A 57,671-nucleotide genomic window follows, 5' to 3' on the forward strand; every position below is an offset into this window, starting at 1 on the left:
GATGCAAGTGAGTCAGCTAGGATGCAAGTGAGTTAGCTAGGATGCAATGAGTCGCTAGGGTTTTGGTGAACCCACTAGGAAATCTGTAGCTAATAAGAAGTAGAAGAATAAGCCAGCTCATGTAAGAGAGCAGTATATTTCCCTTCCCGTGCGGGAGAAGTGGTGAAGCTAAGTACCTACTAGCTAAACTAAAGAATAATCTGGGGATATTTGCTAATTTCAAGGAAGGTTGCCACATATGCGAAGTTCATTTTAATTTGGTGTTGTCATATGACCGCAAGGAGAGCGGTACTGGCTTTTATTCTTTTACTAATACCGCTTCTATTTGTCATTTCACATTACTTCTTTTCTTATAAGGTTAGCGTACAATTTGTTTTTGATAGATAAGGCTATCTCTAAATGTATATAAACTTAGGTGATAGCTACAGGGAGAGAAAAGCCGAGATAAATTCAGCTTTTCAAACGAGGCATTATTTGTGTGATGTTCTTGCTTTGTGGTCGGCGCGACTGTTTTGCTTTTGACTACGCGGTTTTGGCTTGGCAGGTTGCTTAGTATTGTGCGTAGAGTTGTCGGCTGCTGGTTTTGGTCTGCGCGATGGCCGGTTTTTTTTGACTGAGCTTTTAGTCTTTACAGGATCTTTTGACTTGGCCAACTGCTGCGCACTGTCTGTGTCATTTTGCTGCTTTTTTTTGGGCTTTTTTGGTTTTTTGGGTTTAATGGGCCTTGTATCTAATGCTTTCTCAGGCACAGGGTTTTGAGGTGTAAACCCAGGTTCTTCTGCTCTAGGGATGAGTGCGCCAATAAAGCGTTCAATGCCATACAGGTCATCAGCATCTGCAAGTGTTACAAATGACACAGCTACACCCTCTGCACCTGCACGACCGGTACGCCCAATTCTGTGTACATAGTCTTCATAAGTGTTAGGTAAATCGTAATTGACTACATAGGGAAGCTCACTGATATCAAGACCACGAGCCACAATATCGGTGGCAACAAGCACATTGATTTCACCTGTTTTAAAGCCGGTTAATGCTTTTACCCTTGCGCCTTGGGATTTATTACCGTGTATTGCTGCTGCACTGATATGATTTTTCTCAAGATAAGTAACTAAGCGATTCGCACCGTGTTTAGTACGACAAAAAACCAAGACCTGCTGCCACTTTTTATGTAAAACGAAATGACTTAATAGCTTGTTTTTTTGTGATTTATCGAGAGCATATGCGCTTTGAATTACCGTTTTGGCAGCAGTGTTTTCTGCGGCAACAGAAATCTCAACAGGGGCTGCAAAGAGTGTTTTTGCCAATGCGCGAATTGGGTCAGAAAAAGTAGCGGAAAAAAGTAAGTTTTGACGTTTTTTAGGTAACAGGCTGATTATTTTCTTTAAATCATGAATAAAGCCCATATCTAGCATACGGTCCGCTTCGTCTAAGACTAGTGTCGTGAGCTCTGTGAATTTCACCGCATTTTGTTGGTATAGATCCAGTAGCCTACCCGGTGTCGCAATTAAGATATCTACGCCTTTTCTCAAGCGCATCATCTGTGGGTTTATTTTCACCCCACCATATACAACCGTGCTACGAATTCTAGTACCTGCGCTATAAGTTTCTACGCTCTCGGCTATCTGAATCGCGAGTTCTCGTGTTGGCGCTAAGACTAACACGCGAGCTTGATTAGCATGAGGCTGTTGAGAGGCTAACAGTTTTTCGATTAAAGGTAAGGTAAACGCGGCTGTTTTACCTGTGCCTGTTTGCGCGGCTGCCATGACATCCTCACCCGTTAGAACGGCTGGGATTGCTTGCTGTTGGATTGGAGTCGGTGATTGATACCCTTTAGACTGAAGTGTATCTAACAGTACTTGAGATAGCCCAAGTTGGGAAAAATTCATGCAAGTTCTCTTCTGTTTGGCCAAAGTGCAGCTCGGCCTTTGCTTTAATCTTGTGTTGAGCGACAGTAACATCGCAAGTTAGCGATGATAGCAGAGAAGCGGGTATCTGCCGAATGAATTGTGATATGGCTAAGCATGGGTGAAAGACTAATTTTCGTTAAAAATGCTGTGATCTTGATGCCTTTATCTATACTTGCAAGTGACATGGATGATAGGGGGTAAGCGTGGACATAACACATCGTCATTATGCTGGGCTGTTGCAAGGACTTGTGGTGTTACTTGGATTTAGCTTAACTGGATTTTTAGGTTATGCCTTATACGCGGATCAACAGCGTTTAATTACCCAAGAATTTAACCAAGAATACCTTTTGCGTGTCGACTCCTTTAGGCAGAATGTACTGAATCGCTTAACAACATTACATAGCTTGGCTGTGTTGTTTGAAACTCAGCCAAATGTAACTAAGCCTTTATTTAAAAAGGTTGCTGCGGAGCTCATCGCGCATCACCCTGGAATTCAGGCGTTGGAGTGGGCACCAAGGGTGGAGCATGTAAATCGTTTGCCGTTTGAGGAAGATGGTCTAAAACACCACTCTCACTTTTCAATCACGGAACGACACCCCTCAGGTACTATGCAGTACGCAACAGAGCGGTCAGAATATTATCCAATTCAGTTTGTAGAGCCGATTTACAATAATGAGATTGTACTGGGGTTTGATTTATTATCTGACTCACACAGGAAATCCACTATTCAGGCTTCAAGAGATCTCGCTCTACCGCTTGCCACATCAAGTCTTAAATTGGTTCAAGACCCCAAAGGACACAGTGCATTTTTAGCGATGCGGCCGGTGTATCTTGATAGGCCGGTTACCGTGCTTGAAAAAAGAGAGCACATTCTCGGTTTTGTTATCGGGGTATTTAAAGTACAGGCTTTGCTTGCACAGTCCAAGCTTGGTAAAAATGAGGGCGATATTGCTTTTACAATTAAGGATGTGACTGAACAAACGCATCAAGAGTTACATGTAGATGGAACATTAGAGACGGGTATACCGCCAGTTATTGTTTGGATTGAATTGTGGGGGCGAGACTGGCAAATAAGCGCAACGCCCTCTTCTCAATTTATCGCAAGTCGCACTTCAGCAATGCCTTATATCGTGTTGGTTATTGGTTTTTTATCGACGATCCTGACGGTGCTATATGTTCGCTTGTTATATCGTAAGCAACTGGCCATAGCGCAAGCTGTAAGAGCAAAAACATATGAGCTCGACAAGGCTAATGCGCAATTGCAGGTACTCACGCAAGTGGATGGCTTAACACAGGTTTCGAATCGACGTTTTTTCGACTTACAGCTGCAAAAGGAGTTTCGCCGAGCTGCGCGTATTGCGAGTCCCATCAGTTTGCTGGTGGTTGATATTGATTATTTTAAAGAATATAACGACCGCTATGGGCACATAATGGGAGATGAATGCCTTCGCAGTGTTGCGCAAGCCTTGAATGCTCTGGCAAAGCGTCCCTGTGATGTGTTTGCACGTATTGGTGGTGAAGAATTTGTCTTTATTTTGCCAGATACAGAGCGAGTAGATTCGCTCTGTGACCAATGCTTAGAGGTCGTTCAAGGGCTAAAAATAAGACATGAAGGATCTGATGCGTCGAAGTTTGTGTCTGTCAGTATCGGTGGTGCAGTGATGCGCCCGAGTAGTCATGAAAGTGCCGAAATTGCGTTGAATCATGCTGATCGAGCAATGTATACGGCCAAAGAAAATGGCCGTAATTGCGCGCATATCGTTAATTTGGTTAAACCTAACTCTCCACAGGTACCGATGAGTATTGTTGATTAGTATGTTGCATACTTGGGTTGTGTGCTATCCATGTGATGATTAATAAGTTACAAATAAACCAAATGTCTTTGATAATAAACTGTCCTGTGCCTGTTAGCAGCGTGGTTGCACTGAGTGCTCCCGGAGTTGTGAATAGGAAAGTTTGTGTCATGATAAAGACCGCACCGCAGCCAAGAATGGCAATGTTCACTAATACCTTGCTTTGATGAGCCAACGCGATTGCGAGTAATCCCGCGATAAATAAGTCGTAGATGCCAATGACGTTTGATGCCGTTTGTAGAGACATCAAGTCATACATCCATGACATAAATGGCGAGTGATTTACTAGCGCCTCAATTCCTTTAGCTTCAAATTCAAAAAACTTCATGCTGCCTATCCACACAAGTACGAGTGCGACAGGGAAAAAGTTGAACCAGAGATGTTGATTATCAGTCAATTTATCACGTAAAAATAGATAAGCTGCAATAGGCAATAGCGCGAAATATTTGATGATCCCTTGTCCGGAGCCAATAACAGGAAATCCACCAAGGGAAGATATCCAGCGGGTTTCAGAAAATAAAGAGAGTAAAAATAGAGCGCTAAGCACAAATAATCCGATGCCAGCTGCTTTTTTTAGCACTGAGTGCTGAAAGATAAGCATTGCGCTAATTATCACAATCACGCCACCGAGTAATTGTGCCGCGTGCATCTGTGATAAAATGCTGTCTAAGAAATAAAGCTGTGTAATGGCGTGCACATAGCGATCGTTGCCGCCTAGCATCATTGATAACCCGAAAATAAATAAGCTAAAAGCCAATGAACCGGTCACCAAATTTATAAGCATTTTATGTTGCATATGAACTCCAAGAATATGAACTATTCTTAAAGACCGCATCAAGTGGATATATATTTCAATTGTCGTGAAGTAAAACACATCCTCAGTAGTATTTTTCAATGCGAATACAGTTTTACTTATTGATACTAGGGAGAGTGAATAGCTTGAGTACTTTGGGCTTGGGTCAATATGGCTTGGTATTCACCGCTCGCTTTGATTTTTTGCATTCCCTCATTAAAGGTTTTTAACAATTCTATTGACCCGTCTTTGTCTTTTGGAAATAACAGGTGCAGTGTCCCTGTCATGAGCGGCGTAGTGTGGTAACTGAGCAGATGTTTTTTATCTGGGTAGTTTTGTTCTAACAAATAGGTTGCAGGCAGTAATCCCATGGGGAAAAGGTCAATTCTCCCTTTGAGTAGCATTGAGAGGTTTTGCTCATCTCGGGTCATGACATTGATATCTAAGAAACCGGTATTTGCCAATTGCCAAAACTCTTGTGTATAACTGTAGCCCCGAGTTGCGCCGATGCGGTATTTATCTAGCTCCGGCAGGGAACGCCAAGGAGGAACGGGATTATTTTTATTGTAAAAAAACACTGCGGTCTCTTCATACAATGCTGTACTACAAAAATAATCTTGTTGCCTCTTATCCGTGCAAAACCAAAATGCAGATGCATCATAGTTGATCTTTTCGGACTCTTTAAAGCTGCGGGCCCATGGCATAAAGACAAATTTGACCTGAATATTTTGTTTAGCGAAGGCTTTTCGAAGGATTTGTGGGACTAGCCCTTGGTGCGCTAAGCTTTTTCCAGAGTAGGGCGGATACTCACCAATCGTAATCGTCAGGGTGCGCGCATGGAGTGAATGACTCAGTACTAAAAAAACCAGATTTAAAAATAGTACTGTGAAAACTGAGAACTTGGTCGTTGTCATAAGCGTTGACACTATGTATTCGAGTCTGTGGTAGCCAGAGCTTCCATTAACTCTTGCTGATTAAACGGCTTGGTTAAATACCCATTTGCACCCAGTTCAAGGCATTTTTGTTGTGTGGCTTCGTAAGCATCAGCTGACAGCATGATGATCCGAGTAGATTCTGACATTGACATCGTCTTGAGCAAAGCGAGTACTTCATAGCCATTCATTTTTGGCATATTGATATCGAGTAAAATGAGATCAAAAGGCGGCGAGTTATTAATAACTTGTAGCGCTTCATAGCCATCAGATGCTTGCTCTATGTCGGTACAAAATGTCGAGAGCATTTTATTGGTGATAACGAGATTGAGTGCGTTGTCATCAACCACCAAAACACGGTCAATATCGGGAATGTGTACCTTGGTTGCGATGGGCTCTGGCTCGCTGTGTTGTTTGATGATTTCCACAGGTATTGAGATAGAGACTTGGGTGCCCACACCAAGCTGGGATTCAAAGGTAAGTTGATAATCGAGTAACTCACAGAGTTGAGAGACAACCTCCAGTCCCAACCCGCTGCCGCTGACCATGCCTTCATAAGAGTTGTCTTCTTGGGTATACGCTTGAAATATCGCATCGACATCTTTAATGCCAACACCCGTGTCGATGACAGAGACTGTGCATGTTTGCGCTGTGATCGCCGCGCTGATGGTCACCGAACCTGACTTAGTATATTTGATTGCATTGCTGACTAGGTTACTCAAAACTTGGGTAAGTCGTACTTTATCTGTTTTAACATAAACATGAGTGAGGTTGTGTGTCTCTACATTGAGAGTTAATTGCTTTTCATTTGCCGCAGCATCGTACAGTTCGTGAATATGGCTGAATACATTGTCTAGCGAGACCTTTTCGATGCTGGTGGAGAGTTTTTCAGCGTCTAGTTTAGACAGCGTGAGTATATCATTGAGAAGAGACTGCAACTGTTCGCCACAGCTCAATATGGTACTGATATCTTGTGCTATTTTTTCATTGCCCACAGCGCTTTTCAAAGTACCAGCAATACCTAAGATGCCAAAAAGGGGGGTGCGGATTTCATGTGACATCCGCGCAAAAAACTGCTCTCGGGCTTCGAGTTCCTCAATAGCCCGACGTTCACTTTCTTTAAATTCAGTGATATCGATGTGAGAGCCAATCATGCGAGTTGGGTGGCCATCCGGCTCTCTGATTATTAATCCTTTGCACCGTATCCATATTGTTTTGCCAGTAGCGTGGGTATACCTGACTACTTGATCATAAGGATGGCTGGGATCTGCTTTGTGTTTTTCGAAGTTTTCAAGGGCTTGTTGGAGGTCGTCTTGATTGATGATTTTGTGCCACTCGCTGACCTCGTGTTTTTTGGTATTGGGGTCGTAACCAAGTGTTTGCCATAATTTGGGGCTCATCCATTCTTGTTCTGGGTTATCTAGATCCCAGTACCAGAGACCATCCAAAGACGATTCAACCACAAAGTCGAAAATCTCTGGGTGTTCTTTTAGCTTCGCGTACAGTTCCTTTTCCAGTCTGTGCACAAAGTATCCTCCAAAATTAGGCTAGTAGCATAGTTAAGTATAGTCATTACAGACATGGGTGCAGATTTTATGTACAGTGAAGTTCTGCATTCTGACGTTATGGGTTATTGAAAAGCGACTTTGAAAAGAGAATTGTGTAAAAATGACACATAAACTTCATTTTTCTCTTGTACAGTTTAATCAATTAAAGTATGCTGACCAACTTGCTTATGAAACTCACAAATATAAGCAGTAATATGTCTTACCTTGATCCAGTCAGTCATAGTTTTAAAGTTAGCGCCTTAATGCGTCTGTCTTGAAATTATCAATTGTACGACCATGTCATTATCATGGTTATAAATGTTGCCACCGAGTGTGGGCACTATTCAGCAGACCTTAATAAGGCATCATGTAAATAAATCTCTTTGTGTATTGTGCACGTAGAGATATTAATATTAAAAAATGAGCGTTTTATTATGTCTTACTTATACCAAGGACAGCAGGTGGCGATTACGTTACCGGTCCAATCAATTTCTATGCATAAATGCCGTATGGCAGTAAAGCATCAATCAGGCCTGAGTTACATCGACTTTGCAAACACCGCCGATGCAAAAGGCTTTTTAAACTGGCTGGGTAAAGCGAACTAACCCAGCTAAGCCTTACATTGCGCTTTTGCCACTAACCCATTCAATGCACTTCGTAAAGCATGTTCTGGCATAAAGCCAATGTGGTAGGTCACTAATACTCCCTCGCTATCTAAAATAAACAATTGTGGAGCGCTTTTTACGGTCAATGACTGCGCCAATTTATTAGGCAAGGTAGTGATGGGAAAGTGACTTTGATAGCGTTTCATGGCCCTTTTTAGAGTGTGTCTGTCGCCCCCTGTTGCCATCATCATTACGGCCAACTTATGGCAGTTTTTTGGCTGTTGCTCAACGAGCTGAGCGAGCAATTTATATTGCTTTTTACACCAGTTACAATCAGGTTGTACAAGCATGATTGCAAGCACTTGACCTTGGTAGATTGATAAGCTGCTAGGTGCATTTTGTGTGATTGGGGTCAGATTTAACTGGTAAAAAGGGCTCATGGCCGCAGCGCCACAAGGCGCTGCAAGTAACAGCCAAAGTATTGAGACTGGTTTAAAAGTCATAGTCAAAGCCAAGATATGCTTGTCTGCCTCTAAGCGGTGCATAAATATAGGTGACGTCATATCCCCCCTCGTTGTCAAACAACAGTGGAGACTCGTCATCAGCTGCTTGATTGTAATCTAGCGCATTATTCATACCTGCATATAGCTTAATATTACTTGTCAGTGCATAGGTGACTTTAAAATCTAGCAATCCATAACTAGAGACGTCAGTGGCTTTAGGTTGTTGTGCCTGCATATCATTGAAACCCTCATAGCCATAATCATTCAAGTCTCGGCTGGGCACAAATAGGTAATTGGCTGTAACGGTCCACGCGGCTTGCACAAACTCAAGATTGATACTGGCGCGTTTTTCGGTGGGTGCTATGCCAAAGGAGGACTTAAATTCATCATTGTACCTGTAAGTCTCAATACTGGCGCCAAGCTGAAGTTGCTCCAATAGTTGATAGCTCAATGCGAGATCCCAAGCCAACACATCAGCCTGTTCAGATAATTGGCCTAGTACAGGTGTACCAGTTTCGTTGTGAGACAGGGTGGCTAGATTATCGACTTGCGTATAGGCCAATGACAATGTTGCATTGAGTTTGTCTGCACTGTGGTTCAGTGAATAGTTATACCCGACAGATCGTTCGACATCATGCACAGCGACTAAGTAACCTTTTTCAGCATCTAATATCCCGTGATCGCTTTCGAAAAAAGACAATGGTGCGCGGTAGCCTTGACCTACAGATAACCGTGATGTCCAGTTTTCGTGGTGAAACCAGCGTATGTCCAGCCGTGGAGAAACTAAGGTTTCATCTATTTCGTTATCAGTGACTCGATTGGCGATAAAATCTGCGGTGATGCGGTCGAAGCGTACTGCTAAGGCCAGCTCAAAATCAATGGACGGGGTATAGGTTTCCTGAATATACAAACCTGATACGGTGTAATCAAAGCTGTCAGACATATAGAGTGGGTTGTTGGCTAGTGCTGCGCTGTGACTACGCATTTGCTCATCACGGTGATCGACTCCCAGGGTGATAAGGTGCTGATCATTCAGTGCATAATAGAGTTTGGCAGTGATAAATTGCATGTCATCTTTCGCAAAGTAATCAATACTTTCGTAGAAAGAGTCTTGAATATGCTCAACATTGGCATAGCTGATATCGACAGTGAGCTTGTCATTCACACTGTGTAGCAGTGATACTAACCACTCTTCTCTTTGTGTGTCTACCCACTCTGCCGTTTCCCAAGGGTGGCCGACATAACGACCATCGACTTGGTTATCGATGAACAAACGCTCAGCTTCTCCTTGATTGACACTGGCCAGCGTCTCGGCTATCGAGCTGGTGGTGTCGCCAAGTACTGGACCGCCAAACACTTCAGAGTCACTGCGTCCATAGCGCGCTTTGATGGTCGTGTCGAGTGATAAATCATGGGTAAGCGTGATGGCAATGGACTGATTGTCTAAAAGTGGAGATTCACTGACGCCATTGTGGTCGCCGTCAAATTGATCACGACTGTCTTGTTGCGCAATGGCACTGATGCTGCTGCGCTCATCTTCACTGACGCCCATAGCAACCATGGATACTTTTCTATACCCATGATTGCCGACCGCCATGTCTAGCTCAGCGGCATTTTTAGTTGGCTTTTGGGACACTAAATTAACCGTCCCGCCAATGGCTTCGGGCGCGGTCAATGATGCACCTGCACCGCGTGCAATTTCTATGGTGCCAATGCCAGATGTCGCGATGCTATCCATACCATAAAACCCAGATAACATGGTGTGCATGGGCACGCCATCGATCAATACATTGGTGTGCTCCCCCTTCATACCATTGATCATGATGCGTTTTGCGCCACACATTGAGCATTCGTTGGAGACTCGAATGCCGAGTGCCTTATCTATCGCCTCCGTTAAATTGGCAGCCTGCATATTTTTTAATTGCTCGGCATCTATCAGTTCTGTTCTAGCAATGCTGTCTTTTAATATGCCACGTGCTTGCAGCCGAGATTGCACACCTTGAACTTCAATATGCTCAAGTGCTGTTTTATCTGAAGTTGAAGTATTTGCGAATACGCCCGCAGAGCTAAATAGCAGACTAGTTATTAATGAAGGTGTTAGATAATTCACGATGTCTATTCACATGATAATGATTATCATTAATGTTAAGTGTTTATGTACCTTGAGCGCAAGTAATAATTTATTTTTTATCCTTGTAACCAGAAAGCGCTTGATAGGGTCTATTTGTTAGTAAAAACATATAAAAGCTAATTTTTTACAGGGCTGAAATTGGCGCAGGACTAAATTAGGCCCTAAATTTACTAAGCGGAAGTGACAAAAAGGTGAATAAATGAACTTTTTAGCGGGATTAACGATACGACAGCGACTTTCTGTCGGGTACGGCGCTATTTTGTGTTTGATGATCATATTAACAGGGATAGGCATTAAAGACGTTAACTTTATAGATGACACCTTGGCTCAAATGACGGATGTCAATTCGGTAAAACAGCGATATGCGATTAATTTTAGAGGCAGTGTGCATGACACCGCGATAGCTATTCGAGATGTGGCAATCGCCCGCTCTGACAATGATCTGCGCCAATTTGAACGTGAGATTGCTGAATTGGAGCGCTTTTATATTGAAGCTGAAAACAGCATGGCACAAATGAAATCCAAAGGGGTGCCGTTTAATGATAATGAAAGACGTATTTTAAAAAGTATTGAAGATATTAAAGTCACCACACGGCCTTTGGTGGCAAGGATTATTGAGAAAAAGCGGGCGGGTGAAAACGTCGACGAGGTGGTGCTTGAGCAAGCACGACCTGCTTTTATGACTTGGCTGGCGCGGATCAATGAATTTATCGACTATCAAGAAGAAGCAAACCAAATTGCCACGCCAGAGGCGCGTGCAGTCGCCGGTGGGTTTGGTCAGTTCATGGTCGGTGCAACCATACTGGCCATTGCGGTGAGTGTATTTATAGGGTTGATGATTGCGAAGAGTATTCGTGAAGCGCTGGGCGGTGAAGTACGCCAAGCTGAAAAGGCTTTGTCAGCCATTTCACAAGGGGATCTTACCCAGAGTATGTCCACTGACTACCCCAATAGCATGTTGTCTAAATTATTTGATATGAAATTACAGCTCACTGAAATTGTTTCCAAGATTGTGGGTGGATCAGCAGACTTAGCTGAGCAAGCTAAGGTTGTTTCTTCTGGCTCCGATGATATTTATGCCGCAGCGCAGCAGCAGGCTTCTTTAACGCAGCAGACTGTGGTGCGATTGGATCACTTACGCAGCAGCATTGATCATGTTAGTGAACTGACAGCCAGAACCGAGGAAAACTCTGAGTCTACGGTTGAGTTTGCAGACAAAGGTCGCGATGCCATTGCTGCCAGCGCCGCAGAAATTGTCCGTATTGCAGAGACGGTTAATGGCACAGTTGCACAGATCAAAAAGTTAGAAGCCAATACCGAGCAAATTGGTGGAATTGCCAACGTTATTAGTGGCATATCAGAGCAGACCAACTTGCTGGCATTGAATGCAGCGATAGAAGCGGCGCGAGCGGGTGAGTCTGGGCGCGGCTTTGCGGTGGTGGCGGATGAAGTAAGGCAGCTTGCTAAGCGCACCGGTGAGGCGACAGGTCAAATCGAGGCCATGATTGGTGAAATTCAAAAAGAAACCTCGGCTTCAGTTGAGGCGATGGAGCAAACTCAGCCTCAAGTTGAAAATGGCAAAGCACTTATCCAAGAGGCCACTGAGTTGTTGCAAAGCATCGATGCCCAAGCCAGTGATTCTCTTCAGCGAGTGAGGGAAGTCGTGCAAGCCAGTGCGGATCAAGTGGGGGCTATCTCGGAAGTATCTGAAGCGATGAACTCCATTGCGTCCATGTCGGACAATGCCATTGAAGTAACAGAGACCAACCGAAATGCAACACAAAAACTAGATGAACTATCAGCTGGTATGCGCAGTGCTATTAGCTTTTTTAAAGTGCGTTAGCACCCATGCTTTGGTAAAGCGTCATTGTTGTTCATTAGATTATTGTTCGTGAAAATACGTGTGGAGAAGCAAACGATATGTTTCAACTGGTATACATCAGCAAGGCTAAAAACCGGCTCGGTGAGCCCGAATTGCTTAAAATGATGGCGAATTTTCGGGCCCGTAATGCAGCCAATGAGATCACCGGCTTGCTCCTGTACGACGGTAAAGGCACGTTCATCCAATTATTAGAAGGTGAGGTGGATGCTGTGCAGGCATTATATTCATGTATTTGCCAAGATCCCCGTCATGAAAGGATCAACAAGTTACACGAGCAGACGGTTGAAAAACGCATGTTTTCACAGTGGCAAATGGGATTTAAGCGTCTTGATAAGTGTGACACCATTGAGCAAGAAGGCATGTCAGAGTTTTTAAATCAAGCAGATGGCTTTGAGTATTTGCAGCATCATCCAGAATTTTCAATTCAGCTTTTACACTATTTTAGACAGTGCTGAGAAGCTTGAAACTGCATAACTAAACCAAAAGGTGTTGATTATGAATCAACTAAAAATTACACACCGTATCTATTTAATGAGTGGTATTCAGCTGGCGATGCTGCTGTTGGTCAGTACCATAGCCTTGGTGCAAATGGCAAAAATAGGATACGAGCTAATTGATATTGCGGAAGAGGATATTCCACTCAATAACTTTCTTACGCAAATCACAGAGCATCAATTAGAGCAGGCCATTTTACTTGAGCGCATGCTTTTGTATAAATCATTGGCGGATAACGGCCATGCTGAATATGACAATAAAATAAGTCAGCTTGAGCAAAAGCTCATCACATCCGTGGATAAAGTAGGTAAAGAAATAAAAGAGACTCGGGCTTTTGCAACTGAAGCAATCACACTCGCGCACTCTCAAGAAGCGGCTAAAAAGTTTAAGCAGGTGCATCAAGAACTGGATGTGATAAGCAAGCATTATGCAAAGGTCAGCCTTGATATAAATGCGCTTTTGGGGCAATTATCGCAAAAACCACTCATTGAGTTGATGCCGCAGGTGAAGCTGATTGAGCAGGAAGAAGATCAATTAAAAGACGAGTTAATAGCCCTCCTTGCTGATGTTCAAGAATTTACCCAAAAAGCAACGCATCAAGCAGAGCATGATGAGATTTTAGCGATTAAGCTTATCTCCGTGACTGCGATTGTCGCTGTGGTGATTGCTATTATCGTCGCGATATTTATTGGCCGTTCTATCACGCAGCCGATTGAAGCACTGATTGTCAGGCTAAAATCGATAGCCGGTGGCGATGGCGATTTAACCGTGATGCTGGATGAGTCCGCGAAAGATGAAACGGGCATTATGGCCAAGGAATTCAATAAATTTGTCTCTGGACTGCGTGCAACCATTCAAAGTACCAATGAAGTCGTAAAAAGCTTGGGCAGCTCCTCTGAGCTGGCTATGAATGTGATGCGCCAAACAGAGCAAAGCGTGACGGAGCAGAAAAATCAAACGGAGATGGTCGCGTCTGCAGTGTATGAAATGACGACCACCACGCAGGATATGTCAAAAAGTACAGCGCATGCGGCTGAAGCCACTGCCAAGGTGCGCGAAAAAGTGAACTCAGGAAAAAGCATCGCAACGCAAACCAATCAAATTATTGAGAACCTAGTATCAGAGCTTAACCTGGCATCGGATGAAATAGGCGAGCTGGTGGAAGAGACCAATAATATCAGCTCAGTACTGGAAGCTATTCAAAGTATCTCTGAGCAAACGAATTTGTTAGCACTCAATGCGGCTATTGAAGCGGCAAGGGCGGGTGACAGTGGCCGTGGCTTTGCCGTCGTCGCGGATGAAGTACGCACGCTTGCGACGCGCACCCAGTCATCAACGGCAGATATTCAAGATTTATTAGATCGCTTAAAAACAGAAGCAAACAAAGTGGTGAGCAGTATGGAAAAGGGCAAAGCAAGTGCCCATAACTGCTATGAAAAAAGTGAAAAAACGCAACAAATGCTCGATGAGGCATCAGAGTCGATTGAACAAATTAATGACTTAAATACACAAATTGCGACGGCCACAGAAGAGCAATCTATGGTTGCAGTTGATATAGATAAAAACATTAATAATATTAATGATTTGGCAAAAGAAACAGCGCAAGGGGCAAGTGAAACGGCCGATGCTAATCATAATATTGCCAAACGCATTATTGATTTACACACTAACTTTAACCGTTTTGTGACCTAATACCTTAGCCTATTTATCGAGTTGTCATTTTATGTTCACTAACTGCTTTTTATAGTGATAAAACGCAGCGCAGGAGCAAATAAAATGAAAGACAGCAAAACGGGACATATTTTATTGGTGTGCATCATTTGCTTGATACTTGATCAAGGTACCAAGTGGTGGGCCAGCGACAGCCTAGTTGCTTGGCAGATGACTAGTTATTTGGGAGATGTGGTTCGCATAGGGTATACCGAAAACCTCGGCGTATTCCTGTCTTTGGGTGCTGAGTTATCACCTGCCCAGCGGATGGTGTTATTTGTTGGGATTATTGGATTATTTTTGCTGGTATTGCTTGGTTATATGATTAAAAGCCATGATTTGTCAAAACGACAATTGACGTCCCTTGCTTTGATATTTGCGGGTGGTTTGGGGAATTTACTCGATCGTATTTTCAATCAAGGCGCAGTGATTGATTTTATCAACCTTGGGGTCGGCACAGTGCGTACTGGGGTGTTTAATGTTGCTGATACCGTTATTTTGTTGGGGGCTATGATGATCATTGCGTGTACGCCTTTTCAGTTGGAGCAGCATAAATAGTATGTATAAAGCGTGAGTGCGAGTATGTCGTAAATATCCAATTTTACTATGTCCAATAGGCGTAAGCTCCTACATATCAAATAAACAGGAGCAATTTATGATATCTCAAAGCGAACTTTTTACACATTACTCATTTATACCATCTGCATTGGCGACATTGGGCGAGTCTGGGGAGCAAGTGCTCCCGGATGCCACAGTGCATTTGTTGCGCTTATATGTCTCGCAAATAAATGGCTGCCAATACTGCCAAATAATGCATACCGACGCCTTGCAAAATAGCGCACCTGCTGAGCAATTCGACCTATTGTTGTCGGCACTCTCTTCTTCTGATTTGTCATTACTGAGTGCATTTGATCAAGCTGTTTTACAGCTAGCAAACGCGGTGACAAAATCTTTGCCGTTTGATTTAGCAGCTAAATCACAGCAGCCATTAACACAGGCGCAGCAATTGGCTGCTGTCGGCTTAGCGCTTCAGATAAATAGTTGGAATCGTGTAGCGATTGGCTTTAACTTTTAACTTGTAGGGCAAGCTGAGCGAGGTCTGAAATGTTGTTATTGTGAGTTTGGTGAATACTCAATTGCGGCTGATGTTGCCAAGTATCGGCCCTGAGATCGCGGTAACACAACTCTACCTGACCAGAGCGCCAGTGCTCGTTTAACAATATATTCAGTTTTATGTAGTGATAAGGGCTGTTTTGTTGGTGCGGGCAGGGCTGTGCTTGCTGACCTAATAAATTAATCGCAATGGGGTGTGGATCTGAGGTATCGCGATAGTGAAATTCTCCGTTGAGGTGAAACATCAGCGCGTCCTTACGAGGTGATGACGAGAGTAATTTTGCACGTCCAGACAATGTTTTATCAGGTGTATAGACCAGCAATGACATCTGACACAGTGGTGACTGGTTTTGCTGGCCAATTAAGTAGTTGATCAAAAATAGGCCATTGATACCACATTGTGTCATTTGCATACCTGCGTCCATCCAATTGAAGAGAATCACACTGCTGATCATTTTGCAGTAGTGTGTTCTCAATCTAGTTTGCTAAAGGGGGTTATGCCATTACAGCGTATTACAGTTGATAGATTTGTGTATGTAAATACTCACTTACGATGAGTAAATAAAGATAAAAATAGCCGGTGCGGCAAAGCCAGCTAACACCAAAAAGCCCCGAGGACCAAAAACACCACGCTTTCCTTTCACCATAAACAGGGCAGAGATGGCCAAATAAATGAGTAAAACTGCATAGAAATCAGAAAACCACATCCATGCAGATCGGGCTTCATTGAGGTGTAAAAAGTTAAGTTGCCGTAGTAAAAAACGTGGTTTCACTTGCTCAACTAACACTTCATTTTTTTGGGGATATAGGTAGAGTGTTGTATCTTTCTCTAAAAATAGCTTGTAAGTTGCTTGATCTTGCCAGAAGCGCGCTTTTATTTTGTCCCTTACCTGCAGCGTGGTTAACAGTGTTGTCTCAAAGTCGTCGGATTCTATGTTTACCCCAGAGAGCGGTATGGCATGGCTGGTACGGGTGACCTGATAGTTAGAGTTAAACTGATGAATATGATTCAGCGCGATCCCTGAAATAGCAAACACCAAAGTCATACCAATACAAAAATAGCCGATGTCTCGATGCAGGCTGCGATTGAGTTTAAACCATGACATGGCGTGATTTAATCTTCAATGGTGACAGCAACGGGTGTAAAGAGATGCAGCACTTGGGGCGTGTCAACGGGACCAAGGTTTTGTGCTTTGCGCCTTTGATTGGTTTGCTCTAGGGTGAGGGGATGTACTTTTAAAGTACCCGTGGCAAACGCTGTTTTCCCTTGCGCTGTCATGGGAAAAACCATATCACCATCACGCACTTTGACGCGCAAAGTTTGAAATTTTTTGTCACTGGCCAATTGCATCCAACAACCACGTTTTTGGCATACACGTGTCACAGTCCCCTTAATCGTTGCGGGCTCTGTTGTATATCTTTGCGCGTTACTTAACAGCGTGGAAATGGGAGTTATCTTGCTCATATCCGCGCCGCCATTATACGTTTTAGCAAGCGCCGCTTGGCTAAACACCAGCGTACCGATCATCATTATTGGGGCCAGAACCGCTTTCATATCTTTTCCTTAATTTGAATGTATTAACTAGAACAATACGTTACGACAAAATTGACGATGTTGGAATATTGCTCACGCTATTTTCCTAGGTAAATAGTACCGATTTATTTATAACTTTTAGTTATTTGGTTATTGCTTTAAGCGCTTAGTTTAATTATTCTAGCGGCGCATTTCAAATGCGATTCATTATTATTATCATTTAAGGTGTATAAGGACATGAAATTTACACGCTCGGCGCTTTCTTTGGGTTTATTGTGTGCGTTAGGCACTGCAAAGGTGTTTGCAAACGCCGCGAAGCCCAGCAATATTGAAGATGTAATAGAAGTCCACGGACATAAATTGTCAGTGATTAACAAAGATGCAGCAGGATCTGTGACGGTTTTGGACAGCGAAGCCATGGCACGCCGTCAACAAGCGGAGTTGACGCAAATATTGCGTGAGATCCCCGGAGTTGAGTTAACTGGTAGCGCTGCGCCTTTGGCGGCTCAGCCCAGTATCCGTGGCCTGTACGGTGAACGGATCCATGTTTCTGTGGATAATGTTAAGCGAAAGATGGAATCAGATGGTGGCAGCAATCTCACCTCAATCAATAGTCTAGGTGTTGACCCGAGTCAGTTAAAGCAAGTGCAAGTGTTGCGTGGGGCTGACTCGCTAACGGTTGGTTCGGGTGCCATTGGCGGGAGCATTCGTTTAACGACCAAAGATGCCAGTGATTATTTAAATGGCGCTTATGGTTTTGGGTCCCATGTCACTGCGACGCATCAAAGCAATGGCGATAGCACGCAACTAACGGGCTCCTTATTTACGCTGTCAGAAGACATGGATACGGTGTTACACCTCAGCACCGTTCGTTTTTCGGATATTGACATTGTAGGGAGTACGGGGCTGGGCAGTGAAGAACAGCCAATCGCGGATGCTGCAAAACTAGATAAAATAAAAAATGATTCAGAGCGACAAAATATCGCGTTAAAAAATACCTGGTTTATTGATAAAGCGCATAGTGTGCAGAGTAAGATTGACTGGTCAAAAACACGTTCTGATGATCAGCCATATAACTTAAGTACACGTTTAGGATTGATGTATCCGACCTTGTCAAAAAACTTCAGCAATGATTATTTAGAAATTGCCTCGACTTATGTCTATCAGCCTGACAATCCGTATATCGATTTTGATGCGCAACTGGTGTATTCCGATAAGTCGTATGATGACTATACCCTAGGCTATATTGTGCGCCGAGGGCAGCAAATAGATTATTCAGGTAGTAAATTTGGTCATACCAAACGCTACGGCGCCCGCTTGGCTAACCTTTTTGATTTAAGTACATCATTTGACCATCAGGTTGCCATTGAATTTAACTATGACGTTGAGCAGTTTGATCAGTCTGAGTTCGATGAAAATCAGGTGAGAACCTCTGAATATGGTGAAAGTGATGCGCACAATATCTCGTTATCTGTCATCGACCAAGTGTCGCTTGTGGACGATGATATCTTGATCACAGCGGGTCTTCGCTATGATGGCTACAAGCGCAGTAGCGACGTGTATACCCAATATGATGATCATGATGATGACGCACTATCAAGTGAACTGGGTTTGACGTTAAAAGTCACAGATTATTTTAATTTTTATCTTAAATACGCTGAGGCATTTCGTGCTCCCAGTGTTCAAGAGCTTTATAAAAAGCGTGAATGGCGCTGTCATATTGGTGGCAAATTCTGCTACAACGAGCCTCAACCAGATTTAAAGCCAGAGGAGTCTGAAAACCTAGAAGGCGGATTTGGCATTTTTTTAGACACGCTCAGCTGGGGCGATAAATTTGAACTAAAGGCCCTTTATTTTGATAACAATATCAAAAACTTTATCGATAATGTGCCGTTTATGTATTATCTGGATGCCCAAGGAGTAAAGCAGCCTGGCGCACCTGGACCTAAGCCTGCTAATGGCGTGCCTGTCGCAACCCATAGGGATTATAGCGCTAAAAATATCGGTAAATTGGTGAGTCGCGGCTGGGAAGTTGAGATGCATTATGAACTGGGTAAATTCAGCGGTTATCTTGGATACTCTGCCATTGATATGAATGCCTATGGTGTACCTAACTTCTTTTTAGGGACCATTGAAACTGATAAGCAGCCCTACTCTGAGGCCCCTGCGGATAAGCTCAATTTAAATCTACAGTACACAGTATTAGAGAATGTGGATATTGGCGCACAGATGCTGGCATATCGTGCTCAAACTCGCTTAACAGAAGACTATCTTGAACGAGGTTATGGTACGGGGTCATATCAAGTTTACAATTTGACGGCTAAATATCAGGGCAGCGGTAGTTTATCTGATTTAGTTGTTCGCGCGGGCATTGATAATGTGACGGATGAGCGTTATGTGAGGGCGCCTGCCGGAGAAGCGAATGATCCAAGTGAGCTTGGTAGGAATTATAAATTAACGCTCAGTTATACTTTTTAAATGAATAGCAGGCTTACTTTAGGTGAGCCTGATCTGACTGTGTTAGTTTGCGCTCGCAGGAGGGTGAGAAGGGCGAGTGAGTACATAAGCCAGTACCGCAATTTCAATCACCGCGACTAACACCAGCACATACCATGGAGCGGCACTAAAACACAAAATAATGTATCCAATTAACATGCCTATCCCCGCGCCCCACTTTCCTTTTGGGGGAACCACTTGATACTCTCGCCAAGCAACTAGCGACGGGCCAAATTTGGGATGGGTAAGCAGCCAGTGTTCGAATTTGGGTGAAGAGCGAGAGAAGCACGCCAGTGCCAGAATAAAAAAAATGGTGGTGGGCATCACGGGCAGTGCCATACCAATAAAACCAAGGCCGACAAAAATGATCCCAGCAGCATGAAGCCAGAAACAGCGATTAAAAAGCTTTTTCATAATGAGCTGTTTCTCCTTTTTTCAAGTGTCGCTTAATTCGCAACTACGCAAGTTTGATTGGTAATTACATGTCAGTGCACAGGCGGTATTTTAACAGCAGATGCTTTTCCATTATAGACGAAAAATGCAGTAAATTATGCAAAAGAAGGGGAGAATTTGTCTGGAGAGACCATGAAAATAGTGTGTATTTTCATGGTCTTTTGAGCAAAATTAGAAGTAGTAACCGATGTTAATATTAAAGCGTCGCTCTACGTCATCACTTTGCCCTGATAGCGTGCCACCAACAAAAGGTTGGTTCTTTGCGTGCACTAAATCAATGTATGAAAAGATAGGGCCCGCTGTGACGGCCATGCCAGTGACATTCATCCACGAATTAGCAGAATCATCCGATTTGTTATAAATGGTGCCAAAATCATTGTACAGCTGCAGGTGCGTGATTGGGCCGTAGTTTACTGACAAGTTGTAGGCAATGTTTGCGCTTGTTGATGTCGCTTCTGTTGGCATAGTGTCATAAGTGGCATTGGCTGCGATAGCAATGCGTTGACTCGCGTCGATTTGATAGTCGTATTGACTGTGTTGGAATTGCAGGTTCCAGTTGCCAATATGACTGTTAATATGGAACGCCCAAGCATGGTAATCACCGGCGCTGTATTGACCATCGTGAAGACCACCTGATAGCGCTGATACACCAATCGCAGTTGATCCAGCAGTGTGATCTACATGATATGCGTAACGGGCAACAAAGGTGTTGTGTTCGCCAAGCTTAGCTGCCGGTTCATCATAAATGCCTTCGTCATTGGCGCGAACACCTACGATGTCGATGGAATATCTATCTTTACGGTCTTCCACATAACCGTCGACACCACCGAGCTCATCATTTTTGAAAAAGCCCAGATCTAGCTGCCAGTTATCTGCCACTTGTCTGCGCATCACCAAACCCATGTCGTAGTCGTCTTCCAGACCAAGATAATAATTGGGACTCATGAAAAAGCTGTGTGAGTTATATGGGTCGTTGCCAAAAGGCACTTGCGTTAAACCTAACTGCGCTTGCCATTGTGATGTGATGTCATAATCTAGATAAGCATATTTAACCGCCGTCATATAGTCGAAAAAGCGGATTTCCGCATTTAAGCCAATGTCAGCCACCTCACCTGAAAGGTTAAAGCGAAATACGTCAAAATCTAAGTCACCACCTCGGTTTTTAGTATCTTCATCGTATGAATTTGTCGAGTAGTTTACGCGTATCGCACCACCCACTTTTATGCCTGATTCTGCATCCGCTTCAACCGTATTTTCAGCAGTTTGATTAGCTTCTAATTGTTGAATTTTTTGCTCTAATTTTTCGAGCTGTTGTTTCAATTCACTAAGCTCATTATCGGCTGAAAATGCATGTGGTGCAGCGGCTAAAAGCGCGCCACTTAAGGCCAAAGCCTGTCCGGTACTTCTTGACATTGATTAGAATATCCAAGGGGTGAAAATTAACAAAGGCGCAAGACTAACGCACAATATTTATGTGTGCAAATTAGGGAAAATTGCAATTTTTTATGGTTTGTAATTGGATTGTATCGCAGCGGTGAAAAGGATTGGTTTTTGTCAGAGGTTTGCTTAAATTTTGTTATGTAAAAGTCAGCTTGCACAGCTTTATTTTTTGCGTTATTTACAATTTTGTGTTTCTTAATCAGTTGCTTATGTTCTTTTCTGTAAATAAATGGTCAACAGTGTTTAAGACATACTTTTTTCTATAAAAAAATTCCGCTTTTATTACTTTTTTCGGCCAAATAGGAATATTTGGCCATCACTAAAGGGGAAGTCTAAAAGTAATAACCAAAATTCAGGTTAAAGCGTCTTTGTGTATCATCGCTGTCTCCGGCGATAGAGCCACCAACGAAGGGCTGGTTTTTGGCATTCACAAAGTCCAAATAGGAGAAAAATGCGCCTGCGGACATAGAGACCCCAGTCACGTTCATCCAGGTATCGTGACTTTGGTCTGATTTATCATAAATGATGCCAAAGTCATTATAAAATTGTAGTGCATTGATGGGGCCCAATTTGACCTTCATGTTATAGGCGACATTGAAATTAGACATGGTCGCTTCTGCGGCGATTGAGTCATAGAATGCATAGGCACCCACCGCAATTCTATCTATGCCTGCGATGTCATAGTCATATTCACCATGTTGTAGTTGAAGATTCCATTTGCCAATATTGGCATTCAAATGCACTGCCCATGCTTGGTACTCGCCCGCTTTTTCTATGCCGTTATGTAAGTTGCCCATTAAACCGGAGACACCGAACTCCGTTGTGCCGCCTTTATGCTTAAAATGATAACCGTAGCGACCTGCGAAGGTATTGTATTCGCCAAGCGGTTGCGTTGGGTCATCATAAATCCCTTCTGCTTGAGGGCGCGCGCCGACGATGTCATATGAGTAGCGATCGCTGCGCGATTCAACATACCCATCTACGCCACCTAACTCATCATTTTTGAAAAAACCCAAATCGAGCTGCCAATTGTCTGCCAGTTTGCGTTTAAATAAGATGCCCATGTCATGGTCGTCTTCTAAGCCCACATAATAGGTTGTGCCAAAAAACCAACTGTGAGAATTATATGGCCAATTGCCAAATGGCACCTTGGTCATGCCAACTTGCGCTTGCCAGTCTTTGGCAAAATCATAATATAAGTAGGCATACTTCACGGCGGTCATATAATCAAAGTAACGCCACTCTGCGTTTAAACCAAAGCCACCGATATTGCCCGAAAAATTTAGTCTGAATACATCAAGCTCAAAATCCCCTCCGCGATTTTTATTATCATCATCATAAGATGTGTGACTGAGTGTGGTTCTGACTGCCCCTCCGACTTTAATACTGGGCGCCGATTTGCTGACTTTGGGCTTGCGTTTTTGCTCAGCTTCCAGCTTTTCTATTTTCTGCTGCAGTTTTTGCAGTTGCTGTTTTAACTCCGCAAGCTCAGAGTCATTGGCAACAGCGGGTGACGACAAGGCTAAAAACAACAGGGGGGCGCCAAGGTATTTACATTCTGTGAGTGGCATTGTGGCATATCCTTAAAAGCAGGCGTATCTGTCATAAAGAGTAGCTGAGTATTTCTGACTTGCCATTAACAAGACGCGGTTGTTATCAGAAATTTTTTAATCTTTTTGAATAGTTGAAGATCTAGAACTATATTTTTTGAATGCCCACAGGAAGTTTCGCTATGACAATTTCACAAAAATTACGCCTTGCATTCATCGCCGCCATTGTGGTGCCATTATTGATCATTGCAGTCATTATCATTACTCAAACAAGACAGCTCGCGGTAGATAAATTTGTTGAAATGAGCAGCCGAGAGGCGCAGCAAATCGACAATGGTATCAGTATGTTTTTCGATGAGGTGGCAAAGAACGTAACCTATTTGGCCAATCACCCAGATGTGCTTAACGGGCGCAGTCAGGTGTCAGTTTATAAAGATAATAACACGACCGAGCAAATGACACCGGACTCTGGTACTGAGGTTGAACAGCGCATGTTTGAGTTGTACCAACAATTTGGTACATCCCACCCAGGGATCTCTTATATTTACTTTGGGAACCCAGAAGGTGGCTATATTCAGTGGCCAAAAGGTCAGGTCAGTGCAAGGTATGATCCGCGCGGGCGTCCTTGGTATACAACGGGTAAAGAAAAGAATGGTCAGACAGGTTTAACCGACGCCTATTATTGGGAGCCAGATGATACGGCAATTATCTCCACCGTCAAAGCGGTACAGTCAGGCGGTCAACTTGTGGGTGTCCAGGGCATGGATGTGTCGCTTAAAGGGCTGACAGATATCATCAAGAATATTCGTTTAGGTGAAACAGGATATTTGATGCTGGAGGAGGACAGCGGCACCATTTTGGTTAATGCCAAGCACCCAGAATACACGTTTAAGCACATTGATGACGTTGAAAATGGCTTGTACACAGAGCTGAACCGCAGCCCAGATGGGTTGTTTGAGATCACCATAGATGGCGTCGAATTTTTCTCTAACATCTACACATCCAAGACGCTTGGCTGGAAATTTATCGCGTTTGTTGAGCAGCAAGAGGTCATGAGCAAAGCCAATCAAATGAAGCTCACAGTATTGATCATCAGTGGTATCTTAGTGGCTATTTTCGTGGCAATGGCGACGTATATCGCTAACTTACTGTCTGGTCCAATTGTCAATGTAAGTGATGGTTTGACCGCTATTTCTCAAGGCGGTGGTGATTTGACGAAGCGGCTGGAGGTCACCACCAAAGACGAAACGGGTAAACTCGCAGAGAGCTTCAATCAATTCTTAAACTTGATAGCGCAGCTGGTGCAGCAGATCAATCATTGTGCGCAACAGGTGAATCAAACGGCGCTGACTACGGCTGGACAGGCGGATGAATTGACAGGCTCTACCAGTGCGCAGCAGCAATCGTTGGAGATGGCGGCAACGGCCATTAATGAAATGGCCGCCACTGCGAATGAAGTGGCCTCCAGCTGTGCGAATGCCGCAGAACTTGCAACCCAAACCCAGCATGCCTCGGAGCTGGGCCAAACAGTGATCACAGAAACGGTAGACAGTGTGGCTGAACTGTCTGGTGTTATCAATCGCGCCACCTCAGATATCACCAAGCTCGACAGCGAAAGTGAAAACATCATGTCAATTTTAAGTGTGATACGGGGTATTGCTGAGCAGACCAATTTGTTGGCGTTGAATGCGGCAATTGAAGCTGCTCGGGCTGGAGAGCACGGACGGGGGTTTGCCGTGGTGGCTGATGAAGTGCGTGCTTTGTCGCAGCGAACTTCGGAGTCGACGGAAGAAATTGCATCTCAATTAGATAAATTGCGTAAGATGACAGAAGGCGTTTCTACAGATATGACCAATAGCTTGGAGAGAACAGAAAAAACAGTCGAGCTCACGCACTCCGCACAGAACCAGTTTATTGAAATTACGCAGTCGATTCAAAATATCAGTGACCTAAATACGCAAATAGCCACTGCGGCAGAAGAGCAGCAGCATGTTGCCGAAGACATTAATCGCAATGTGGTAGAAATAAAAAATGCGGCAGACAGTGTTTCTCTCATCGCGAGCGACACCTGTGACAACGGAGACAAAATGACGGGTCTGTCGAAACAGCTGACCGAGTTGGTTGGCAAGTTTAAAGTTTAGTCTGAGATAGACCTAAGGTGCTGTTATTTTGTACAAAATTGTTGAAGATCATTCATAGTGTGTAAATCAGGTTTACTCTGTGCTGGTGGCTCGGTAATGTAAGGACAGTTGAATTAAAATGAAAGGTGGAGCATGGAATTTTCCGACTCAGTAAAATTAGCAAGAACCGACACTGGACTTGAGTATTTTGATGTGAAAAGTCCTCTGTGTCAGGCGAAGATTTTTTTGCAAGGTGCGCAAATTACAGAGTTTATCCCGACAGGCAAAAGCGACCTTATGTGGGTGTCGGCAGACGAAGATTACCAAGAAGGTAAATCAGTGCGTGGTGGGATCCCGATTTGTTGGCCATGGTTTGGTGTGCATGAAAACGCGGACTGGCCTGCTCATGGCTTTGCGCGCAAAGTAGTGTGGCGTGCAGAGCAGGTAACTGAAACCTCAGACGCTGTGCGTATTTCGCTGTCATTGCCTATGATGCAAGTAGACAAACAATATTGGCCACATGAGTCTAAATTGGAAGTGGAGTTTATTTTAGGTGAGCAATTAGAAGTCAGACTGACCAATACCAACCTTGGAAAATCGCCTTTTTCACTGACACAAGCACTTCATACTTACTTCCCAACTTCGGATATTAAAAACACCACGGTTGATGGCCTGCAAGGTGCAAAATATATTGAGTTTGGCGAAGGGCCATTTGATCAATCAGATAAAGTGGGTTTCGCCCGTGAAACCGACATGGTGTATACCCAGGCTGCGCCAGTGCAGAGTATCCATACGCCTGAAGGTGTAATTGAGGTTGGGCGTGAAAACTCGACATCATGTGTGCTTTGGAACCCGTGGATAGAGAAATCAAAGCGTTTGAGTAATTTTCAAAATGAAGAATACTTGGGCATGTTGTGTTTAGAAGCGGCCAATGTACTTGAAGACACTGTCACGGTCGAGCCCGGTCAAAGCCACACGCTTTCAACCACAGTCCGCTGGCGTTAAGCTTTTCCTCCTGCCTTGAATTATCGTATCCTAACGGAAAAATACTGCTAGGATACACCCATGCCTTTGCCCCGCATTTTGATTGTTGACGATAATGTCGAAGTACGATTGAGCGCTGCTTACTTTTTGGAAGACCAAGGCTTTGAAGTCATTGAAGCTGATTCCCCCAGTACGGCGAAGCAGCTACTGAGCGTGACATCTTTCGATATCATTTTACTTGATATGAACTTTGCGAGAGACACCACCTCCGGGCAAGAGGGCTTAGACTTTTTAACTTGGTTGCAAGCACAGCAGGGGGCACCAGCTGTATTGTGTATAACAGGGTGGGGTAGTGTTAAACTGGCAGTTAAAGCACTACAACTTGGTGCCAGCGATTTTATCGAAAAGCCATGGCAAAATGCCGCATTACTGGCTTCAATTCAGCAGCAACTCGCCTTACAAAAAAAACAACAAACTCAGTTAAACCAAGCACTGCAACCAGAGCAGGAAACAGATATTGAGTTTGTTTGGCAATCTGCTTGTATGCAGGCGCTTGAACGCAAATTATCTCGCGTGGCGCATTCAGATGCCGCTATTTTATTGTGCGGTGAGAGCGGTGTGGGGAAAAGTCATTTGGTGTCATGGCTGCATCAGCACTCTGCGCGCGCAGGCGGTCCGTTAGTGAGTGTCAATATGGGGGCACTGTCAGAGTCATTATTTGAAAGCGAGTTATTTGGCCATGTCAAAGGTGCTTTTACAGACGCAAAGCAAAATCGTGTTGGGCGCTTTACCATGGCCTCAGGCGGCACGCTTTTTATGGATGAGATTGCGACCCTCTCGATGCCGCTACAAGCCAAACTATTACGTGTATTAGAAACGGGCGAGTATGAAGTGTTGGGGAGCAGCAAAACCGTTCGCAGTGATGTGCGACTAATTTGTGCCACCAATGCGGATCTGCCGCAAAACGTTGCACTGGGGACGTTCAGACAGGATTTATTTTATCGTATGAACACCTTGGTATTTGAACTGCCGCCACTGCGTGAGCGTCAAGTTGATATTATTCCCCTCGCGTCCTACTTATTGGCAAAACATGCGAAACGTTATGGCATGGCCACTAAGCCAATGGATGGTGAAGTGATTCATGCGCTGCAAACATACCCATGGCCGGGCAACATTCGAGAACTAAGTCATGTCATGGAGCGTGCTTTGCTGATGAGTGAAGGGAGTCAGATTGCGCTACAAGATTGCCAGTTACGACTCGCTCAGCGACCTAGAGCTGCGGGTATAATGGCGGATAGTCCAGCTGAAGCCACAGGTACATTAGCACAGATGGAAAAGCGTATGATCATGGATGTCATGGCACAAGAAGGCGGTGTGACCAGCCAAGCAGCCCAAAAACTGGGGCTTACCAAGTCGTCTTTGTACCGCCGACTAGATAAATATGGTTTGAAGCATGCTGAGTAACTTTGAGCGATCGCTCAAGTTATACCTAGTATTGCTCAATGCATTGATAGGTGGTTTGTGCGCTGTCATTGGGTTGAAACTGTCTTTAAGTGTTTGGCTTACTGCGACGTTAGCCATTGCAATATTTGCCAGTTGTCAGTGGATATCGAACCAAGTGTTACATCGCCTTGTCGGTATTTTTAAACGGGCCAATATTCAACTCGAAGCCATGCAGCAAGCGGATTTTACGCACCAGATAAACCCACACTTCCAGGCTGGTCACATCGCCCGTTTTGAACGTGAATTGGTGGCGCTGAGTGAGTGCATGCATCAACAAAAAGCGCTTTATACTAGTCACATGTTGATTATTTATCAGCTAATAGACAAGCTGCCTAGCCCAATTTGGGTGTTTGATGAAAATGAAACTCTTAATTATGCCAACCCTGCGTTTAGTTTAATTTATCAAAAGCCGTGGCAGGATGAACGCGGTCGTACGGCAGAAACATTGGGTTTGTTTGCAGTAGATAACCAGTGGTGCTTTTCCAGTGATAGGTTAAATGCACAATGGTCACTAACCAGCAGTGAGTTTTATGAGCAGGGTAAACGTTATCGCCTTGTGATCGCGACGGATATTCGTCGTGCACTTCGCCATCAAGAGTTGGCAGCATGGCAGCAGTTAATCCGTGTGATCAGTCATGAGATCCACAATACGCTGACACCTGTTAGCTCTTTGGCGCAAACTTTACAGGGGAAAGTGAGCGTAGCAAGAGATGCGCATGCACTTAAGGTGATAGAGCAAAGGTGTGTGCATTTGCAGCAATTTGTCTCACGATTCAGTGAGCTGTCTAAACCTCTAGAACTGCATTGCCGAATGGTTGAATTGCATGACTTATTGATATCTGTCAAAGCGTTAATTGGGCAAATGTATGATGATCAAATCATACAGCTTGATTGCACTGTTCGTGACTGCCGATGCGATCCTCAGCTGTTTGAACAAGTGTTGATTAACTTGCTGAAAAATGCTGCCGAAGCAAACTTAAGTCACACCCCCACGGGTTCCACTATTGGTCTTAGTGCGCATTATCAAGCGGGACATGTAGTGATAAGCATCACAGATCAAGGGGGGGGATTTGCGAACTTAGACAATGTCATGACGCCGTTTTACTCGACAAAAAGCACTGGCCAAGGTATTGGTCTAACCCTGAGTAGGCGCATCATTGAGCAACATAATGGCAGTATGATAGTAAGCAATGGTTTACAGGGAGCAGAAGTAAAAATCACCCTCCCTAGTTGATAATAATTATCATTACCATATAATTAACATGAATCGAGAGTCAGAGACAGTCTAACAGGACGTTTCTGCATTTGACTTACCTGAGGAGTGTATTGTGTTGGTGTTATATCCGTTTATCGCTTTTCTTGTTATGACGTTTGCCTTAAAGCATCTTCAATTGCCTTTGCAAACCAAGCGTTGGCTCAGTCGAGTGAGCGTTTGGGCTGTTGCTGCGGCCATGGCAACCGCAAAGTTTACCTTGGGGCTCAGCGCTTTGTTTTCCATGGTGGCTTTTGTTGTCGTCGGTGCGATTTTAACCTTGTTTACTTCACTCGGCGCGATGGCGCGCAACGATTAACTCTTTCTTGATGTCGAAAATTGGCATAAGGTCTACTAAACAGTAGGGTCGTACCAAGGATTTTCGATGTATAGCAGGATACATGGTATTTTAATCGTACTTGTGTTCTTTGTCTGTGTGCCCGCTTTGGCAAAGACACAGGGTTGGCAATCAATTCAAAGCCCACATTTTCGCGTGCACTATCAGCCGCAGCATCATTCTTGGGCGAGCGCTGCTGCCATTGAGCTTGAAGTGGTGAGACAGCGTGTTCTAGTGCAGCAGAACCGGGCACTGGATGTCACAGTTGATGCCATTGTGATCGATCCCTTTAACTTACCCAATGGCTTCGCGCTGCCAAGCTCTGATAGTCCTTTTATGGCTTTATATGTCACGCCGCCGCAATCTGATATGGCAATTTCACATAGTCCAAGTTGGTTGAAGTTATTAGTGCTTCATGAATATATTCATCTGGTGCATTTGTCTCAGCCCAGTCGCCATACATTAAAGCAGACGCTACGAGATCTGAGTGACAGTTATGACTTAGCAAGCGCCGTGTTGCCGCGCTGGGTGGCTGAAGGCTATGCAACGTTGCAAGAATCTAAGTTAACAGGTAAGGGGCGTTTGTATGACAATTACAGTGAAGCACTGTTGCGTGCTTATGCACGCCACGGGGCATTACTACCTTATCATTCACTGAGTGATGGAGATGGCAGCTATCGCGCAAGTGCCATGGCCTATTTGCTCGGGGCTCGGTTTCTTGCTTGGTTGGAGCAAGAATATGATGAAGCGACCCTAGATGCGGTTTGGACGCGTGTTAATGCCGTTGAGGGTCGTAATTTCGAATCTGCATTTGCTGGTGTATTTGGCAGGTCTGCGCTGCAGCTTTATCGCCGTTTTATCGCCGAGTATACGCATCAAGCAATGTTATCAGCGCCTCAAGCACCGTTGGTGGATAGCCAAGAAGTGATGCAATTTGATTTTGCAGCGCGTGATGTTCAGTTCTCAACGAACAAGCAAAAATTTTTGGCTGTAGAGTCGAGTCCATCGTCAGAAATCACATTAAATGTGTACCAAAGTGAAGAAGATCAGGCTGCTGTTGCAGAATTTGAGCAGCGTCAAGCAGCACTGCTCAAGGCTGATCCTGAAGACATTCCAGATAAACGGCCCGACTCATTTTCCCGAAAGAAGTTGGCGTCTTTGGTGCCGGTAAATTTTTCCGGAATTTACCATCCTCAGTGGTTTGATGAAGACACCATCTATTTTGTTGCAAGAAAAAAAGTCTATGAAGGCTGGCAAAATGCTTTGTTTAAATGGCAAATTGAAGCGGATAAAGTGGTGAAAATAACGAATACGCTGGGGATACGTCGTTTCACCATAGTAGACACATCAACACTCATTGCCGAGCGAGTTGAGCATGGTTATTCGCAATTAATTCAGCTCAACTTGTCTGATCAAAAGCAGACGTCACTGTCATCATATGAGCTGGATACCGTGTATGATTATCCGCTTATGAGCCCCAAAGGAGCGCAGCTTGCCTACTTGAAAACAGACCAAACTGGTCTGTGGCGATTATATGTTGCTAAGAATCATGCTTTGAATGCTGATCACATTGCAGTGCCTGTCCCAGACGAAGCCCAATATGTGACATCACCGCGTTGGGATAACGAAGGCACGGGTTTGTATTTTATTGCTGGCCACCAAGGGGCTTTAGGTGTGTATTACTATCACTTAGCCAATGAGCAATTGGTGCAATTAAGTCTAGGTGAGTATGTCGTTGAAGCACTTGTGGGCGAGTATGACTCACAACTTTGGTTTATTGAAAGCACACCTTATGGCACAAAGCTGAGTGCCTTAACAGAGATAGATACACTTAAAGCTCAGCAGCCAAAAACCACACAGCCAGCGCCATTTGTTGCATCGCAGTTCAAAGCACCCGAGCAAGTCAAAAAATTACCCACATCATGGTCTACTGGGCCGTATACATCAAAGCCACAGGATTGGTCATTGGCACTTTCTGTGCAAAGTGCATCAGCCAGTACGCAATTAGTGAGCTTCGCACTAACTGGGGCAGACATACTTAAACAGCAGAGCTGGCAAGTCGGCGTGAGTAAGTCACTATTTGATGACGTATTACTCGGGGGGTATGCTGATTTTGCGTATCAACGCGATGACATAAAACTCCGTAATCAGCTGAAGCTGTATCAGTTAGATATCGCAGAGCAAAGCCTTGATCCTAAGAGGCAGCAAGCGCAACACGGATGGTCAAATACATTAGATGTGTCTTTGGCACATGTTTGGCAAAAGTGGCGCTGGCAACCTTATTTAGGCGGTGTGGTAGAAAAGCACCGATATCACGAGACTGCGCATAGTTATTGGCTAGGTCAACGGGTGTCTTTTCATCACAATCAACAGCAGTTTGCTTTTAATGCGGCGCTCGATGGTGCCAAAGTGTGGGGAGAGAATGCCGGTCATGACATCCAATTCAACAGTGAAGCTGTAATATGGGATTGGCCCGTTTATGCCCGGGCTGACAACCGCTATCGCCAGCATCGAGTCATGGAAATAGGTGGATTTGCGACTAACAGCCTATATACAGGTGTGGGTGCAAGCCAGCAGCCTATTACCGCGCTGCCTTTTTGGTTTGATACTGGAAATCATTACCTAGGCTATGAGTTTGCTACTAGTTGGCGCACTGGGCGGCCACGTTTATATTATGCGCAGCACCACTTAGATAGTGTGCGAGTAGCCAATAGTTGGGGAGTAAAATGGCAGCTTGAGTTGAGTGAGCGCATCTTGGGGAGTGCGGCTAACTATGCACCTGCGGGCATCTCAAATATGCGCCTTGATATTGGGTTTGCGCGTTTGTCTGCACAGCAGCATGATAAAGAGTGGCGAACTTGGCTGGGGCTTTGGCACCCTTGGTAAAACATATCTTTGAGCATGAAAAAGGCGAGCTGTTGCTCGCCTTGCTTAATTGGTTGGTTTGAAAATAGCTAGAGTTTATTCCGTATAGGTCGCTACCAGCTTCAGGTTCGCGTAAGCACTATAGCCTCGTATCATCACCCAGTACTTACCTGCGCCACCTGTGAGACTACAAGACTCGCTATTACCCCATCTGTAAGGACGGCAATCATAGGTAGAGGTGGTCGGCTTGCTGTCTTTTCTAACATACAAATCGGCATCCCCTGAACCGCCAGAAATACTGACTTGCACATTAGACGCGCCAGCTGGTAAGTCTAAGTAATAAAATACAGTGTCTGATTTAGCGCCACTCAACCCTTCTTTTGCGACACCATTGATAAGTTTGGCTGGGTCGTCATTTGGGTCAACCAGTTGAATTTGCTTCGAGGTTGTCGCCGATGCACCGGTTGCATCCGTGACCGTTAATGAAACCGTGTACTGACCGTAAGATACATAATCATGTGTTACATTGGCACCAAAGCCATTGCTCGATGCATCACCATAACTCCATTCATATTGGCTGATTGTGCCATTAGGTGAACTGGATGCGCTGCCATCAAAATTACAGCTCAATGCGGTGCAGTCAGCCGTGAACTGAGCGACTGGTATCGGATCGCTGTTGTTATCCCCATCAGGGATCTGATTGTTGAAATGGTTGGCGACTTTTGGCCAGATCAGGCTGACTTTCGCCCCTTTGTTGTGACAGCCACCAAGATGGTGCAATGCAATGACCTTGTTAGTTGCAGCTGCCAGTACAGGAGAGCCCGAAGAGCCACCAATGGTGTCACAGTAATAGCCTAAATCAGTACCTGTACCACGGCCGTTGGCATTGGCATTATTGACAGAGCAGAGTCCATTGGTATCGCGATCTGACTCAATGGACAGCTCTTTCGGATTACCTGAGCCGTGCTGTGGGATGTAAATACGTTCACCTTGTGTGGCATCTCGTACATCAAGACCAAAGTAGCCAAACGGCTGTGCTTTTGCAAAATCATTGATGGTGAAGAGCGTATAATCTAGCGTGTAATCTGTCGATAAGAAATCTTTACCCGTCACTTTGACAACGGCTTCACGTGTTGAGCCATTACATGAAGTGTGCTGATAGTTAAACCATACTTCGGTATTGCTGAGTTTAGATGCACTCTCAACACAATGATTATTGGTAAACATGCGGTTATCAGGACCAACACGCCAACCTGTACATAGGCCACTGCCATTCATTAATAGGCGTGCCACAGGACGGCTGCGCTCAAACTCTGTTGGATGAGTATTGGCCCAGCACTGCACATCTTTTCTTTCCATCGCTCCACAAGTAGAGCTGATCCCAACATCGGTTGCAGGTGCAAGCTGTGGTTCGTTTTCAGTACCGTGGTCATAGTAGTCGATGATGGCACTTTGGTTTGTCGTAACTTGGCTGCCAGGTGTGTATTCTACGACTGCTGTTTCAGCAGAGATAGACATGGCAGAGAAGCTTGTTACACCATCATCAGCTTGGGCAAGTGTTGCTGCACGCATATTGTGTTCTGTGTATTCATAGCGCTCACTCCCATCTTTTGAGCGCACAACTAGCTTGCCACCACCGGCCAAATTAATGTTTTTGAAATGCAGTTTGATATAACTGGCATTAGGGTGTGTCACTGTTTGAGTGAGCGTTTGGCTGACATTGCTGGTTGTCATTGCTGCCATTGCTTGAGGTTGGATCACCAAATTTAGTTCAGCACGCTGACCAATGATGGCCATACTGGCTTTGCTAGTATATTGCATCATTTGTGCTTCGGTGAGTGCAGTGGTTTGCGCAAAGCAGCTCGCTGAGGCAAGTCCTAGCGCAGATAGTAAATAACGAGTTTTCATTTATGTTCCTTGTTAGTTGTGTTGAGTAATATTTAAACAACAACAAACAAGGTAATCTTATAAATCGCAATTGTAAAGAAATTGATAATAAAATATTTTTATGGTGTTTATTTTCAGCGTTGGGTAGCCATACTGTTATTCAATTTCAAGCACATAAGGATGACGATAGCGCTTGTATATTCAGGCTTCGCCGAGTTGCATAGCAATATTGACAAGCCGCTTTTCATGGCATTGCTTGCTTATGCTTTTTATTTCTCAATACCATCAATTTTATACAGTTTTAAGAGATAACCGGTGATAAATCATTTTAGATATATCGTGTGGGACGCGTGTTGTGTGAATTTGAAATTAATGAGTTTTTATCAACAGGTCCGGGCACGTACCAGTTGGTAATCGGCATGTCTTCTTCTTTTTATTGTTGGCGCAAAGGTGTTAAGTGAAAAAGAGGGCAATGTGGATTTTATGCTTTTGATAAGCCTTCTTATTTTCCGATTCCGGAATCGAATTGACATTGCTTCGATTTTGGGGGGAATATCATGCTGTTGATTTTTAAGTTTCTGATATTATTGTTTTTTATTTTTGGTACAGTTTTCGCTATTCCTTATCTTCAGTAAGTATCCTTTTTTGATACGCATGACTTACGAGAAGAACTACATGGATATACCAGTACCGAAAAAAACGTCTTTTCCTCTACGCCATAAGTGGGCGGTCGGTTTGTTGGCTTGCGCTGTGATAATTGCCGCGCTATGGGCATCATTGTTGGATAAAAAAACATATTTAGAGCGACACTCACTGATGATTGATACCGTCAAGCATGGTGCGCTGTCGGTAACCGTCGATGCATTTGGCACCTTGGTCAGTGCTGAGCAAAAAATTATCACGGCAACAAGCCCTGGCGTGGTGATAGACATTAAGCACAAACCGGGTGATGTCGTAGCGCCAGGTACCGTGATCGCGCGTTTGGAAAACGCAGACTTAGAATTGGATTATAAGCGTGCGCAGCAACAAACGGCTGAAACGCAAGCTGAGCTGCAGCAATTGGATTTGCGCCAGCAGCGGGAACTGCTGGTTGAGCGCTCAACCATTAATCTGCTAGAAGGGCAGCTGGCTACTCTGTCTTTTCGTTTTCAAGCGCAAAAAGACCTTGCTGAGCAGGGGATTATTTCTCAATTATCATTTCTTGAAACACAGGCACAACTGCGCAGTGTGACAGGTCAAATTGACCATGCTAAGACGCGTTTATCACAGTTACAAGCACTGCACCGAAGTACTTTGCAGGTGATGCAAAAGCGGGTCGCTTTATCACAACAAGAGTTGGCATCATTGGTGTCCAAAGTGGCCATGCTCTTGATTACCGCACCGAATGACGGTGTCATCGAGCGCATGTCTTTAGAGTTAGGAGCGCGCATTGCGATGGGTGATCATATTGCAACCTTAGGTGACCAAGCAGGGCTGATAGCACAGTTACAAGTGAGCCAGTCTCAAGCTGGTTCTGTACAAGTTGGCCAGCCAGTAGATGTATTTGTTGGTGACGCTGTATTAAACGGTGAGGTGCTGCGGATTGATCCTGTGGTCTCTCAGCACAGCGTTAAAGTAGAAGTGAGTTTGCCCGAATATGAGCACTTGGATCTGCGGCCCAAGCAAAGCATTACAGCGTCAATTGTCATCGACACAATAGAAAACACCCATTATATTCGCACGCCGGTTATGGAGCTAAGTACACTGTCTGTTGATATGTACAAAGTGCTTGAGACAGGTCAAACAGAGCTTGTAGAGGTGCAGTTAGGTCAACGCAGTGAGCGTTATGTGGAAGTAAAAAGTGGTTTGCAAGCAGGGCAGTCAGTTGTCATTTCAGATCTCGATGCGCTGGCAAAAGCAAGACAAGTCGTGGTTATTGAGTAGGAAGGAAGATGCAAAATATTATTGAAATGCAGGAAATTGGTAAGGTATTCACTACGGCTGATTTTCAAACACATGCACTTAGAAATATCAATATGACAGTGGGTAAGGGAGAATTTGTTTCAATATCTGGTCCCTCTGGGTGTGGTAAGTCTACTTTGTTGTCTTTGATGGGACTGTTAGAGCCAGCGTCATCAGGTCGCTATTTATTGGCAGGTCAACAAGTAGATAATCTCACATTCGATCAGGCGGCTAGATTAAGAAACCTGCATATTGGCTTCATCTTCCAATCATTTAATCTCGTAGATGGGCTGTCGGTATTCGATAATGTGGCGCTGCCATTACGCTACAGCGTGCCTAAAATCAATCGGCATGACACTCAGCAACGGGTGCAATCCTGCTTGGAAAAAGTTGGTTTGTCTCATCGCAGTACCCACCGCCCAAATCAGCTCTCAGGTGGACAACAGCAACGCGTGGCTATCGCACGTGCATTGGTGACTCAGCCCAGTATTTTGTTGGTGGATGAAGCAACAGGCAACTTAGACTCTAAAAGTGGTGATGCGGTGATGAAGCTCATCAGTGACTTGCATCAGCAGGGCACCACGATTTGCATGGTAACGCATGATCCGCGTTATGCTGATATGGCATCACGTCGTGTCCAGTTATTTGATGGTGAACTGTTAACCACGGTGAGCAGATCATCCAGTATGGCAAATACGGTCTTTGGCCCTCTATAAATCGGCTTTTGATATCCACAGGAGGGCTTGGAAAAGATGAATATGATGCAGGAAAATATTAGCTCGATTAAAGCGCTATTTAACAAACTGAGATTTACGGTGTTATTTGTGGTACTGCTTGCTAGCGCGCTTGCTGGTGGTGCCTTAGTCAGCTTAATCGCTTGGCATGCATATGCACCATTGCCCTATGCACAGCCTAATCAATTGATTTGGTTACACGGTAGTATGGTTGATGATAAAGACAGTGTGGTGATGGACAAGGCGCTTTCCAATGTCGCAGCCCAATATATCGCCCAGCATGACACTCGGTTGTCTATGGCGACACCTCTACATTACGGCGATGCACTGTATATGAACCATACCAGCCAGCCTAAGTTAAATCTAACCTATGCGGAGCCTACGTTTTTTACCTTGTTTGAGCAAAAGTTGGTGCAGGGGCGCTACTTTAGTCAAGGGCAAGCTGATGGCGTTATACCATTTGAAGCGGTTGTTAGTGAGTGCTTTGCTAAGCGTTATATGCCAAAGCTTTTAGAGCAGCAGAATCATAAACAAGTGTATAGTATGCAATTAGATCAGCAGACCTTTCAGGTGGTTGGGGTGGTTGCTTGCACTCAAACTGAGCCGCAGATTTACATGCCTAATCGATACACTGACGTCTATATTTCTTTTGGACACACAATAGATACACACGCGATGTCACAAGCGCATATTTCAGTGCGGTATAATACGTTTGTTGTTGGACGTTCGGCGACAGCGCAAATAGGGCAACCCATATCACCTGATATCACAGCGTATTTAGATACCCAGTTTCGGGCTGGATTAGTGGATTTTGGCAGTGCTCTTAATAACCATGTGCGCTTTGAATATGATGCGTTAAAGCAATATTTAAAAGGAGGTATACAGCAGTCGAGTGATTGGCTGTTGCTGAGCGGCGGTGCGTTCTTATTGATCACCTTGATTAATTTGCTGACGTTCTATTTGTTAGACATCAAAAAGCAACAAGCACAACTTGTACTCAAAGCAACACTGGGTGCGCCGCTGACCACATTGCGTCTGGCACATTATTGGCAGGTAATTATATTGTTCTTACTGTCGGCGATGTGCGCTGTAGTGCTTGTTGAGCTGGGGGTATTTGCGATCCAGATGTTTGGTGCGCAATCGATTGCCCATTTAGATTGGCTACAGGTTAATCTTCTTCATTATTTCATGATGTTCGCCGTTGCCACCGTATTGGCGCTAGGGTTTGCTGTATTTGGTTTTAAGCAATTGCCATTTACAAGCCTCTATCAGAATTTGCAAGGTGCAGGAAAAGGTCAAGAAAAGCAATTACCTCAGTGGTTTAGCGTCAGTATATTGGTCACTCAGTTGAGCATTGGCATGGTTGTATTATGCATCGGTACTTGGTCGGCCAATTACTTCGGTAGCCAAATGCAGACCCCTTCAGGTATAGAGGTAGAGGATACCGTGTTTGTTGCCCGTCATCAGGTGTCTTGGCGCCAAGATGAAGCTGCTATCGCAGAGCGCAAGCAACTCTTTCTATCTAATCTTCAAGCGCTTTCCTCGCACCCTAAAGTCGCTGCTGTTGCTTTGAGTAGCTTAAACCCTTTTGATACCAGCTATTTGGCTCAAATTGGCAAACAGCCCGTGAAGTCAGCACAGGTAACGATGCACTCACAGTCAGTCGGCGAAGGTTATTTTACGCTGCTTGGGATACCGCTTATTGCAGGCGATACTTTCACACGGTTAGATAGCGCTCGACGAGAGTCGGTCATCATAAATCGAGCTGCCGCAGAGATACTCGATATTGGGGTCGAAGACATTGGACTAAGTCTCTACGGTCGAAGCGGTCAGCCTATTAAGTTGCTGGGTATCGTAGACAATATTTATAGTCATGGCAAAGGTGCGCCTGCGACCGTATATTTTCCACATGATTACTTTGAGGGGAATATGGTGGTTAGGTTTAAACCTAATCAATCCATGTCAAAATTAGAACTATCTCAAGTTTTACAGCAACAGGCACATGGGCAAAGTGTCCGCGAGGTAGTCGGTTTAGCAACTCATTTATCTGGATTGAATCAGGCGGCTGTACTGAGCTTTTATAGTGGACTTGGGCTAAGCTTTTTAATGATTATGCAAGTACTTGTGGGGTTATATGGGTTGCTTGGTAATCTTGTTTTGGCCCAGCAACCAGTCTTGTTAATAAAACAACAAGTTGGTGCAACACGCTTGCAGTTAATTATCGAGCAAATACACAGTCGTTTGGTTCATTTTGGTGCCGCCATGTTAATCGCAACAAGTGTAACGCTCGGTTTGGGAGCTTTCTTACCCACGATGGCAAGCAGCCTGCTTCTCAGTTACCTATGCGCTGTGATTTTATCTTTTATCGTATTGTTTATTATAGAGATTAATCACCTGAGAGGTCAGTTGAAAAAATATTGAAAGGTTGTAACAGATTCTTACAAATGTCACACCCTAGGGGGGGGAAATCTTGTTAATATAGCGCTAGGAAATTATCAATAGGTACAGTCATGCAAGCAAAAATACTGAAATGGATATTACCCTTCGCTGCGTTGGGTATTGGTATCATTGGGTTTATGGGCATAAATGCCGTGGCCAAAAATGATGATGAGTCTGACGTAGTGGATACGCGACCAATTGTTGAAGTTGAAGCGATTGAGGCACAAGATCATCAAGTTGTGATCAATAGCTATGGTGAAGTCGTGCCATTAGACCAAACTATGTTATCCGTGCAGGTGTCGGGAGAAATAGAGTATTGGCATCCAAAGTTTGTCACCGGCGGCATTGTCAGTAAAGGCGATGTATTACTGCGTATTGAAAAAGATAACTATGAAGCTGCGGTGTTGCAGGCGGAAGCTGCTTTATCGAGTGCTCAAGCTCAGTTAATCGAAGAGCAAGCCTTGGCAGATGTCGCGGCTGACGAAGCGAAGCGTTTTCCTAACAAGAAGCACACAGACTTATTTTTGCGCAAACCTCAGTTGCTGAGTGCGCATGCCGCGGTGAAGTCGGCAAAAGCGGCGCTAAAAAGAGCGCAGCGTGATCTAGATAATTGTGATGTCGTTGCCCCTTTCAATGCATTAATTGTATCGAGAGAAGTGGGGTTAGGCCAATTTGTCAGTACCGGCAGCCCGGTGGCACAATTAAACAACATTGAGCAAGCTGAAGTGGTGATCCCTATCGCGGGATTTGACTCAATCTTTTTACCTGAACAAGTGTCTGGCTTAAAAGCCACATTGACGCAAAAAGGCGTGAATGGCTTTACTCGTGACGCTTATATCCACCGTGATCTTGGTGTGGTTGATCAGCAAACACGTATGAGTAGTTTAGTGGTACGTATTGAAGATCCGTACGGCTTAACCAGCAGCAAGCCTAAAGTGAAGTTTGGTACATATGTACAGGTTCAATTTAAGGGTGAGACGTTACGTCAAATCTATCGCCTTCCGCAGGAATTAGTGAATAATCAGACCGTATGGTTACTTAACGAAGAAGCACAACTAGAGCCGCGCCCAGTGCAAGTGATCCGTGAGGAAGGCATGTACTACCTAGTAGGTGAAGGGCTATCTAATAGCGATAAAGTTGTGGTGACACTACCTGAATACCCGCAACGCGGTATGGCTGTTAAAGTTGCAGGCCCTAAAGAAAATGAGACAGAGTCAGATAATGCGGGAAAGCTGTAACAGCAGGGAATGAACTATGAGTGAGCAAATAAAAACATCCCAAAAGGGGTTAATTGCCTATTTTGCGCATAACCCCGTCGCGGCGAATCTGATGATGGTCTTTATCCTGATAATGGGTATTGTGAGCTATTTTACGATTCAGCGACAAATGTTTCCGAGTATCGAGCTGAATTTTGTCAGCATTAATGCAAGTTACCCCGGCGCATCGCCGCAGGAAATTGAAGAAAGCATTCTGATCAAGATCGAAGAATCTTTGAAAGATGTGACTGAAATCGACAAAGGCGTTTATCGAGCGCGCCGTGGCAGCGGTAGTGTGCAGTTAGAAATCGACACCAGCGCTGATTTAAGCGATGTGGTTGAAAAGGTGCGAACCCGAGTTGATGGGATTGCGACGTTTCCAGCAGCTATGGAGCCGATCCGTGTACAACAAGTGGAGTTTCGTCAAGATGTGATCCAAATGGCACTGGCTGCAGATATCCCATTAAAGGATCTTAAACCACTTGCCAAAGAAGTTGAAGATGAGCTGTTACAGCTATCCAATGTATCCTTGGTTGAGCGCAGCACCCCTGCGTATGAAATCGCGATTGAGATTGACCCTGACACACTACGCCGTTACGGCTTGACCATTAGCGATGTGAGTAATTCAATTCGCAGATACTCAGCCAATATCTCAGCCGGTGAAGTACGTACAGATGCTGGGATTATTTCAGTGCGGGTTGAAAACCAAAAATACCGTGGAGATGAATTCAAACGCATCCCTGTCAAAGTGGGTGATAACGGCGCAAAAGTCTATCTACAAGACGTTGCGGTGATCAAAGATGAGTTTGTTGAAGGTGAGTTTTACTTTAAACAAAATGGCATCAATGCCGCATTCTTATCAGTCAAAGCAACCAAAGACCAAAATATGATCCCAGTTGCTAAAACAGTCCACGCTTATATTGAAGAAAAAAATAAGACACTACCGGCTGGCATGTCACTCACACCTATCGTAGACATGACTTACTACCTCGATGCACGTCTTGAAATGATGAAAAAGAATATGCTGCAAGGGGCGCTGTTAGTGGCCATTATGTTATCCGTCTTCTTGCGCTTTAAGCTTGCTCTATGGGTGATGATCGGATTACCAGTGTGCTTCTTGGGGGCCATTATGCTGATGCCTGCATTTGGCGTGAGTATTAATATTGTGTCCTTGTTCGCATTCATCATGGTACTGGGGATTGTGGTTGATGATGCCATCGTCATAGGAGAGGCCGCCTATACCGAAGTTGAACGCAGTGGTCCAAGTGTCGACAGTGTTGTACGTGGTGCAAAACGCGTTGCCACTCCTGCGACATTCGGAGTCTTGACGACCATGGCGGTATTTGCGCCGATGATCATGTCCAGTGGGCCTCAAGGCGCTTTCTTTAAATCGATTTCTATTGTAGTGATATTGTGTCTGATATTCAGTTTAATTGAGTCAAAATGGATATTACCTGCTCACATAGGTCATACTAAATTTAAGCCGCTGCGTGAAAACAGCCGACGCGCTAAGTTTAACAAGCATTTCTTTGCATTTGTGAATGGACCTTATCGTAATTTTGTTGAAAAAGCAGTGGAGTGGCGCTGGGCGGTATTCTGCGGTTTTATTGCTATTTTCCTTGTGAGTATGTCATTGATCACCTCGAATCAAGTGCGCTTTATCCCGTTACCGAAAGTGCCACATGACTTCCCACAAGTGAAAGTCATGCTCAATGATAATGTGTCTGATGAGCAGACGATGGCGGCACTGCAGCAAATCGAAACTATGATGCTGACTGTAGACAAAGACATCGAGCGTGAGCATGGCCAAAAGATGGTGAAAGACATCTTGGTATGGAATGAAGGCCGTAGTGAAGGTAATGTGCTCGCCGTACTTGTTGATGAAGACTTGCGTCCATTTGATGCTTTTGAATTGTCCCGCCGCTGGCGTGAAGCCATGCCCACAATTCCTGGTGTTAAATCGTTACTTGTCATTGATGATGTCAATGATCAGGGCAGTGGTGATGGTGAGTTTGGCTACCTGATTTATGGGCCAGATATTGATACGCTCAATGCTGCGGGCAGACAATTTATTTCTATGCTGCAACAAGAAAAAGGTTTGTTTGACATCAGTTCAACCATAGATCCACCGAGTAAAGAAATGCAGTTGTCGCTTAAGCCAGTGGCCTATGACTTAGGTTTGAATTTGGCTGATGTGGCTAACCAGATTGGTGATAGCTTCTATGGTGGTGAGGCGCAGCGTCTGATCCGTGATGGTGAAGAAATACGAGTGATGGTGCGCTATCCAAAACTGGATAGAGAAGCGGTAGCGTCGCTGAAATATGCGCTGATCAAAACACCGGATGGTCGTGAAGTGGTGCTGGGTGATGTGGTTGAATTTACTGAAAAGCCGGGTGTGAGTTATATCCGCCGTGAAGGTGGTTATCGTACCGTGTATGTCTATGGCAGCATTGATGAGCAGGCAATTGAGCCTTCCGCGGTTGTTGATAACATCAAAGAAAACCTATTGCCTAAGTTATTTGAGCAGTTCCCAGGCGTGAAAACTGAACTTGGTGGCTCTGTAGAAGAGACGCAAGCGCAAGCCGATGAGCAGATCATGTTCTTTGCTGCGGGTATGATGATTGTATACATCTTGCTGGCAGTGCCATTGAAGAGTTACTCTCAGCCGCTGATTATCATGTCGGTTATTCCATTTAGCTTGATTGGTGCAGTTTGGGGTCACTGGTTAAATGGCTTAGACATGAGCATGATGTCGACCTTTGGTCTCATTGCAGCTGCCGGGGTTGTTATTAATGACTCCTTGGTGATGACCGACTATGTCAACCAAGTACGCAAAGAAGGCGTGAGGCTCAAAGATGCGGTGATTGAGGCTGGGTGTGCGCGCTTTAGAGCAATCACCTTGACGTCCATTACAACGTTTGCAGGTGTGACACCGATCATCTTCGAAACCAGTTTACAAGCTAAGTTTGTTATCCCAATGGCGATTTCACTTGGTTTCGCGGTCTTGTTTGCAACGTTAATTACCTTGATATTAGTACCTTGCTTGTACATTATTTTGGTGGATATTAAGAGTGCTTTTTCGAAGCTTGGACAATCGACGAAACGCTTCAAGAAAGACTCGACTCAGTCGGCAGTATAGTCGATAGTCAATATATTAAAGCCCAGCGCCATGCTGGGCTTTTTCATTTCTAACTTTCTAATTAGATGTGCTATTCCGTTTTGATATTTAAAGTTATAAAGTAACACTTTCTACCTTCGTCTTAAGTTTTAGCTGACGTTTCATTTAACGTTAAAATTTGGCCTAAACAGTAGATGTATTTGTTACTGTTTGGCGTACTAGGCCAGTTATGGCACAAAGCTGTACCTCACCTTTAGCTATGTTAGACTGGATGAATAATAACAAATCAGGAACATCTATATGACCAAAGCGCTTACCCCGCCAGTGGCAAAAAAAGTACCCCATGATATGGAAATACACGGGCATCAAAGGACAGATAACTATTACTGGATGCGCGATGATGAGCGTCAAAATGACGAGATATTAGCTCACTTAAAAGCAGAAAATGAGTATTGTGAAGCGATAATGCAACCGCATAAAGGTTTGCAGGCAACACTATTTGAGGAAATGAAAGGGCGTATCGTCAAAGATGATTCTTCTGTGCCAGTAAAAGATGGCCGCTATTGGTATACCAATGAGGTAAGTGGTGAGGAAGAGTATGGTCGTCATTATCGTGCCTTGAATGAAGCGATGGACGACAAAACTTTATTACTCGATGTGAATGAGTTGGCTAAAGCATTTGAATTTTATGAACTCGCCGATATGGCTGTGAGTCCAGATGATGATCTACTTGCATACAGTGAAGATACAGATGGTCGAAGAATTTATACGATAAAGTTTAAAGATCTGAATACTGGCCAAATGCTGGAAGATTGCTTGGTTGAAACTGAAGGCGAAGTGGTTTGGGCAAATGATAATCGCACGGTCTTTTATGTGAAAAAAGATCTGCAAACCTTGCTGGGATTCCAAGTTTACCGCCATGTACTTGGTACACCGCAAAGTGACGATGTCTTGGTGTATGAAGAGCAAGACCGCCAATACTACATGGGTCTTGGTAAAAGCCGTGATGAGAGCCAAATTTATATTTACTTGTCTGCGACAGAGACGAGCGATGTGCTTTATCTCGATGCTGAGCAACCGATGGGCGAGTTCAAGCGCTTGTTAGCACGACAAGAAGGGCATGAATATGGCCTTGATAAGTTTGGTGAGCACTATTATTTGTTGACCAACAGTGATGCAAAGAATTTTCGCATGGTGCGAGCTGGCTTAGACGTGGTGAACGATCCTAGCCAGTGGGAAGAGTTGATTGCGCACCGTGAACATGTCCTTCTAGAGGGATTGGAGTTATTTGAGTCACACTTTGTGATCACTGAGCGAGAGATGGGTCAAATCCGTTTTGTCATTCATGATTATACGGGGGCAAGTTACCAATTAGGCTTTGATGATGAGTGTTACTATGCGGGGGTTGGCTATAACCCAGAACCAAAATCAAACTCGGTACGCATCACTTACTCTAGTTTGACGACGCCAAGTAGTGTCTATGAATGTGATTTGGCAACAGGCCAAAAAACCTTGAAAAAGCAAGTCAAAGTGCTAGGGGATTTTAAACCTCAGGATTACGCATCTGAGCGCTTACACATTACAGCGCGTGACGGCGAGAAAGTGCCTGTCTCTATTGTTTATCGAAAGTCGATGTTTAATAAAGATGGCACAAATCCATTATTACAATATGGCTATGGAGCTTATGGCTATACTGTTGACCCAACTTTCTCAAGTACGACTTTGAGCTTGTTGGATAGGGGCTTTGTTTATGTTATCGCCCATATCAGGGGTTCAGAAATGCTGGGCCGTCAATGGTATGAAAATGGTAAAAAAGCCCATAAAGAGAATAGCTTCAACGACTTCGTGGATGTCACTCGTGCATTAGTCGAGCAGCAATATGGTGCGGCAGATAAAATCTTTGCATCGGGTGGTAGCGCGGGTGGTCTATTGATGGGCGCGGTAATGAACCAAGCGCCTGAGCTGTATTTAGGAATTGGTTGTCATGTGCCATTTTTAGATGTACTGACCACCATGTTGGATGAGTCTATTCCTCTCACAACCAATGAGTATGATGAGTGGGGGAATCCAAATTACTTGGCTGACTATGAGAGTATTTTGTCTTACTCGCCTTATGACAATTTAGCTGCTAAGCACTATCCTAATACACTAGTAACAACAGGTCTGCATGACTCACAAGTACAATATTGGGAGCCTATGAAGTGGGTTGCTAAGCTCAGAGAGCTTAAAACGGATGATAACGTATTGGTGTTTAAAACAGACATGGACTCTGGACATGGTGGTGCGTCTGGCAGGTTTAAGAGTTTAAATGAGAAAGCGTTGGAAATGGCCTTTTTTATCTCTTTGTTACCACAGCAGGCTGACTAATTGATTTGGTGATTGACTTCGCGTATTGAGTTTTAGGGGGACAGTGTGTTTTCAGTACATGGACAGTGGCAAATAGACATTACTCCACCGACGGTTTTTGTAAACCTAGTGGGTGCATTCAATAGCGAAGGCGTCGCTGCGTTGGTGCAAGAAGCACGCACGCGTTGGCAAGACTATCAGCCTGGTCAATTACACTGTGCTGTCGTTAATCTCAGCCAGTTTGAAATGACCACTGCTGATAGCATTGCTGCACTGAAAGCCTACTGCAAAGACATGGAACAGCGTGGTTATCGTCAGATTGACTACATTGGCATTGACGCCCTAACCCGAAAATTCATTTGTGAGTTGTGGACAGAGAGTGACATCAAGGTACAGATGTACCTTGATGTGGCAGCCTATCTGAGCCAGCATCCGAGCTATCGCGGTGCCGCCTCATGGTTGGATTAGCCTAAATAAGCCTTGAGCATCCAGACTAACTTTTCTTGCTCCGTGATGTAATCTCCCATGAGAGACGCGGTGCCCTCGTCCTCGGCATCAGCGGCTTGCGCCAATATAGTACGTTGCGACTTAATGAGTTGAGTAAAGCCAGCAAGCAGGGTTGCGACTGCTTCAGGGCCATTTTGAATATCTTTTGCTTCGGCAATTTCACTGGCGTTGAGGTAATCGCTAAATGCATGCAGTGGGATGCCTTCAATGGTTAAGATACGCTCTGCTAATTCGTCCACTTTGAGTAATAGCTGGTTGTAAATTTCTTCAAATTTAACGTGTAGTTCAAAAAACTCTCTCCCTTTGATGTTCCAGTGGAAGCTGCGCGCATTCATATATTGGATCTGGTAGCTACTTAAAAGCACGTTTAATGCTGCAACCAGTTGCTCACTTTTCTGTTTGTCTAACCCTATGCTATTTGTCATTGTTCGCTACCTTATGATGTTTTTCCGCAGCAGATGCGGCGTGTTTAAATGCTTGTCATTGTGTGACTTTGTATGTTGTACAGTGTGGCGGATGGAGGTGATAAAGGCCAACGACTAAAAGCGATTATAGCCATCGAAAAAGTCGTTAGTACTTGCTTAAAGCTTGCCACTTTGACTAAAAAGTCAGCGCTTTGTTGATCCATCGCAAATGTGAATAGGTGTATGTATAAAGCGGTTTTTCAGCTTGATTTAGGTCAATTTTCATACCGACAGCAAGGCCATAATAAAAAGGCAAAGCGCCCTGTTTTATTTTTTAGGCCATTTCTAGGGCGCTCATGTTTAAGGAGAGCTCTATGAAAGGTAAAACAGAATCACAGCACAAAGGTGAAATTACCGTTGTTGTCATTGCGCTGGTGGCTTTTGTGGTTGGGCTAGTGGGGCATTTAGCAGGCGCTAGTTATGCAAACTCAGACAGCTTTGGTTACTTGGCAGCACCGGTGCCATTAATTACGGGTATCATTGCCTTGGTCGCATATAAAGTCGCGCAAAAGGCAGATAAATAACTTACTTATCGCGACTGATCACATCAATGATATAGTCCATCACGCTACGTGAATAAATTAAGGTGGTATGGCTGCGGTGAAACACTTTATGCTCGGCCATGCCCTTTAGTTTTGTCTCATCGAGCAACACTGTGCCGTCCGAGCGGCTGCCTTTTTGCAATAAGGGCATCAACCCAATCGGTAAGTCGCCCGCAATGCTATATAAACGCGCATTAAAAGGCCATGTGTTGGTCTCGCTCAGTAAATATTCCACACTGTTTTTTAATAAGCGATCAAACCCTTTATCATGCATATGTTTTGCGATGGCACTGCCTTTGTGTGGTGTGCCAAGAGTAATGACTTTTTCAACATACTGGCTCTGTGCTGAGGCATGGGTGAGATAATCTCTGGCGACCAACCCCCCCATAGAATGGCACACAAACGCAGTTGGCTTATCAGCGATAAATGCATCTATTTGATTGAAGATAGATTGTCTGTCGGGGGCCAAGGTGTTGTAGCTTAAATTGAGGATTTCACAGCCGGTTTTTTCTAACCGAGTACAAAGCGGCTGCATCACAAACCCTGACATATATAGTCCGTGAAGGACGACAATCCGCTTTATATTCATACTATTCCTTATTTAAGCTGGGTTGGCACAATTTGCACACTGTGCTGTGAGTCACTGAGCCATATTTCGCCATCTTGGATGGTCGCTGTCAAATCCATTGAACGTGCGAATAGTTCCACCATTTGTGAAGTGGCTGAATAAGGTAGGCTGTAAACACGCAAATTATCATATTGATTGGCAGCAGACTGATTCTTCTTCCACCAAATCTCTTGGGTGTTTTCACCATACGTGTACAAGACCACTTGCTGCGAACGCACAGCGGCTTTTTTCAGGCGCTTTTCATCTGGCAAACCAACATCAACCCACAGCTCAATGTCATCGGTCAGATTTTTTTGCCACGCGGCAGGCTCATCATCCACACATAGCCCCTTAGTAAAGCTCAGCTCTTCAGTGTATTGCAAGATATAAGCAAGTAGACGCACCATCAATCGCTGTTCGTTCTCTGAAGGGTGCTGCGCCAAAGTGAGTGACTTATCGGTATAGACATGCCTATCCATATCACTGATATTTAGGTGTGCTTTTAGAATTGTAGATTTTAGGGCCATGTTATTATGCTGAGAGTTTTTAAAGGCCCAGTATATCAAGATTTATCTATCTGGTGCGTTTTACGTTAAAATAGTCACAGATTTTAGTTTTGGAGAGATTTTTATGGCCATCCAATGGTTTCCTGGGCATATGAATAAGGCGCGCAATGAGATTAAAGAAATCATGCCGCAGATGGATGTCATTATTGAAGTACTTGATGCGCGTATTCCGTATAGCAGTGAAAACCCAATGGTCGCGCAGTTACGCGGTGACAAACCGGTCATCAAAATCTTAAACAAAGCGGACTTAGCAGATCCCGAGATGACCAAAGCTTGGATGGCGTATTTTGAGCAAGAGGATGGGGTAAAAACCTTATCATTTGGTCATGACAAGGCGGCGGAAGTTCATCGCATTAATGCGCTGTGTAAAAAGTTAGCGCCGCACAAGGTCGGTCAAGACAAGCAGTTAAAAGCCATGATCATGGGTATTCCTAATGTTGGTAAATCAACACTTATCAATATACTAGCTGGTCGTATTGTCGCTAAGACAGGCAATGAGCCTGCGGTAACCAAGGCGCAGCAACGCATTCGCTTAGAAGACGGTATCATGCTGTATGACACGCCGGGTATGTTGTGGCCAAAGGTTGAAAATGAAAACTCGGGCTATCGTCTAGCCGCAACGGGTGCTATCCGCGATACAGCCATTAACTATGAAGAAGTGGCAAGTTATACCGCTGAATATTTGTTGAAGGCGTATCCTGAGCTACTGAAAAGTCGTTATAAAATTGATGAGTTGCCAGATTGCGATTGGACATTTATTGAAATGGCCGGGCGCAAACGAGGCTGCATCCGCGGAGGCAATCAGGTTGATACCCATAAAATGTCAGAGATCCTCATCAACGAGCTACGCGACGCGGTGCTTGGCCATGTAACCATGGAAACACCGCAAATGCGTGAAGAGGAAGAGCAAATGGTTGCCGAAATCCGTGCAGCCGCAGAAGCGAAAAAGGCAGCCCGCGAGGAAGAAAAGCGTCAACGCCGCGCTCGCGCACGAAAGAATCGTCGCTAATTCATTAGGCGGCTTTTGCAAGCACTGAACGATTGCGTCCAGTGCTTTTGGCGCTGTATAAAGCAGCGTCTGCGCGCTTTAACAACCCATCTTCAGATTCATCAATATGATATTGTGCAAGGCCAATACTGGCCGTGACTTTAACTTCACACTCACTGGCATTAAGCGCTTGGTGGATCTGCTCTGCCAGTTCATGGCCTTGATTGAGCTCTGTTTTGGGGAGTAAAATCACAAATTCTTCGCCACCCCAGCGACATACTGAACCGTGATTTTTGACGACTGATTTACAAATATGTGCAACATGCTTAAGCACTTTGTCACCGACCAGGTGTCCGTGTTTGTCATTCACTTGTTTGAAGTGGTCAATGTCTAACATCATCATCACCAGTGGCTTGAATTGGTTGCGTGCTTTTTGTAGCTCAGATTGCAGCCTAGGTTCAAATGCTTGTCGATTGTAGGTGTTTGTCAGCTTATCAAACGTCGCCATCTTTTCGAGTCGCTTCTGGTAGTGGTTAAAGGTGAGTTGAGCGCTAAATAAGATGACGCCAGTGATCACAATACCCATCAACAAATTGATGTAGAGGCTTTCCGATAGGGAGTTATTTTGGTCAAGTGATTGCTCAACAATGAGATACCAACCAAAGTGGGCCAAATAGCGAGAGTTAATAAACAAAGTTTTATCGTCTTGCTCTAAGCGTAATTTATAGGTTTGGTTGTCTAATAACTTCGTACCATGTTGACCAAACTTGTCGCTTAACGAGTAGTCTGCAAAGGTAGCGTCGTTATAAAACAATAAGCGGCCTTTATGATCAATAAAATAGACTTTACGGTCGTAAGTATGTTGATACTTATCGATGAGACGTTTTAGGTGATCTAGCTTGATACCAACCCCTGTGACGCCCTTTACTTGATTGTTCACCATGATTTTGTGATTGACAAAGATGGTTGCTTGGTGGTCATCTCTTGGGTCTAGATCAACATTGAGCGTATATAAGGCATCGTTGTCTAGGGTATCTTGGTACCAGGTATCCTGCTTGATTAACGTCGTGGTACTACCATCATAGCGATAATAGGTTTTGTCATGACTGGTGGCGAGAAAACTGGTTACCGCATCAAAATCACTGCGTGTCTGTCTGAGATATTCAAATAAGAATGCGGTGTCTTTTTCAGGCTGGGCCAACCAAGCATGCAAAAAGGTATTGTTAGCCATTTGCGATGAAATAATAATGGGAGCTTGCAGCTGCTTTTGCAGATCGGTATGAATTAAGTGGCTAGTGAGGGGGAGTGCATCATTTTCAATGCCACGAAATAACGATTGCTTAGCAATGATCAAACTAAACCAGCTGGTAAAAATGAAGCCTGCTAGGAGCAGCACCGTTAAGATGAAGTTATAGCGGTAGCGTGTTTGAGTCATTGCACTGTTGTTCGAAACAAAAAGGAGTCAGAGTTTATCAAGTAGGTACATAGGTAAACTATTACACTTGATTACAACTGCTTTGCTAGTCGCAATAAAAAAGGCCCTGTAAGGGCCTTTTAGGTTCATATCTACCGTCACCGATATGAGCAATGTAGCAAGTAAAATAGTAAGTTGGTTGTTAGTGAATCGCGTTAAGGGGCGTTAATGTTCATCACTGACAACCAGAAGCTGTTTGCGTGCGCCACACGTGTTTCGGGGTCGAGAAACAAAATCTGAGTACGTCAACAAAGTGTGTTTATCCGTCTTTGTTGAGATTGATTATCAATTAGATCTGGGTGGGTGTCAATACTTATTTGAAAATAATTCTCATTTAGTTTTGTTGGTCAGTTTTGCAGTGATTAGCGTGCATTGACGTTGTTAATATACGAGTGCATGAAATTCGTTTATACAGATATATTTTGCAAGAATGTAACTCAAAAAATAGCGATGGTAAGTCGAGGGCAATAAAAAAGCCCGCAATTGCGGGCCTTTTTTGATCATATCTACCGTCACCGATATGAGCAATGTAGCAAGTAAAATAGTAAGTGGGTTGAGTGTGCTTTATTTAAGGGGCGTTAAGATAAAGCACATGCAACCTTGCATTTTTACGTGTGCATCACGTGTTTCAGGGTCTTGAAACAATTTAGCGTACTTAACAAGTTGAGCCGTCTACTCGACTTGTTGAGATTGATTATCAATTGTATTTTGATCTATGTCAATACTTTTTTGAAAACAATTCTCATTTACACTTTTTGTGAGTTGTAAACATTAATTTGTTCAGGCTTTTTAGAAGACCATCATCTTAACTGGTGAGGTAAGTGAGCAATTGTCAGGTAGTAAAAATAGAAAAGCCCGCGGGTCAAGCGGGCTTTTGTGTTCATATCTACCGTCACTGATATGAGCAATGTAGCAAGTAAAATAGTCGGTTTTTACAAGTTGTTTTAGGGGCGTAAAACAACGCGTTATTACCTAGCGTGTAACGTTCGCTCAACGTGTTTCAGGGTCGAGAAACAAAATTAGAGTACTTCAACAAAATAAACCGTCACTTATTTTGTTGAGATTGATTATCAATAACATCTGACTCAGTGTCAACACTTATTTGCAAATAATTCTCATTTAATTTTGTTGTATTCATCTCTGTAGTTGACTAAGGCCTTACTTACCTCCCACTTTTGAGTGTGCTAAGACACTTTATTTCCTGATCTTTTCGGCGTATAACAGTTACATAAAAATAACAAAAGAGGTGGGTTAATGGTCAGTACATTGGGGTTGATCGGTGCATTGGCAGCACTGATTTGGCTGACTTTAAGAGGGATGAATCTGTTTATTGCTGCGCCGATATGTGCGCTATTGGTCGCACTTAGTAGTGATATTGCAATATTTAATGGCATAAATGACGGTAACTTTGTTTCAATTTATATGTCCGGATTCAGCGGCTTTATTCAAGCTTGGTTCTTTATGTTTTTGCTGGGTTCGTTGTTTGGCAAATTTATGGAAGATACGGGCGCTGCAGATGCCATAGCGCGCTACATTACCGATAAAATCGGAATGAAGCATGCTGTATTCGCAATTGTATTTGCGTGTGCTTTACTCACTTATGGCGGGGTAAGTGTTTTTATCGTGGCGTTTTCTGTTTATCCGATGGCGCTGAGCTTATTTAAGGATGCGGATCTTCCCCGGCGTTTTATCCCTGCTGTTCTGGCTTTTGGTTCTGTGACATTTACCATGACCTCGGCGGGCTCCCCTGAAATACAAAACTGGATCCCGATAAAATATTTAGGGACTAGCCCCTATGCTGCATGGCAAGAAAGCTTGATTGTCGCCATATTTATGGCTGCCTTGGGCTATTTTTTACTCGTTAAAATGATTAAAAAGGCCGTCGATAATGGCGAGTCTTTTGAAGCGAGAGCCGGCGACCCTGTCGAAGATAAGCGCCATTTACCCCATCCAATCACAGGCCTCTTACCCTTACTCGTGGTACTGAGTTTGTCATTTCTGCTACATGAACAGCTCCAGCAAAGTGCTTTAATTGTCGCCCTGCTCGGTGGCGTCGTGTCTATTTTTATCATTAATTTTAAGTACTTTAAAAGTTTATCTCAGGCAATTAACCTCGGTACAACTGGGGCATTAGTGGCAATCGGTAATACAGCGGCAGTGGTCGGTTTTGGTGCCGTTGCTAAAGGTACGCCTGCGTTTCAAGAAGCTGTGACCTTAATGACGTCTATTCCAGGTAATGAGTTGCTTGGCGCGGCAATCGCGGTGAGCGTCATCGCAGCATTGACGGGATCAGCCTCTGGTGGGCAAGCAATTGCGTTACCTTTGGTCGCACCTCATTATTTAGATTTAGGGGTCGATGAAAACCAGCTGCATCGTGTTGTCGCTATTAGCTCGGGTGCACTGGACACCTTGCCTCACAATGGCTATGTCGTGACAACGGTACGGGCGATTTGTGGTGAGAAACATCAAGATGCTTATTGGCCACTGGCAGTATTGACGGTATGCGTGCCTTTATTAGGGGTGGCTTTGATCTTGGGATTATTTATTTGGTTTTAACTGAAGGTGTCAATGGGGAAGCTGCTGTCATGCAAAATTCATTGCATTGTACTAACTTTGACAGACAAAAAGGCTGTGAAGACACAGTAATTTGGGCACATAAAAGGAGAATAAAATATGCATTGTCATGAAATTGATTACGAAATCATTGGCGAATCTATGCAGATGGTTGAAGTGGAGTTGGATCCCAATGAAACGGTTATTGCAGAAGCCGGCGCGATGAACTATATGCAAGATGGCATTAGTTTTGAAGCAAAAATGGGTGACGGCTCTGATGTAGATCAAGGCTTTATGGGCAAGTTATTCAGTGCAGGTAAGCGTTTAATTAGTGGTGAGTCGTTGTTTATGACGCACTTCACCAATGAAGGTGTGGGCAAAAAACGTGTGGCATTTGCAGCGCCTTTTCCGGGTTCTATCTTGGCGTTAGATATGGCGACGTTAGGTCAATCTGTTTACTTACAAAAAGATTCATTTTTATGTGCAGCACTGGGCACCAAAGTGGATATTGCATTTCAGCGCAAACTTGGCGCGGGCTTTTTTGGTGGAGAAGGATTCATATTAGAGCACTTACAGGGCGATGGAATGGCATTTGCCCATGCAGGCGGCACTGTGGTTGAAAAGCAGCTTAATGGTGAAACACTGCGCGTCGATACCGGCTGTGTGGTTGGGTTCAGCGAAGGTATCGAATTTGATATTGAGCGGGTTAAAGGCCTGAAAAGTATGTTTTTTGGCGGTGAAGGGCTCTTTTTAGCGACGTTAAAAGGCCATGGTACGGTGTGGATCCAAAGCTTACCATTCTCTAGATTAGCGGATCGTGTGCTTGAACACGCACCAAAACAGGGCGGTAGCAGGCAGGGTGAAGGCTCTGTATTAGGCAGTGTTGGCGATATCATTGATGGTGATTAAGGCTAAAAATGGCTTATTTAATGCGGTTCAACAATGCAATATCGCAGCGAATGCGTTTTAATTGCAAATTGACTGCATTTTAATCGACTTCAAGGATGATGTTCGCCTAAAGAGGTGATATACTCCCGCCGAATAATTTTTCTACTTTAAATAGAGTAAAACAATGGCAGATTTATCGAAATACAGAAACATTGGTATTTTCGCGCACGTTGATGCGGGTAAAACTACGACCACTGAGCGTATTCTTAAGCTTACTGGTAAGATTCACAAAACTGGTGAAGTACACGATGGTGAGTCAACTACTGACTTCATGGAACAGGAAGCAGAGCGTGGTATTACTATCCAGTCAGCAGCTGTTACTTGTGAGTGGAAAGGCCACCGTTTAAACGTTATCGATACTCCTGGACACGTTGACTTCACAGTTGAAGTATACCGTTCACTTAAAGTTCTTGACGGCGGTATCGGTGTATTCTGTGGTTCTGGTGGTGTTGAGCCTCAGTCAGAAACTAACTGGCGTTATGCTAACGAATCAGAAGTTGCACGTTGTATCTTCGTAAACAAACTAGACCGTATGGGTGCTGACTTCTACCGCGTAGTAGGTCAAGTAGAGAAAGTACTTGGCGCAAACCCACTAGTTATGACTCTTCCTATCGGTATCGAAGATCAGTTCACAGGTGTTGTTGACGTACTAACGAAAAAAGCATACATCTGGGACGAGACTGGCCTTCCAGAAAACTACGAAATCACTGACGTTCCAGCTGACATGGTTGAGAAAGTTGAAGAGTACCATGAGATGCTAGTTGAGTCTGCTGTTGAGCAAGACGACGACCTAATGGAAGCATACATGGAAGGTGAAACTCCTTCACTAGAGCAAATCAAAGCTTGTATCCGTAAAGGTACACGTGACCTTGCTTTCTTCCCAACTTTCTGTGGTTCTGCATTCAAAAACAAAGGTATGCAGCTAGTACTAGACGCAGTTGTTGATTACCTACCGTCTCCGACTGAAGTTGATCCTCAGCCTCTAACTGATCCAGAAACTGGTGAGCCTACTGGTGACGTTGCGACAGTTGACGCAGAAGAGCCACTTAAAGCGCTTGCGTTCAAAATCATGGACGACCGTTTCGGTGCACTTACGTTCATCCGTATCTACGCTGGTCGCATGAAGAAAGGTGACACGATCCTTAACTCTGCAACTGGTAAAACTGAGCGTATCGGCCGTATGGTTGAGATGCAAGCAGACGAGCGTAACGAACTTACTGAAGCACAAGCGGGTGACATCATCGCTGTTGTAGGTATGAAGAACGTTCAAACTGGTCACACTCTATGTGATCCTAAGCACGAATGTACTCTAGAAGCGATGATCTTCCCTGATCCGGTAATCTCTATCGCTGTTGCACCTAAAGATAAAGGTGGTAACGAGAAGATGGGTATCGCTATCGGTAAGATGGTTGCAGAAGATCCGTCATTCCAGGTTGAGACTGACGAAGATTCAGGTGAAACTATCCTTAAAGGTATGGGTGAGCTTCACCTAGACATCAAGGTAGACATCCTTAAGCGTACTTACGGCGTTGAGCTAGTTGTTGGTCAGCCTCAGGTTGCTTACCGTGAAACTATCACGCAAGAAGTTGAAGACAGCTACACGCACAAGAAGCAGTCTGGTGGTTCTGGTCAGTTCGGTAAGATCGACTACCGTATCAAGCCAGGTGAAGTTGGTTCTGGTTTCACGTTCTCATCTTCAGTTGTTGGTGGTAACGTACCTAAAGAATTCTGGCCTGCAGTTGAGAAAGGCTTCAAGTCAATGATGGAAGAAGGTGTTCTAGCTGGCTTCCCTGTACTAGACGTTGAAGTTGAGCTATTCGACGGTGGTTTCCACGCAGTTGACTCATCAGCAATCGCATTCGAAATCGCTGCTAAAGGCGCTTTCCGTCAGTCTATCCCTAAAGCGGGTGCACAACTTCTTGAGCCAATCATGAAAGTTGACGTGTTCACGCCAGATGACAACGTAGGTGACGTAATCGGTGACCTTAACCGTCGTCGTGGTATGATCAAAGACCAAGAAGCTGGCGCAATGGGCGTTCGTATCAAGGGTGAAGTACCTCTATCTGAAATGTTCGGATACATTGGTCACCTACGTACTATCACGTCTGGTCGTGGTCAGTTCTCAATGGAATTCTCTCACTATGCGCCATGTCCGCAAAATGTTGCTGACGCGGTAATCGCTGCAGAGAAAGAAAAGAAAGCTGCTAAGTAATTAGCTAACTCCTTTCTTTTGAAAAAACCGCCTTAGGGCGGTTTTTTTATGTGTTGAATAATCAGCGGTGCTATGGCTGGATAAGTGGCTTGGCTTTTTTTAATCTTGCTAAACAAACATTTTATGAATTTATTTATTTGTAAAATGTAAATAATTGTATAATGCTAACACTCATTCTTTTAGGTTGTTTTTTGACCTAAACATACATCTTTTTTACGTAATATATTAATATATATACCTATCCAAAAAGTTAATTTATCTAATGTAATGCAAATTTAGAGAATTAAGCATGCGTTTGAAATATTGATTGTTGAAAAAAGCTGATGACGAGCTTGATTTAGGAACAAAGCGAATTTATCATGCCCCATTCGTAGTCCTAAAGTAGGTAATTTGAGTAAAATTTGGAGGTACTCATGAAGACAATCAACTTACAAATTAACTGGTATTTATATTCAATACAGCTTGTTTTGCTTGTTTTACTCTGTGTGGTGTTATTGAGTTTAGGGTTTGTGACTGTTGCTAAGGTACTAGTTGCACTGGGCTCAGCATTGACGATGTTTTCTCTCATTGCTGGCATTTGGGGCAAAAAATATGTGCATATAGATAAGGCAGGTTTTAGCCATCATAATGGGTTAAACATACATTACTTGCATGGTGATGAAATAGCGGCATTAAAAGCGACTAAAGTACTTAATGTGTACGTCATCAGTGTAGAGTTAAAGGCAAATAAGCAGGTCTCATTCCCTTACTGGTTAGCCAGCTTTGAAGAAATACAAAAAGCAGCTAAGCTATTTAGTTGTCCTGTGATTGGCTTGACACAATCTCAAGTAAAAGCGTAAAAGCGCCGTATGGCGCTTTTTAGTCAGAAAGGGAATTCTAAGCTTTAATATTTGTGAATATTAGCGTTATTTTTCATTGAGCCATAATGCGACTTGCTTGGCAAAGTAGGTCAAGATACCATCAGCACCAGCGCGCTTAAATGCCAATAGTGACTCCATGACTACGGGCTTTTCTGCCAGCCAGCCGTTGTCGATTGCAGCTTTGTGCATGGCATATTCACCGCTGACTTGATAAGCAAAAGTCG

At 44.2% G+C, this 57,671-nt stretch carries 45 protein-coding genes (1 of these 45 running past the window's edge); 27 read left to right on the forward strand and 18 right to left on the reverse strand.

Going from position 1 to position 57,671, the window contains the following annotated elements; all coding sequences use genetic code 11:
• Positions 1 to 470: 470 nt before the first annotated feature.
• Entirely contained in the window at positions 471 to 1,886 is a 1,416-nt protein-coding gene (locus tag N477_RS08675) for a DEAD/DEAH box helicase (RefSeq protein WP_063359950.1), read from the reverse strand.
• 224 nt (positions 1,887 to 2,110) lie between these two features.
• Between N477_RS08675 and N477_RS08680 the strand changes: the two genes are divergently transcribed.
• Positions 2,111 to 3,721 carry a CHASE domain-containing protein gene (locus N477_RS08680; RefSeq protein ID WP_063359951.1) on the forward strand — a complete coding sequence of 537 codons (1,611 nt, stop codon included), beginning with the start codon at positions 2,111 to 2,113 and terminating at the stop codon, positions 3,719 to 3,721.
• On the opposite strand, the gene N477_RS08685 is transcribed toward N477_RS08680, so the two are convergent.
• The 3 genes from N477_RS08685 to N477_RS08695 all read right to left on the reverse strand — a co-directional run bounded on the left by N477_RS08685 (position 3,684) and on the right by N477_RS08695 (position 7,011).
• Positions 3,684 to 4,556 carry a DUF417 family protein gene (locus tag N477_RS08685; RefSeq protein ID WP_063359952.1) on the reverse strand — a complete coding sequence of 291 codons (873 nt, stop codon included), beginning with the start codon at positions 4,554 to 4,556 and terminating at the stop codon, positions 3,684 to 3,686. The genes N477_RS08680 and N477_RS08685 overlap by 38 nt on opposite strands.
• Positions 4,557 to 4,681: 125 nt before the next feature.
• Positions 4,682 to 5,467, reverse strand: a complete 786-nt coding sequence (locus tag N477_RS08690) for a substrate-binding periplasmic protein (protein WP_155731849.1) — start codon at positions 5,465 to 5,467, stop codon at positions 4,682 to 4,684.
• Positions 5,468 to 5,478: 11 nt separating this feature from the next.
• Positions 5,479 to 7,011: a PAS domain-containing hybrid sensor histidine kinase/response regulator gene (locus N477_RS08695; protein ID WP_063359954.1), complete on the reverse strand. Its 1,533-nt coding sequence runs from the start codon at positions 7,009 to 7,011 to the stop codon at positions 5,479 to 5,481.
• A 455-nt stretch (positions 7,012 to 7,466) separates the two neighbouring features.
• Between N477_RS08695 and N477_RS25985 the strand changes: the two genes are divergently transcribed.
• The gene (locus N477_RS25985) at positions 7,467 to 7,637 is read left to right on the forward strand and encodes a hypothetical protein (protein WP_155401336.1); all 171 of its coding nucleotides are present in this window, start codon (positions 7,467 to 7,469) and stop codon (positions 7,635 to 7,637) included.
• Between the two features lie 5 nt (positions 7,638 to 7,642).
• Here N477_RS25985 and N477_RS08700 read toward each other — a convergent pair whose 3' ends face one another.
• Entirely contained in the window at positions 7,643 to 8,140 is a 498-nt protein-coding gene (locus N477_RS08700; RefSeq protein WP_063359955.1) for a TlpA family protein disulfide reductase, read from the reverse strand.
• Positions 8,130 to 10,250, reverse strand: coding sequence for a TonB-dependent receptor plug domain-containing protein (locus tag N477_RS08705; RefSeq protein WP_063359956.1), 2,121 nt, complete (start codon positions 10,248 to 10,250; stop codon positions 8,130 to 8,132). Before N477_RS08705 ends, N477_RS08700 begins: the two co-directional genes overlap by 11 nt.
• Positions 10,251 to 10,470: 220 nt before the next feature.
• On the opposite strand from N477_RS08705, the gene N477_RS08710 reads away from it, so the two are divergent.
• The 5 genes from N477_RS08710 to N477_RS08730 all read left to right on the forward strand — a co-directional run bounded on the left by N477_RS08710 (position 10,471) and on the right by N477_RS08730 (position 15,433).
• The gene (locus N477_RS08710) at positions 10,471 to 12,114 is read left to right on the forward strand and encodes a methyl-accepting chemotaxis protein (protein WP_063359957.1); all 1,644 of its coding nucleotides are present in this window, start codon (positions 10,471 to 10,473) and stop codon (positions 12,112 to 12,114) included.
• A 77-nt stretch (positions 12,115 to 12,191) separates the two neighbouring features.
• Entirely contained in the window at positions 12,192 to 12,608 is a 417-nt protein-coding gene (locus N477_RS08715; RefSeq protein WP_063359958.1) for a BLUF domain-containing protein, read from the forward strand.
• Between the two features lie 40 nt (positions 12,609 to 12,648).
• Positions 12,649 to 14,340 carry a methyl-accepting chemotaxis protein gene (locus tag N477_RS08720; protein WP_081216302.1) on the forward strand — a complete coding sequence of 564 codons (1,692 nt, stop codon included), beginning with the start codon at positions 12,649 to 12,651 and terminating at the stop codon, positions 14,338 to 14,340.
• Positions 14,341 to 14,424: 84 nt separating this feature from the next.
• Positions 14,425 to 14,916: a signal peptidase II gene (lspA, locus tag N477_RS08725; protein WP_063359959.1), complete on the forward strand. Its 492-nt coding sequence runs from the start codon at positions 14,425 to 14,427 to the stop codon at positions 14,914 to 14,916.
• A 97-nt stretch (positions 14,917 to 15,013) separates the two neighbouring features.
• Positions 15,014 to 15,433, forward strand: coding sequence for a carboxymuconolactone decarboxylase family protein (locus N477_RS08730; protein ID WP_063359960.1), 420 nt, complete (start codon positions 15,014 to 15,016; stop codon positions 15,431 to 15,433).
• Here the strand turns inward: N477_RS08730 and N477_RS08735 are convergent.
• The 3 genes from N477_RS08735 to N477_RS08745 all read right to left on the reverse strand — a co-directional run bounded on the left by N477_RS08735 (position 15,423) and on the right by N477_RS08745 (position 17,026).
• Complete coding sequence (locus tag N477_RS08735) at positions 15,423 to 15,884, reverse strand: DUF1842 domain-containing protein (protein WP_196760602.1); 462 nt, start codon at positions 15,882 to 15,884, stop codon at positions 15,423 to 15,425. The genes N477_RS08730 and N477_RS08735 overlap by 11 nt on opposite strands.
• A gap of 135 nt (positions 15,885 to 16,019) precedes the next feature.
• A complete protein-coding gene (locus N477_RS08740; protein ID WP_063359962.1) occupies positions 16,020 to 16,577 on the reverse strand; it encodes a PepSY-associated TM helix domain-containing protein in 558 nt (185 codons plus the stop codon).
• A gap of 8 nt (positions 16,578 to 16,585) precedes the next feature.
• Positions 16,586 to 17,026, reverse strand: a complete 441-nt coding sequence (locus tag N477_RS08745) for a DUF4920 domain-containing protein (RefSeq protein ID WP_063359963.1) — start codon at positions 17,024 to 17,026, stop codon at positions 16,586 to 16,588.
• 216 nt (positions 17,027 to 17,242) lie between these two features.
• Here N477_RS08745 and N477_RS08750 point away from each other — a divergent pair, with 216 nt between their 5' ends.
• Positions 17,243 to 19,483, forward strand: a complete 2,241-nt coding sequence (locus tag N477_RS08750) for a TonB-dependent receptor domain-containing protein (protein WP_063359964.1) — start codon at positions 17,243 to 17,245, stop codon at positions 19,481 to 19,483.
• Positions 19,484 to 19,525: 42 nt separating this feature from the next.
• Here the strand turns inward: N477_RS08750 and N477_RS08755 are convergent, their stop codons facing one another.
• From N477_RS08755 to N477_RS08765, 3 genes are all read right to left on the reverse strand, one after another.
• The gene (locus N477_RS08755) at positions 19,526 to 19,915 is read right to left on the reverse strand and encodes a YbaN family protein (RefSeq protein WP_063359965.1); all 390 of its coding nucleotides are present in this window, start codon (positions 19,913 to 19,915) and stop codon (positions 19,526 to 19,528) included.
• Positions 19,916 to 20,125: 210 nt separating this feature from the next.
• Positions 20,126 to 21,367 (reverse strand): hypothetical protein, encoded by a 1,242-nt coding sequence (locus N477_RS08760; RefSeq protein ID WP_063359966.1) that lies wholly within the window; start codon positions 21,365 to 21,367, stop codon positions 20,126 to 20,128.
• 359 nt (positions 21,368 to 21,726) lie between these two features.
• The gene (locus N477_RS08765) at positions 21,727 to 22,965 is read right to left on the reverse strand and encodes a hypothetical protein (protein ID WP_063359967.1); all 1,239 of its coding nucleotides are present in this window, start codon (positions 22,963 to 22,965) and stop codon (positions 21,727 to 21,729) included.
• A 161-nt stretch (positions 22,966 to 23,126) separates the two neighbouring features.
• Here N477_RS08765 and N477_RS08770 point away from each other — a divergent pair, with 161 nt between their 5' ends.
• From N477_RS08770 to N477_RS08795, 6 genes are all read left to right on the forward strand, one after another.
• On the forward strand, positions 23,127 to 25,085 hold the full coding sequence (locus tag N477_RS08770; protein WP_063359968.1) for a methyl-accepting chemotaxis protein: 1,959 nt from the start codon (positions 23,127 to 23,129) through the stop codon (positions 25,083 to 25,085).
• 132 nt (positions 25,086 to 25,217) lie between these two features.
• Positions 25,218 to 26,069, forward strand: coding sequence for a D-hexose-6-phosphate mutarotase (locus tag N477_RS08775; protein ID WP_063359969.1), 852 nt, complete (start codon positions 25,218 to 25,220; stop codon positions 26,067 to 26,069).
• A 60-nt stretch (positions 26,070 to 26,129) separates the two neighbouring features.
• On the forward strand, positions 26,130 to 27,512 hold the full coding sequence (locus N477_RS08780; RefSeq protein WP_063359970.1) for a sigma-54-dependent transcriptional regulator: 1,383 nt from the start codon (positions 26,130 to 26,132) through the stop codon (positions 27,510 to 27,512).
• A complete protein-coding gene (locus N477_RS08785) occupies positions 27,502 to 28,785 on the forward strand; it encodes a sensor histidine kinase (protein WP_063359971.1) in 1,284 nt (427 codons plus the stop codon). Before N477_RS08780 ends, N477_RS08785 begins: the two co-directional genes overlap by 11 nt.
• 94 nt (positions 28,786 to 28,879) lie before the next feature.
• Complete coding sequence (locus N477_RS08790; RefSeq protein ID WP_063359972.1) at positions 28,880 to 29,122, forward strand: hypothetical protein; 243 nt, start codon at positions 28,880 to 28,882, stop codon at positions 29,120 to 29,122.
• Positions 29,123 to 29,188: 66 nt separating this feature from the next.
• Positions 29,189 to 32,026 (forward strand): TolB family protein, encoded by a 2,838-nt coding sequence (locus N477_RS08795; RefSeq protein ID WP_063359973.1) that lies wholly within the window; start codon positions 29,189 to 29,191, stop codon positions 32,024 to 32,026.
• A gap of 75 nt (positions 32,027 to 32,101) precedes the next feature.
• Here the strand turns inward: N477_RS08795 and N477_RS08800 are convergent, their stop codons facing one another.
• Complete coding sequence (locus N477_RS08800; protein WP_063359974.1) at positions 32,102 to 33,913, reverse strand: PKD domain-containing protein; 1,812 nt, start codon at positions 33,911 to 33,913, stop codon at positions 32,102 to 32,104.
• Between the two features lie 654 nt (positions 33,914 to 34,567).
• Here N477_RS08800 and N477_RS08805 point away from each other — a divergent pair.
• From N477_RS08805 to N477_RS08835, 7 genes are all read left to right on the forward strand, one after another.
• Positions 34,568 to 35,815, forward strand: coding sequence for an efflux RND transporter periplasmic adaptor subunit (locus N477_RS08805; protein ID WP_063359975.1), 1,248 nt, complete (start codon positions 34,568 to 34,570; stop codon positions 35,813 to 35,815).
• An 8-nt stretch (positions 35,816 to 35,823) separates the two neighbouring features.
• A complete protein-coding gene (locus N477_RS08810; RefSeq protein WP_063359976.1) occupies positions 35,824 to 36,549 on the forward strand; it encodes an ABC transporter ATP-binding protein in 726 nt (241 codons plus the stop codon).
• Positions 36,550 to 36,591: 42 nt separating this feature from the next.
• Positions 36,592 to 38,988 carry an ABC transporter permease gene (locus N477_RS08815; RefSeq protein WP_196760603.1) on the forward strand — a complete coding sequence of 799 codons (2,397 nt, stop codon included), beginning with the start codon at positions 36,592 to 36,594 and terminating at the stop codon, positions 38,986 to 38,988.
• A gap of 89 nt (positions 38,989 to 39,077) precedes the next feature.
• On the forward strand, positions 39,078 to 40,244 hold the full coding sequence (locus N477_RS08820; RefSeq protein ID WP_063359978.1) for an efflux RND transporter periplasmic adaptor subunit: 1,167 nt from the start codon (positions 39,078 to 39,080) through the stop codon (positions 40,242 to 40,244).
• A gap of 16 nt (positions 40,245 to 40,260) precedes the next feature.
• On the forward strand, positions 40,261 to 43,401 hold the full coding sequence (locus N477_RS08825; RefSeq protein WP_063359979.1) for an efflux RND transporter permease subunit: 3,141 nt from the start codon (positions 40,261 to 40,263) through the stop codon (positions 43,399 to 43,401).
• Between the two features lie 279 nt (positions 43,402 to 43,680).
• Positions 43,681 to 45,747, forward strand: coding sequence for a S9 family peptidase (locus tag N477_RS08830; protein ID WP_063359980.1), 2,067 nt, complete (start codon positions 43,681 to 43,683; stop codon positions 45,745 to 45,747).
• A gap of 45 nt (positions 45,748 to 45,792) precedes the next feature.
• Entirely contained in the window at positions 45,793 to 46,194 is a 402-nt protein-coding gene (locus N477_RS08835) for a hypothetical protein (RefSeq protein WP_063359981.1), read from the forward strand.
• Here the strand turns inward: N477_RS08835 and N477_RS08840 are convergent.
• On the reverse strand, positions 46,191 to 46,658 hold the full coding sequence (locus N477_RS08840; RefSeq protein WP_046354281.1) for a Dps family protein: 468 nt from the start codon (positions 46,656 to 46,658) through the stop codon (positions 46,191 to 46,193). The genes N477_RS08835 and N477_RS08840 overlap by 4 nt on opposite strands.
• Before the next feature lie 353 nt (positions 46,659 to 47,011).
• Here N477_RS08840 and N477_RS08845 point away from each other — a divergent pair, with 353 nt between their 5' ends.
• Positions 47,012 to 47,221: a hypothetical protein gene (locus N477_RS08845; RefSeq protein WP_039611328.1), complete on the forward strand. Its 210-nt coding sequence runs from the start codon at positions 47,012 to 47,014 to the stop codon at positions 47,219 to 47,221.
• Position 47,222: 1 nt separating this feature from the next.
• On the opposite strand, the gene N477_RS08850 is transcribed toward N477_RS08845, so the two are convergent.
• A complete protein-coding gene (locus N477_RS08850) occupies positions 47,223 to 47,828 on the reverse strand; it encodes a lipase family alpha/beta hydrolase (protein WP_063359982.1) in 606 nt (201 codons plus the stop codon).
• A gap of 8 nt (positions 47,829 to 47,836) precedes the next feature.
• Positions 47,837 to 48,373: a YaeQ family protein gene (locus tag N477_RS08855; RefSeq protein ID WP_063360014.1), complete on the reverse strand. Its 537-nt coding sequence runs from the start codon at positions 48,371 to 48,373 to the stop codon at positions 47,837 to 47,839.
• 103 nt (positions 48,374 to 48,476) lie between these two features.
• On the opposite strand from N477_RS08855, the gene ylqF reads away from it, so the two are divergent.
• Positions 48,477 to 49,421 (forward strand): ribosome biogenesis GTPase YlqF, encoded by a 945-nt coding sequence (gene ylqF, locus N477_RS08860; protein WP_046354279.1) that lies wholly within the window; start codon positions 48,477 to 48,479, stop codon positions 49,419 to 49,421.
• Positions 49,422 to 49,425: 4 nt separating this feature from the next.
• On the opposite strand, the gene N477_RS08865 is transcribed toward ylqF, so the two are convergent.
• On the reverse strand, positions 49,426 to 50,835 hold the full coding sequence (locus tag N477_RS08865) for a sensor domain-containing diguanylate cyclase (protein WP_063359983.1): 1,410 nt from the start codon (positions 50,833 to 50,835) through the stop codon (positions 49,426 to 49,428).
• A 1,293-nt stretch (positions 50,836 to 52,128) separates the two neighbouring features.
• On the opposite strand from N477_RS08865, the gene N477_RS08875 reads away from it, so the two are divergent.
• The 4 genes from N477_RS08875 (at position 52,129) to N477_RS08890 (ending at position 57,426) form a co-directional block, all read left to right on the forward strand.
• A complete protein-coding gene (locus N477_RS08875) occupies positions 52,129 to 53,430 on the forward strand; it encodes a GntP family permease (protein WP_063359985.1) in 1,302 nt (433 codons plus the stop codon).
• A 117-nt stretch (positions 53,431 to 53,547) separates the two neighbouring features.
• Positions 53,548 to 54,336, forward strand: coding sequence for a TIGR00266 family protein (locus tag N477_RS08880; RefSeq protein ID WP_039611344.1), 789 nt, complete (start codon positions 53,548 to 53,550; stop codon positions 54,334 to 54,336).
• A gap of 163 nt (positions 54,337 to 54,499) precedes the next feature.
• Entirely contained in the window at positions 54,500 to 56,587 is a 2,088-nt protein-coding gene (fusA, locus tag N477_RS08885) for an elongation factor G (RefSeq protein ID WP_046354275.1), read from the forward strand.
• 413 nt (positions 56,588 to 57,000) lie between these two features.
• Positions 57,001 to 57,426, forward strand: coding sequence for a hypothetical protein (locus tag N477_RS08890; protein ID WP_063359986.1), 426 nt, complete (start codon positions 57,001 to 57,003; stop codon positions 57,424 to 57,426).
• A gap of 66 nt (positions 57,427 to 57,492) precedes the next feature.
• Here the strand turns inward: N477_RS08890 and hemB are convergent, their stop codons facing one another.
• On the reverse strand, positions 57,493 to 57,671 hold the end of the coding sequence (gene hemB, locus N477_RS08895) for a porphobilinogen synthase (RefSeq protein ID WP_063360015.1). It continues 832 nt past the right edge of the window; the window shows 179 of its 1,011 coding nt (coding positions 833-1,011); its start codon lies off the right edge, out of view; its stop codon occupies positions 57,493 to 57,495.

Source organism: Pseudoalteromonas luteoviolacea H33-S (assembly GCF_001625695.1).
Classification (GTDB): Bacteria; Pseudomonadota; Gammaproteobacteria; order Enterobacterales; family Alteromonadaceae; genus Pseudoalteromonas; species Pseudoalteromonas luteoviolacea_B.

Excerpts from the sequence above, each read along its gene's own strand:
- N477_RS08675 (WP_063359950.1), bottom strand. The coding sequence starts at position 1,886 with ATGAATTTTTCCCAACTTGGGCTATCTCAAGTACTGTTAGATACACTT.
- N477_RS08685 (WP_063359952.1), bottom strand. The coding sequence starts at position 4,556 with ATGCAACATAAAATGCTTATAAATTTGGTGACCGGTTCATTGGCTTTT.
- N477_RS08690 (WP_155731849.1), bottom strand. The coding sequence starts at position 5,467 with ATGACAACGACCAAGTTCTCAGTTTTCACAGTACTATTTTTAAATCTG.
- N477_RS25985 (WP_155401336.1), top strand. The coding sequence starts at position 7,467 with ATGTCTTACTTATACCAAGGACAGCAGGTGGCGATTACGTTACCGGTC.
- N477_RS08700 (WP_063359955.1), bottom strand. The coding sequence starts at position 8,140 with ATGACTTTTAAACCAGTCTCAATACTTTGGCTGTTACTTGCAGCGCCT.
- N477_RS08710 (WP_063359957.1), top strand. The coding sequence starts at position 10,471 with ATGAACTTTTTAGCGGGATTAACGATACGACAGCGACTTTCTGTCGGG.
- N477_RS08715 (WP_063359958.1), top strand. The coding sequence starts at position 12,192 with ATGTTTCAACTGGTATACATCAGCAAGGCTAAAAACCGGCTCGGTGAG.
- N477_RS08720 (WP_081216302.1), top strand. The coding sequence starts at position 12,649 with ATGAATCAACTAAAAATTACACACCGTATCTATTTAATGAGTGGTATT.
- lspA (WP_063359959.1), top strand. The coding sequence starts at position 14,425 with ATGAAAGACAGCAAAACGGGACATATTTTATTGGTGTGCATCATTTGC.
- N477_RS08730 (WP_063359960.1), top strand. The coding sequence starts at position 15,014 with ATGATATCTCAAAGCGAACTTTTTACACATTACTCATTTATACCATCT.
- N477_RS08735 (WP_196760602.1), bottom strand. The coding sequence starts at position 15,884 with ATGCAAATGACACAATGTGGTATCAATGGCCTATTTTTGATCAACTAC.
- N477_RS08740 (WP_063359962.1), bottom strand. The coding sequence starts at position 16,577 with ATGTCATGGTTTAAACTCAATCGCAGCCTGCATCGAGACATCGGCTAT.
- N477_RS08745 (WP_063359963.1), bottom strand. The coding sequence starts at position 17,026 with ATGAAAGCGGTTCTGGCCCCAATAATGATGATCGGTACGCTGGTGTTT.
- N477_RS08750 (WP_063359964.1), top strand. The coding sequence starts at position 17,243 with ATGAAATTTACACGCTCGGCGCTTTCTTTGGGTTTATTGTGTGCGTTA.
- N477_RS08755 (WP_063359965.1), bottom strand. The coding sequence starts at position 19,915 with ATGAAAAAGCTTTTTAATCGCTGTTTCTGGCTTCATGCTGCTGGGATC.
- N477_RS08760 (WP_063359966.1), bottom strand. The coding sequence starts at position 21,367 with ATGTCAAGAAGTACCGGACAGGCTTTGGCCTTAAGTGGCGCGCTTTTA.
- N477_RS08765 (WP_063359967.1), bottom strand. The coding sequence starts at position 22,965 with ATGCCACTCACAGAATGTAAATACCTTGGCGCCCCCCTGTTGTTTTTA.
- N477_RS08770 (WP_063359968.1), top strand. The coding sequence starts at position 23,127 with ATGACAATTTCACAAAAATTACGCCTTGCATTCATCGCCGCCATTGTG.
- N477_RS08775 (WP_063359969.1), top strand. The coding sequence starts at position 25,218 with ATGGAATTTTCCGACTCAGTAAAATTAGCAAGAACCGACACTGGACTT.
- N477_RS08780 (WP_063359970.1), top strand. The coding sequence starts at position 26,130 with ATGCCTTTGCCCCGCATTTTGATTGTTGACGATAATGTCGAAGTACGA.
- N477_RS08785 (WP_063359971.1), top strand. The coding sequence starts at position 27,502 with ATGCTGAGTAACTTTGAGCGATCGCTCAAGTTATACCTAGTATTGCTC.
- N477_RS08795 (WP_063359973.1), top strand. The coding sequence starts at position 29,189 with ATGTATAGCAGGATACATGGTATTTTAATCGTACTTGTGTTCTTTGTC.
- N477_RS08800 (WP_063359974.1), bottom strand. The coding sequence starts at position 33,913 with ATGAAAACTCGTTATTTACTATCTGCGCTAGGACTTGCCTCAGCGAGC.
- N477_RS08805 (WP_063359975.1), top strand. The coding sequence starts at position 34,568 with ATGGATATACCAGTACCGAAAAAAACGTCTTTTCCTCTACGCCATAAG.
- N477_RS08810 (WP_063359976.1), top strand. The coding sequence starts at position 35,824 with ATGCAAAATATTATTGAAATGCAGGAAATTGGTAAGGTATTCACTACG.
- N477_RS08815 (WP_196760603.1), top strand. The coding sequence starts at position 36,592 with ATGATGCAGGAAAATATTAGCTCGATTAAAGCGCTATTTAACAAACTG.
- N477_RS08820 (WP_063359978.1), top strand. The coding sequence starts at position 39,078 with ATGCAAGCAAAAATACTGAAATGGATATTACCCTTCGCTGCGTTGGGT.
- N477_RS08825 (WP_063359979.1), top strand. The coding sequence starts at position 40,261 with ATGAGTGAGCAAATAAAAACATCCCAAAAGGGGTTAATTGCCTATTTT.
- N477_RS08830 (WP_063359980.1), top strand. The coding sequence starts at position 43,681 with ATGACCAAAGCGCTTACCCCGCCAGTGGCAAAAAAAGTACCCCATGAT.
- N477_RS08840 (WP_046354281.1), bottom strand. The coding sequence starts at position 46,658 with ATGACAAATAGCATAGGGTTAGACAAACAGAAAAGTGAGCAACTGGTT.
- N477_RS08845 (WP_039611328.1), top strand. The coding sequence starts at position 47,012 with ATGAAAGGTAAAACAGAATCACAGCACAAAGGTGAAATTACCGTTGTT.
- N477_RS08850 (WP_063359982.1), bottom strand. The coding sequence starts at position 47,828 with ATGAATATAAAGCGGATTGTCGTCCTTCACGGACTATATATGTCAGGG.
- N477_RS08855 (WP_063360014.1), bottom strand. The coding sequence starts at position 48,373 with ATGGCCCTAAAATCTACAATTCTAAAAGCACACCTAAATATCAGTGAT.
- ylqF (WP_046354279.1), top strand. The coding sequence starts at position 48,477 with ATGGCCATCCAATGGTTTCCTGGGCATATGAATAAGGCGCGCAATGAG.
- N477_RS08865 (WP_063359983.1), bottom strand. The coding sequence starts at position 50,835 with ATGACTCAAACACGCTACCGCTATAACTTCATCTTAACGGTGCTGCTC.
- N477_RS08875 (WP_063359985.1), top strand. The coding sequence starts at position 52,129 with ATGGTCAGTACATTGGGGTTGATCGGTGCATTGGCAGCACTGATTTGG.
- N477_RS08880 (WP_039611344.1), top strand. The coding sequence starts at position 53,548 with ATGCATTGTCATGAAATTGATTACGAAATCATTGGCGAATCTATGCAG.
- fusA (WP_046354275.1), top strand. The coding sequence starts at position 54,500 with ATGGCAGATTTATCGAAATACAGAAACATTGGTATTTTCGCGCACGTT.
- N477_RS08890 (WP_063359986.1), top strand. The coding sequence starts at position 57,001 with ATGAAGACAATCAACTTACAAATTAACTGGTATTTATATTCAATACAG.